Annotated in this window: 57 protein-coding genes (2 of these 57 running past the window's edge); 28 read left to right on the top strand and 29 right to left on the bottom strand. The window is 68.1% G+C overall.

The features are described from left to right. The 4 genes from ACFWP0_RS24055 to rpsT form a co-directional block, all read left to right on the top strand. On the top strand, positions 1–142 hold the end of the coding sequence (locus ACFWP0_RS24055; RefSeq protein ID WP_377846359.1) for a 3-hydroxyacyl-CoA dehydrogenase. It extends 617 nt beyond the left edge of the window; only the last 142 of its 759 coding nucleotides appear in the window; its start codon lies off the left edge, out of view; the stop codon is at positions 140–142. Between the two features lie 107 nt (positions 143–249). Continuing rightward, on the top strand, positions 250–1,809 hold the full coding sequence (gene murJ, locus ACFWP0_RS24050; RefSeq protein WP_377846357.1) for a murein biosynthesis integral membrane protein MurJ: 1,560 nt from the start codon (positions 250–252) through the stop codon (positions 1,807–1,809). Positions 1,810–2,004: 195 nt separating this feature from the next. Continuing rightward, positions 2,005–2,973, top strand: coding sequence for a FecR family protein (locus ACFWP0_RS24045; RefSeq protein ID WP_377846464.1), 969 nt, complete (start codon positions 2,005–2,007; stop codon positions 2,971–2,973). Between the two features lie 264 nt (positions 2,974–3,237). Then, entirely contained in the window at positions 3,238–3,501 is a 264-nt protein-coding gene (gene rpsT, locus ACFWP0_RS24040; protein WP_025135824.1) for a 30S ribosomal protein S20, read from the top strand. Between the two features lie 97 nt (positions 3,502–3,598). On the opposite strand, the gene ACFWP0_RS24035 is transcribed toward rpsT, so the two are convergent. After that, positions 3,599–4,513 (bottom strand): LysR family transcriptional regulator, encoded by a 915-nt coding sequence (locus tag ACFWP0_RS24035; RefSeq protein WP_377846355.1) that lies wholly within the window; start codon positions 4,511–4,513, stop codon positions 3,599–3,601. A gap of 112 nt (positions 4,514–4,625) precedes the next feature. On the opposite strand from ACFWP0_RS24035, the gene lysA reads away from it, so the two are divergent. Next, positions 4,626–5,915, top strand: a complete 1,290-nt coding sequence (lysA, locus tag ACFWP0_RS24030; RefSeq protein WP_377846462.1) for a diaminopimelate decarboxylase — start codon at positions 4,626–4,628, stop codon at positions 5,913–5,915. 42 nt (positions 5,916–5,957) lie between these two features. Here lysA and garL read toward each other — a convergent pair whose 3' ends face one another. The 7 genes from garL to ACFWP0_RS23995 form a co-directional block, all read right to left on the bottom strand. After that, complete coding sequence (gene garL, locus ACFWP0_RS24025; protein WP_377846353.1) at positions 5,958–6,725, bottom strand: 2-dehydro-3-deoxyglucarate aldolase; 768 nt, start codon at positions 6,723–6,725, stop codon at positions 5,958–5,960. Between the two features lie 58 nt (positions 6,726–6,783). Then, the gene (locus ACFWP0_RS24020; RefSeq protein ID WP_377846351.1) at positions 6,784–7,785 is read right to left on the bottom strand and encodes a Bug family tripartite tricarboxylate transporter substrate binding protein; all 1,002 of its coding nucleotides are present in this window, start codon (positions 7,783–7,785) and stop codon (positions 6,784–6,786) included. Positions 7,786–7,833: 48 nt separating this feature from the next. Continuing rightward, complete coding sequence (gene araD, locus ACFWP0_RS24015) at positions 7,834–9,579, bottom strand: L-arabinonate dehydratase (RefSeq protein ID WP_377846349.1); 1,746 nt, start codon at positions 9,577–9,579, stop codon at positions 7,834–7,836. A gap of 47 nt (positions 9,580–9,626) precedes the next feature. Next, positions 9,627–10,739 (bottom strand): Ldh family oxidoreductase, encoded by a 1,113-nt coding sequence (locus ACFWP0_RS24010; RefSeq protein ID WP_377846347.1) that lies wholly within the window; start codon positions 10,737–10,739, stop codon positions 9,627–9,629. A 49-nt stretch (positions 10,740–10,788) separates the two neighbouring features. After that, positions 10,789–11,493, bottom strand: a complete 705-nt coding sequence (locus ACFWP0_RS24005; RefSeq protein ID WP_377846460.1) for a FadR/GntR family transcriptional regulator — start codon at positions 11,491–11,493, stop codon at positions 10,789–10,791. Between the two features lie 202 nt (positions 11,494–11,695). Beyond that, positions 11,696–12,625: a dihydrodipicolinate synthase family protein gene (locus ACFWP0_RS24000; protein WP_377846345.1), complete on the bottom strand. Its 930-nt coding sequence runs from the start codon at positions 12,623–12,625 to the stop codon at positions 11,696–11,698. 91 nt (positions 12,626–12,716) lie between these two features. After that, positions 12,717–12,851 carry a hypothetical protein gene (locus ACFWP0_RS23995; protein ID WP_377846343.1) on the bottom strand — a complete coding sequence of 45 codons (135 nt, stop codon included), beginning with the start codon at positions 12,849–12,851 and terminating at the stop codon, positions 12,717–12,719. Between ACFWP0_RS23995 and ACFWP0_RS23990 the strand changes: the two genes are divergently transcribed. From ACFWP0_RS23990 to ACFWP0_RS23980, 3 genes are all read left to right on the top strand, one after another. Beyond that, on the top strand, positions 12,850–13,851 hold the full coding sequence (locus ACFWP0_RS23990) for a Bug family tripartite tricarboxylate transporter substrate binding protein (protein ID WP_377846341.1): 1,002 nt from the start codon (positions 12,850–12,852) through the stop codon (positions 13,849–13,851). The two genes, ACFWP0_RS23995 and ACFWP0_RS23990, sit on opposite strands and share 2 nt — an antisense overlap. 74 nt (positions 13,852–13,925) lie before the next feature. After that, positions 13,926–14,897, top strand: coding sequence for a Bug family tripartite tricarboxylate transporter substrate binding protein (locus ACFWP0_RS23985; protein ID WP_377846339.1), 972 nt, complete (start codon positions 13,926–13,928; stop codon positions 14,895–14,897). A gap of 95 nt (positions 14,898–14,992) precedes the next feature. After that, positions 14,993–15,949 carry a 2-hydroxyacid dehydrogenase gene (locus ACFWP0_RS23980; RefSeq protein ID WP_377846337.1) on the top strand — a complete coding sequence of 319 codons (957 nt, stop codon included), beginning with the start codon at positions 14,993–14,995 and terminating at the stop codon, positions 15,947–15,949. 151 nt (positions 15,950–16,100) lie between these two features. Here the strand turns inward: ACFWP0_RS23980 and ACFWP0_RS23975 are convergent, their stop codons facing one another. The 3 genes from ACFWP0_RS23975 to radA all read right to left on the bottom strand — a co-directional run bounded on the left by ACFWP0_RS23975 (position 16,101) and on the right by radA (position 18,884). Then, positions 16,101–16,316 carry a hypothetical protein gene (locus ACFWP0_RS23975; protein ID WP_377846335.1) on the bottom strand — a complete coding sequence of 72 codons (216 nt, stop codon included), beginning with the start codon at positions 16,314–16,316 and terminating at the stop codon, positions 16,101–16,103. 355 nt (positions 16,317–16,671) lie between these two features. After that, entirely contained in the window at positions 16,672–17,451 is a 780-nt protein-coding gene (locus tag ACFWP0_RS23970) for a sulfite exporter TauE/SafE family protein (protein ID WP_377846333.1), read from the bottom strand. Between the two features lie 71 nt (positions 17,452–17,522). After that, the gene (radA, locus tag ACFWP0_RS23965) at positions 17,523–18,884 is read right to left on the bottom strand and encodes a DNA repair protein RadA (RefSeq protein WP_377846331.1); all 1,362 of its coding nucleotides are present in this window, start codon (positions 18,882–18,884) and stop codon (positions 17,523–17,525) included. Between the two features lie 374 nt (positions 18,885–19,258). On the opposite strand from radA, the gene ACFWP0_RS23960 reads away from it, so the two are divergent. Both ACFWP0_RS23960 and hpaR read left to right on the top strand, forming a co-directional pair. Further along, positions 19,259–19,891, top strand: a complete 633-nt coding sequence (locus ACFWP0_RS23960; RefSeq protein WP_377846329.1) for a hypothetical protein — start codon at positions 19,259–19,261, stop codon at positions 19,889–19,891. A gap of 107 nt (positions 19,892–19,998) precedes the next feature. Continuing rightward, a complete protein-coding gene (gene hpaR, locus ACFWP0_RS23955; RefSeq protein WP_377846327.1) occupies positions 19,999–20,463 on the top strand; it encodes a homoprotocatechuate degradation operon regulator HpaR in 465 nt (154 codons plus the stop codon). Here hpaR and hpaD read toward each other — a convergent pair whose 3' ends face one another. Then, positions 20,464–21,315: a 3,4-dihydroxyphenylacetate 2,3-dioxygenase gene (gene hpaD / locus ACFWP0_RS23950; protein ID WP_377846325.1), complete on the bottom strand. Its 852-nt coding sequence runs from the start codon at positions 21,313–21,315 to the stop codon at positions 20,464–20,466. A 38-nt stretch (positions 21,316–21,353) separates the two neighbouring features. Beyond that, entirely contained in the window at positions 21,354–22,820 is a 1,467-nt protein-coding gene (hpaE, locus tag ACFWP0_RS23945) for a 5-carboxymethyl-2-hydroxymuconate semialdehyde dehydrogenase (RefSeq protein WP_377846323.1), read from the bottom strand. 167 nt (positions 22,821–22,987) lie between these two features. Here hpaE and ACFWP0_RS23940 point away from each other — a divergent pair, with 167 nt between their 5' ends. The 4 genes from ACFWP0_RS23940 to hpaI are packed head-to-tail and all read left to right on the top strand — an operon-like array spanning position 22,988 to position 26,433. Next, positions 22,988–24,031, top strand: a complete 1,044-nt coding sequence (locus ACFWP0_RS23940; protein WP_377846322.1) for a fumarylacetoacetate hydrolase family protein — start codon at positions 22,988–22,990, stop codon at positions 24,029–24,031. A 10-nt stretch (positions 24,032–24,041) separates the two neighbouring features. Further along, entirely contained in the window at positions 24,042–24,791 is a 750-nt protein-coding gene (locus tag ACFWP0_RS23935; RefSeq protein WP_377846320.1) for a fumarylacetoacetate hydrolase family protein, read from the top strand. 23 nt (positions 24,792–24,814) lie between these two features. Beyond that, the gene (gene hpaH, locus ACFWP0_RS23930) at positions 24,815–25,618 is read left to right on the top strand and encodes a 2-oxo-hept-4-ene-1,7-dioate hydratase (protein ID WP_377846318.1); all 804 of its coding nucleotides are present in this window, start codon (positions 24,815–24,817) and stop codon (positions 25,616–25,618) included. A gap of 14 nt (positions 25,619–25,632) precedes the next feature. After that, positions 25,633–26,433, top strand: a complete 801-nt coding sequence (gene hpaI, locus ACFWP0_RS23925; RefSeq protein ID WP_377846316.1) for a 4-hydroxy-2-oxoheptanedioate aldolase — start codon at positions 25,633–25,635, stop codon at positions 26,431–26,433. Between the two features lie 22 nt (positions 26,434–26,455). On the opposite strand, the gene ACFWP0_RS23920 is transcribed toward hpaI, so the two are convergent. Both ACFWP0_RS23920 and ACFWP0_RS23915 read right to left on the bottom strand, forming a co-directional pair. Continuing rightward, entirely contained in the window at positions 26,456–27,433 is a 978-nt protein-coding gene (locus ACFWP0_RS23920) for a Bug family tripartite tricarboxylate transporter substrate binding protein (protein WP_377846314.1), read from the bottom strand. A gap of 53 nt (positions 27,434–27,486) precedes the next feature. After that, the gene (locus tag ACFWP0_RS23915) at positions 27,487–28,380 is read right to left on the bottom strand and encodes an MBL fold metallo-hydrolase (RefSeq protein WP_377846313.1); all 894 of its coding nucleotides are present in this window, start codon (positions 28,378–28,380) and stop codon (positions 27,487–27,489) included. A 124-nt stretch (positions 28,381–28,504) separates the two neighbouring features. Here ACFWP0_RS23915 and ACFWP0_RS23910 point away from each other — a divergent pair, with 124 nt between their 5' ends. Continuing rightward, on the top strand, positions 28,505–29,476 hold the full coding sequence (locus ACFWP0_RS23910; protein ID WP_377846311.1) for a LysR substrate-binding domain-containing protein: 972 nt from the start codon (positions 28,505–28,507) through the stop codon (positions 29,474–29,476). Positions 29,477–29,563: 87 nt separating this feature from the next. Here ACFWP0_RS23910 and ACFWP0_RS23905 read toward each other — a convergent pair whose 3' ends face one another. Further along, the gene (locus tag ACFWP0_RS23905; protein ID WP_377846309.1) at positions 29,564–30,283 is read right to left on the bottom strand and encodes an SDR family oxidoreductase; all 720 of its coding nucleotides are present in this window, start codon (positions 30,281–30,283) and stop codon (positions 29,564–29,566) included. A gap of 167 nt (positions 30,284–30,450) precedes the next feature. Beyond that, complete coding sequence (alr, locus tag ACFWP0_RS23900) at positions 30,451–31,578, bottom strand: alanine racemase (protein WP_377846308.1); 1,128 nt, start codon at positions 31,576–31,578, stop codon at positions 30,451–30,453. 126 nt (positions 31,579–31,704) lie between these two features. Here alr and hpnC point away from each other — a divergent pair, with 126 nt between their 5' ends. The 3 genes from hpnC to hpnE are packed head-to-tail and all read left to right on the top strand — an operon-like array spanning position 31,705 to position 34,723. Beyond that, positions 31,705–32,535, top strand: a complete 831-nt coding sequence (hpnC, locus tag ACFWP0_RS23895; RefSeq protein WP_377846306.1) for a squalene synthase HpnC — start codon at positions 31,705–31,707, stop codon at positions 32,533–32,535. Positions 32,536–32,540: 5 nt separating this feature from the next. Further along, positions 32,541–33,404, top strand: coding sequence for a presqualene diphosphate synthase HpnD (hpnD, locus tag ACFWP0_RS23890; RefSeq protein WP_377846304.1), 864 nt, complete (start codon positions 32,541–32,543; stop codon positions 33,402–33,404). Then, entirely contained in the window at positions 33,401–34,723 is a 1,323-nt protein-coding gene (gene hpnE / locus ACFWP0_RS23885) for a hydroxysqualene dehydroxylase HpnE (protein WP_377846302.1), read from the top strand. Before hpnD ends, hpnE begins: the two co-directional genes overlap by 4 nt. A gap of 54 nt (positions 34,724–34,777) precedes the next feature. On the opposite strand, the gene ACFWP0_RS23880 is transcribed toward hpnE, so the two are convergent. From ACFWP0_RS23880 to ACFWP0_RS23860, 5 genes are all read right to left on the bottom strand, one after another. After that, complete coding sequence (locus ACFWP0_RS23880) at positions 34,778–35,236, bottom strand: carboxymuconolactone decarboxylase family protein (protein ID WP_377846300.1); 459 nt, start codon at positions 35,234–35,236, stop codon at positions 34,778–34,780. Positions 35,237–35,310: 74 nt separating this feature from the next. Beyond that, positions 35,311–36,297 (bottom strand): tripartite tricarboxylate transporter substrate binding protein, encoded by a 987-nt coding sequence (locus ACFWP0_RS23875; protein ID WP_377846298.1) that lies wholly within the window; start codon positions 36,295–36,297, stop codon positions 35,311–35,313. A 72-nt stretch (positions 36,298–36,369) separates the two neighbouring features. Next, the gene (locus ACFWP0_RS23870) at positions 36,370–37,374 is read right to left on the bottom strand and encodes a cyclase family protein (protein ID WP_377846296.1); all 1,005 of its coding nucleotides are present in this window, start codon (positions 37,372–37,374) and stop codon (positions 36,370–36,372) included. A gap of 52 nt (positions 37,375–37,426) precedes the next feature. Next, positions 37,427–38,638 carry a CaiB/BaiF CoA transferase family protein gene (locus ACFWP0_RS23865; RefSeq protein WP_377846458.1) on the bottom strand — a complete coding sequence of 404 codons (1,212 nt, stop codon included), beginning with the start codon at positions 38,636–38,638 and terminating at the stop codon, positions 37,427–37,429. A 55-nt stretch (positions 38,639–38,693) separates the two neighbouring features. Continuing rightward, positions 38,694–39,539, bottom strand: a complete 846-nt coding sequence (locus ACFWP0_RS23860) for an HpcH/HpaI aldolase/citrate lyase family protein (RefSeq protein ID WP_377846294.1) — start codon at positions 39,537–39,539, stop codon at positions 38,694–38,696. A gap of 85 nt (positions 39,540–39,624) precedes the next feature. Here ACFWP0_RS23860 and ACFWP0_RS23855 point away from each other — a divergent pair, with 85 nt between their 5' ends. The 3 genes from ACFWP0_RS23855 (at position 39,625) to ACFWP0_RS23845 (ending at position 42,370) form a co-directional block, all read left to right on the top strand. Continuing rightward, a complete protein-coding gene (locus ACFWP0_RS23855) occupies positions 39,625–40,509 on the top strand; it encodes a LysR family transcriptional regulator (protein WP_377846292.1) in 885 nt (294 codons plus the stop codon). An 85-nt stretch (positions 40,510–40,594) separates the two neighbouring features. After that, the gene (locus ACFWP0_RS23850; RefSeq protein ID WP_377846290.1) at positions 40,595–41,560 is read left to right on the top strand and encodes a tripartite tricarboxylate transporter substrate binding protein; all 966 of its coding nucleotides are present in this window, start codon (positions 40,595–40,597) and stop codon (positions 41,558–41,560) included. A gap of 24 nt (positions 41,561–41,584) precedes the next feature. Next, positions 41,585–42,370, top strand: a complete 786-nt coding sequence (locus ACFWP0_RS23845) for a GntR family transcriptional regulator (RefSeq protein WP_377846288.1) — start codon at positions 41,585–41,587, stop codon at positions 42,368–42,370. A gap of 16 nt (positions 42,371–42,386) precedes the next feature. On the opposite strand, the gene ACFWP0_RS23840 is transcribed toward ACFWP0_RS23845, so the two are convergent. Beyond that, positions 42,387–42,779, bottom strand: coding sequence for a fluoride efflux transporter CrcB (locus tag ACFWP0_RS23840; protein WP_377846286.1), 393 nt, complete (start codon positions 42,777–42,779; stop codon positions 42,387–42,389). Between the two features lie 5 nt (positions 42,780–42,784). Next, positions 42,785–43,339: an HdeD family acid-resistance protein gene (locus ACFWP0_RS23835; protein WP_377846284.1), complete on the bottom strand. Its 555-nt coding sequence runs from the start codon at positions 43,337–43,339 to the stop codon at positions 42,785–42,787. A gap of 202 nt (positions 43,340–43,541) precedes the next feature. Between ACFWP0_RS23835 and ACFWP0_RS23830 the strand changes: the two genes are divergently transcribed. Genes ACFWP0_RS23830 through ACFWP0_RS23810 form a run of 5 tightly spaced genes read left to right on the top strand, consistent with a single transcriptional unit; the run spans position 43,542 to position 47,961 of the window. Next, positions 43,542–44,168 carry a PepSY-associated TM helix domain-containing protein gene (locus ACFWP0_RS23830; protein WP_377846282.1) on the top strand — a complete coding sequence of 209 codons (627 nt, stop codon included), beginning with the start codon at positions 43,542–43,544 and terminating at the stop codon, positions 44,166–44,168. A gap of 27 nt (positions 44,169–44,195) precedes the next feature. Next, the gene (locus tag ACFWP0_RS23825; protein WP_377846280.1) at positions 44,196–44,711 is read left to right on the top strand and encodes a DUF2271 domain-containing protein; all 516 of its coding nucleotides are present in this window, start codon (positions 44,196–44,198) and stop codon (positions 44,709–44,711) included. Between the two features lie 32 nt (positions 44,712–44,743). Beyond that, positions 44,744–45,544: a DUF4198 domain-containing protein gene (locus ACFWP0_RS23820; RefSeq protein ID WP_377846278.1), complete on the top strand. Its 801-nt coding sequence runs from the start codon at positions 44,744–44,746 to the stop codon at positions 45,542–45,544. A gap of 14 nt (positions 45,545–45,558) precedes the next feature. After that, positions 45,559–46,575: an FAD:protein FMN transferase gene (locus tag ACFWP0_RS23815; RefSeq protein WP_377846276.1), complete on the top strand. Its 1,017-nt coding sequence runs from the start codon at positions 45,559–45,561 to the stop codon at positions 46,573–46,575. Between the two features lie 6 nt (positions 46,576–46,581). Then, a complete protein-coding gene (locus ACFWP0_RS23810) occupies positions 46,582–47,961 on the top strand; it encodes a sulfite reductase subunit alpha (protein WP_377846274.1) in 1,380 nt (459 codons plus the stop codon). 12 nt (positions 47,962–47,973) lie between these two features. Here ACFWP0_RS23810 and ACFWP0_RS23805 read toward each other — a convergent pair whose 3' ends face one another. Together ACFWP0_RS23805 and ACFWP0_RS23800 are read right to left on the bottom strand one after the other, a co-directional pair. Then, the gene (locus tag ACFWP0_RS23805) at positions 47,974–48,933 is read right to left on the bottom strand and encodes a tripartite tricarboxylate transporter substrate binding protein BugE (protein WP_377846272.1); all 960 of its coding nucleotides are present in this window, start codon (positions 48,931–48,933) and stop codon (positions 47,974–47,976) included. A 46-nt stretch (positions 48,934–48,979) separates the two neighbouring features. Further along, on the bottom strand, positions 48,980–50,437 hold the full coding sequence (locus tag ACFWP0_RS23800) for an amidohydrolase family protein (RefSeq protein WP_377846271.1): 1,458 nt from the start codon (positions 50,435–50,437) through the stop codon (positions 48,980–48,982). 91 nt (positions 50,438–50,528) lie between these two features. On the opposite strand from ACFWP0_RS23800, the gene ACFWP0_RS23795 reads away from it, so the two are divergent. After that, positions 50,529–51,497, top strand: a complete 969-nt coding sequence (locus tag ACFWP0_RS23795; RefSeq protein WP_377846269.1) for a LysR family transcriptional regulator — start codon at positions 50,529–50,531, stop codon at positions 51,495–51,497. A 42-nt stretch (positions 51,498–51,539) separates the two neighbouring features. Here the strand turns inward: ACFWP0_RS23795 and ACFWP0_RS23790 are convergent, their stop codons facing one another. From ACFWP0_RS23790 to ACFWP0_RS23780, 3 genes are read right to left on the bottom strand one after another with little or no spacing between them, the layout of a single operon-like run. Beyond that, positions 51,540–51,983 carry an SRPBCC family protein gene (locus ACFWP0_RS23790; RefSeq protein ID WP_377846267.1) on the bottom strand — a complete coding sequence of 148 codons (444 nt, stop codon included), beginning with the start codon at positions 51,981–51,983 and terminating at the stop codon, positions 51,540–51,542. A 51-nt stretch (positions 51,984–52,034) separates the two neighbouring features. Then, entirely contained in the window at positions 52,035–52,865 is an 831-nt protein-coding gene (locus tag ACFWP0_RS23785) for a phosphoenolpyruvate hydrolase family protein (protein WP_377846266.1), read from the bottom strand. A gap of 11 nt (positions 52,866–52,876) precedes the next feature. After that, positions 52,877–54,088 carry a Tm-1-like ATP-binding domain-containing protein gene (locus tag ACFWP0_RS23780; protein WP_377846264.1) on the bottom strand — a complete coding sequence of 404 codons (1,212 nt, stop codon included), beginning with the start codon at positions 54,086–54,088 and terminating at the stop codon, positions 52,877–52,879. 162 nt (positions 54,089–54,250) lie between these two features. On the opposite strand from ACFWP0_RS23780, the gene ACFWP0_RS23775 reads away from it, so the two are divergent. Next, positions 54,251–54,370, top strand: partial view of a TetR/AcrR family transcriptional regulator gene (locus tag ACFWP0_RS23775; protein WP_377846456.1) — the 5' portion only. The gene runs 528 nt beyond the window's last position; only the first 120 of its 648 coding nucleotides appear in the window; it begins with the start codon at positions 54,251–54,253; its stop codon lies off the right edge, out of view.

Here is a 54,370-nt window from a genome sequence, read left to right as displayed (position 1 = left end):
GCTGGCCGCCAGCATCCCCTTCCCCGCCCGCCTGGGCCGTCCGGAAGACTACGCCAAGCTGGTCCAGAGCATCATCACCAACGACATGCTCAACGGCGAGACCATCCGCCTGGACGGCGCCATCCGCATGCCCCCGAAGTGATGTAGTACAAAGGCAGGCCCACGATGTGGGCCTGCCTTTCTGGTTGACGCCAACTCGCTCCAAGCAGTCGCACCGGGCCGGCCCGCACCTTTTTCAGTAGTCCATCCATGAGCCTGTTTCGTTCGGCGGCCACGGTCAGCAGCTTTACCTTGCTGTCCCGCATTTCCGGCCTGATCCGCGACATCCTGGTGGCCCGCGCCTTTGGCGCCGGCCCCATCACCGACGCCTTCTGGGTCGCTTTCCGCATCCCCAACCTGTTGCGCCGCCTGTTCGCCGAAGGCGCTTTCGCGCAGGCGTTCGTGCCCATCCTGGGCGCGGCGCGCAACAACCGCAGCGAAGAAGAGGTCCGCACCCTGCTGGACCGCGTGGCCCTGCTGCTGACCGCGGCGCTGATGCTGATCACGCTGATCGGCATCGCCGCGGCGCCGTGGGTGGTGTCCGCCATGGCCAGCGGCCTGCGCGGCGCGGCCCGCGATACCGAATTCGGCGCCGCCGTCTGGATGACGCGGATGATGTTCCCCTACATCTTCTGCATGTCACTGATTGCCTTCGCCTCGGGCGTGCTCAATACCTGGCGCCGCTTTGCCGTGCCCGCCTTCACGCCGGTGCTGCTCAACCTCTCGATGATCGCCGCCTGCATCTGGCTTGCGCCGCGCATGGACGTGCCGGTCTATGCGCTGGCCGTCGGCGTCATGATCGGCGGGGTCGCGCAGCTGGCCGTGCAATGGACGGCCTTGGCGCGGCTGGGCCTGACTCCGCGCTTTTCCTTGCGCTTTCGCCAGGCCTGGGCCGACCCCACCGTCCAGCGCATCCTCAAGCAAATGGCGCCCGCCACGCTGGGCGTGTCCGTGGCGCAGATCTCGCTGCTGATCAACACCAACATCGCCACCTGGCTGACCCCGGGCAGCGTGACCTGGCTGTCGTTCGCCGACCGCCTGATGGAATTCCCCACGGCGCTGCTGGGCGTGGCCCTGGGCACGGTCCTGCTGCCCAGCCTGTCCGCGGCCCACGCGCGCGACGACCACGGCGGCTACAGCGCGCTGCTGGACTGGGGCCTGCGGCTGGTGCTGCTGCTGGGCCTGCCCGCCGCGGTGGGGATGGCGCTGCTGTCCGACGGCCTGGTCGCCACCCTGTTCCACTACGGCGCCTTTGCCGCCCAGGACGTGCTGCAGACCCGGCTGGCTGTTATTTCGTATTCCGCCGGCCTGATCGGCCTGCTTGCGGTGAAGATCCTTGCCCCCGGCTTCTATGCCAAGCAGGACATCCGCACGCCCGTGAAGATCGCCATCGGCGTGCTGATCCTGACGCAACTCCTCAACCTGGCGCTGGTGCCCGTGATGGCGCATGCCGGACTGGCTTTGGCCATCGGCCTGGGCGCCTGCCTGAACGCGCTGGCGCTGCTGATCGGCCTGCGCCGCAGAGGCCTCTACCAGCCCGGCGCCGGCTGGGCCGTGTTCACGCTGCGCCTGCTGCCCGCCCTGGCGGGGCTGGCGGCCCTGCTCTGGTATGCGGACGGACGAATCGACTGGCTTGCGCTGCAAGCCCACCCCGGCCAGAGGGCCGCCCTGCTGGCCGGCGTATTGGCCGCCAGCGGCGTGGTCTACTTCGGAATGTTGTTACTATTTGGATTCCGTCCGAGGGACTTCGGACGACGCCCGACGCGGTAATTTCGGCTGTTCAGACTACATTCCCGTCCAAAAGCCGGCCTTTATGCCGGCTTTTTGCACTAATTTCGTCAATAATTGACAAGCGGACCGTAATCTTTAGTAAAAAACCTTTATTATTTAAAAATTGCCATTAAACGGATCCCCGCCAGGCCACGGCTGCGGGGAGATGAAGTGAAGTACGCCCAAGGACAACCCATGGCGGACCAGGTGATCAATTGGTTGCTATTGCTGCGCTCGGGTAAAGCCACTGCGCAGGACTACAACGACTTCCTGGCGTGGCGCGCGGCTGACCCTGTCCATGAAAATGCCTGGCAGCAGCTGACGGGCTCGCTGGCGGGGTCGACGTTCGGCCGGCTCGGCGACGCCTACCCGGCGGGATATCCCGCCGGCAGCACCGCCACGCAACCCCTGATCCCGCCTCCGCCGCCGGCCATCGCGCCCCCGCGCCGCCGCTTTCTGGCAGGCTCGCTCGCGCTCGCCGGTACGGGCGCCTTTGCCGCCTACGTCGGCAACGCCTTCTACCCCCTGAACAACGTAGCCGCCGACGCCGCCACGGCAACGGGCGAGCGCCGCCGCTATGTGCTGTCCGACGGCAGCCAGCTGTTGCTGGACGCCCGCAGCCGCGTCAACCTGGACTTCACCCCGGCCTATCGCCAGGTCCGCCTGCTCGACGGCGCGGTCACGGTATCGGTCGCGCCCGACGCGCGCCGTCCATTCCTGGTCCAGACCGCCCAAGGCACGGTGCGCGCCCTGGGCACACGCTACATGGTGCGCCAGCAGGCCCAGCGCACCGTGGTGGTGGTGCACGAACACGAAGTCGAGGTCGAAACCATGGCCGGGGCCCACGGCACCATCCGCGCCGGCACCGGCGCCCGTTTCGACAATGCCCGCATGGACACCCCGCGCGCCGAGCTGATGGCCGAAGCGGCCTGGGAAGCCGGCTGGGTGGATGCCCGGGGCCGTCCGCTGGCCGAGGTGATCGCCGCGCTGCGTCCCTACCGCAGCGGCACGCTGCGCGTGTCGATGGCTGCCGGCGGCTTGCCCGTGTCGGGCCACTTCCCGCTCGACGATACCGACGCGGCGCTGGACAGCCTGCAGGACCTGATGCCCATCCACGTCCGCCGCTTCACCCCGTGGTTCGTTTCGATCAACGTCGCCACCTGACAACGCCGACGCCCGGGGCTGTGTCCCAGGGCCGCTTCCGTTGTATACTCGTTACGGTGTTTTTATCCAGTAGGCGCCGCGGGTTTTCCTCAAGGCTTTTCATGAGGACCATCCGCACGGGTTCTCCAGCCCGGGGATTCCTCCCATCAGCGCCCCCCGCCCGGTTGACGGGCGCTCCATCGGTTGAAGCGACATTAAAAGCTTGCAATCCCTTAGGGACTTGCTACAATGTTCGACTTTGCCGAATTCAACTTATATAGCAACATGGCCAATACCGCCCAAGCCCGCAAGCGCGCTCGCCAATCCGTTGAGCGCAACAAGCACAATTCCAGCCTGCGCTCGATGCTGCGCACCGCCATCAAGCGCGTTCGCCAATCCATCGCCGCTGGCGACAAGGCTGCGGCTGGCGACGTGTTCCAGAAGGCCTCCAGCGTGATCGATCGCGTGGCTGACAAGAACATCATCCACAAGAACAAGGCCGCTCGTCACAAGAGCCGCCTGGCTGCCGCCATCAAGGCGCTGGCCTAAGATTCTGCCGCCCCTGCTTTTTGGGGCGTCATGAATACGGCAAATGAAGAAGGATGCCCCCGGGCATCCTTTTTTGTTGCCTGCGCGAAACGCACGCTTATCCCTTGCGGGACGCCAGCCTGCTTTCGATGGCGCTTCCCGCCTCGCGCAGCGACACCGCGAAAGCGTCCACCAGCGGATTGCCGGGGCGATGCTCCGGAAACACCATATTGACGCGAAACGGGAACGAGCGCGTCAACGGGCGGATATGCAATCCGCGCCCGGCGAAATCCAGCGCGGTCAGCGGATTGACGATGGCCAGGCCAAGGCCCTGCCGCACGAACGTGCAGACGGACACGGCGGTCGGGGTTTCGACGATGGAGCGCCGCAGCACTCCCGCCTCGCCAAACGCCTCGTCGATCTGGATGCGGTAAGGGTCGCTAGAAGACAGGCTGACAAAAGCCTGCCCCTCGAAGTCGGACAGCGCGATGGCCCGCCGCGCCAGCAGCGGATGGCCGTCGGGCAGCACGCAGACCTCATCCACTTGCAGCAGCAGCTCGACCCGCGTGCCGGCCGGCGCCGTGTCGTGCTCGGTCAGGCCGAGGTCATAGCGCTGCGCGGTCAGCCATTCCTCCAGCAAGGGCGATTCCTGCGTTTCCACCGACAGGCTTACGCCCGGGTGCCGGCCGTGAAACCGCAGGAAGGCGTCGGGCAGGATGGAATGGGAAAACGCCGGCAAGGCGATCACCGACAACTGGCCGCCCCGGAACGCCCGCAGGCGCGCCGCGGCGGAAGCCACCCGCTCCAGGCCGGCGTAGGACTGCCGGACCTCTTCGAACAGCGCCAGCGCCGGCATGGTGGGCCGCAAGCGCCCCGCCAGCCGCTCGAACAGCGCAAAGCCTATGGACTGCTCCATGCGGGCGAGCTCCCGGCTTACCGTGGGTTGCGACGTGCTGAGCAGGTCCGCCGCCTTGGTCACGCTGCCGGCAATCATCACCGCCCGGAAAACCTCGACATGCCGATGCGTCAGCATCGCCCACCCCATATCAGAAATGAATCGACCTTTGACATCAAAGCATTTTACTGGATGACCAGAGACGGGCATCATGCCGCCTTCGCTTCATTCCCATAAGGTCCAGCACGCCATGGCATTCGATCCGCGCCAACTCACCCGACTCGCCGCCCAGCACGGCACGCCGCTATGGGTGTACGACGCCGCCGTCATCCGCGAACGCATCGCGCAACTGCGCCGCTTCGACACGGTCCGCTACGCGCAGAAAGCCTGCTCGAACCTGCACATCCTGCGCCTGATGCGCTCGGAAGGCGCGGTCGTGGACGCGGTGTCGCTGGGCGAGATCGAGCGCAGCCTGGCGGCCGGCTTCCGGCCGCAGGATGAACCCGAAGGCATCGTCTTCACCGCCGACCTGATCGACCACGCCACGCTGGCCGCCGTCCTCAAGCACCGCATCACGGTGAACGCGGGCTCGCTGGACATGCTGTCCCGCGTCGGCCAGGCCTCGCCGGGCCACCGCGTGTGGCTGCGCATCAACCCGGGCTTTGGCCACGGCCACAGCAACAAGACCAACACGGGCGGCCCGCAAAGCAAGCACGGCATCTGGATCGACGACGTGGCCGAAGCCGTGTCCATCGTGCGCCGCCATGGGCTGAAGCTCGTCGGCATCCACATACACATCGGCTCCGGCGTCGACTACGGCCACCTGTCCAGCGTGTGCGACGCCATGGTCGACGTGGTGAAGTCGCTGGATCACGATATCGAGGCCATCTCCGCGGGCGGCGGCCTGTCCATTCCCTATCGCGAAGGCGAGCCGCGCATCGACTGCGACCACTACTTCGAGCAATGGGATGCGGCGCGCAAGCGCATTGCGCAACACCTGGGGCACGACGTCCGCCTGGAGATCGAACCGGGCCGCTTCCTGGTCGCCGAGGCCGGCGTGCTGGTGTCGGAAGTGCATGCCGTCAACCGCCGCCCCGAGCGCGACTTCGCGCTGGTGGACGCGGGATTCAACGACCTGATGCGTCCGGCCATGTACGGCAGCTATCACCGCATTTCGGTGCATGCGCCGGACGGCGGACACCCGCCCAGCGCGGCCGAGACCCGCATCGCCGTGGCCGGCCCGCTGTGCGAGTCGGGCGACGTGTTCACGCAGAACGAAGGCGGCGTCATGTCCGACCAGTTGCTGCCGCAGCCGCGCATCGGCGATTTCATGGTCTTTCACAACGCGGGCGCCTACGGCTCGTCGATGTCCTCCAACTACAACAGCCGTCCGCTGGCGCCGGAAGTGCTGCTGGACCAGGGCGAAGCCCGCCTGATCCGCCGCCGCCAGACGGTCGCCGACCTGCTGGCGCTGGAGGAGCCCCACCCTCAGGTGTCAGACACCGTGCACCCTCAGGTGTCAGACACCTCGCGTGTCTGACACCTGCCGTATCCGATTGCCGGCGCCTGACACACGGAAGGGTTACGTGGGAAACGCCTCGCGCAGCGCGAAGGTCGCCTGCTTGAACACGCCCAGGTCCGTGCCCACCGCCACAAAGTGCATGCCCATGTCCAGGTAGCGCCGCGCATCGGCATGCACCGGCGCCAGGATGCCCACCGCCTTGCCCTGCGCGGACACGTGCTGGTGCAGGTGGCGGATGGCTTCCTGCACCTCGGGATGGCCAGGATTGCCGATATGGCCCAGGGCCGCGGCCAGGTCGGACGGTCCGATGAACACGCCATCCACGCCCTCTACCGACGCAATCTCGTCCACCGCCTCGATTCCCGGCCGGCTTTCGATCTGCAGCAGCACGCAGATGTTGTCGTTGATGGTCTGCAGGTAATCCGGCACCGTGCCGTAGCGGTTGCTGCGCTGCGCGCCCGCCACGCCGCGGATGCCCTGCGGCGGATAGCGCGTGGCGGCCACCGCCAGGCGCGCGTCCGCCTCGGATTCGATGAACGGAATCAGCAGGTTGTAGAAGCCGATGTCCAGCAGGCGCTTGATCTGGACCGGATCGTTCCAGGACGGCCGGCCCACGGCGGCGCTGGCGCTGCCCTGCAGGGCCTGGAGCTGTTGCAGGAACATCGGCACCTCGTTGGGCGAGTGCTCGCCGTCCAGCAGCAGCCAGTCGAAATCCGCCAGCCCGACCAGTTCGGCGGTGATGTGGCTGGACATGCACATCCAGAATCCGATGAGCCGTTCGCGGGCCAGGATGCGTTGCCGGAAACGGTTGGGTAGAGGTGAGTTCATTGCCGCCTTCAATAGTAAAAAAATAAGAGTCAGGCCGGGCCGCGGCCCGGCCCTGCGTTCAATCCAGCTTGGCGCCGGAGGCCTTGGCCGCCTTGCCCCACTTGGCGATCTCGACATCGACGAAAGCCGAGAACGACTTCGGATCATTGCCCACCACCACGAAGCCCACGCTTTCCAGCTTCTGCCGGATCTCGGGCGAGGACAGCGCCTTCACCGTTGCCTGGTTCAGGCGGTCGATCACGGCGGGCGGCGTCTTCGCGGGCGCGGACAGGCCGAACCACGACTCGGCGGAAAAGCCCGGATAGCCCGACTCCGCCACCGTGGGCGTATCGGGATAGGCCGGGTTGCGCTTCGCGCTGGCCACCGCCAGCGCGCGCACCTTGCCCGAGGCGACCTGCGGCAGCAGCGCGTCCTGGTTCAGGAACAGCACCGAGACGCGGCCTCCGATGAGGTCCGTGATGGCCGCCGCGCCGCCCTTGTAGGGCACGTGGACCAGGTCGATCTTGGCGTCCTGCTTGAGCATCTCCATGGCCAGGTGGCCGGAGGAGCCGCTGCCGGAACTGGCGTGCGTGTACTTGCCGGGATTCTCGCGCGCGAGCTTGATGAAGTCGGCGAAAGTCTTGCCGGGAAACTCGTTATTGGCGACGAGCACGTTAGGGCCGGTGGCCAGGAGCGAGATGTGGGCGAAGTCAGTGTTGCGGTACGGCATGTTCTGGTAGACCGCGTAGCTGATGGCGTTGGACCCGACGCCGGACAACAGCAGCGTGTAGCCGTCCGGCTCGGCCTTGGCCACCACGTCCGAGCCGATGTTGCCGTTGGCGCCTCCCTTGTTCTCGACCACGACGGTCTGCCCCAGCTCCTTGGACAGCTCCGCCGCCAGCAGGCGGCCCACGGAATCGGTGCTGCCGCCCGCGGGGAACGGCACGACCAGCTTCAACTGCCTGGCGGGCCACGTTCCCGCCTGCGCCATCAGGGCGCCCGGCAGCATGGCCACCGCTCCCATTGCCGCCGCGGCCAGGATGGCCAGGCGTCTGCGCGCAGGCTGCTTGTTTTGTTGCATGGGTTGTCTCCTCGTTGGTTTTTTTAAGTATTGCGCCCGGTGTCCGGGTCAGTGGATTTCAGGCTCGCCCGCGGCCTTGGCGCGCGTCTCGCTCTGCAGAAAATCAAAATCGCAGCCCGTGTCCGCCTGGCCGATATGCTTCAGGTACAGCACGCCGTAGCCGCGCTCGAAACGGGGCGGCGGCGTTTGCCAGGCGGCGCGGCGCTCGGCCAGCTCGGCGTCGGAAACCAGCAGTTCCAGCCTGCGGGCAGGCACGTCCAGCGTGATGCGGTCGCCGTCCTTGACCAGCGCCAGCGGCCCGCCCACATAGGCCTCGGGCGCCACGTGCAGCACACAGGCGCCGTAGCTGGTGCCGCTCATGCGCGCATCCGAAATCCGCACCATGTCGCGCACGCCTTCCTTGAGCAGCTTCTGCGGGATGGGCAGTTGGCCCCACTCCGGCATGCCGGGCGCGCCCTGCGGCCCGGCGTTCTGCAGGACGATGACGCTGTCGGCGTCCACGTCCAGGTCCGGATCGTCGATGCGCGCCGCCATGTCGTTGTAGTCCTTGAACACGACCGCGCGGCCCGTATGCACCTGCAGCCGCGCTTCCATCGCGGGCGGCTTGATCACGGCGCCGTCGGGCGCGAGGTTGCCGCGCAGGACAGCCAGCCCGTCGCGCTCGATCAGCGCCTGCGCGCGCGGACGGATCACGTCTTCGTTGAAGATGCGCGCGCCCGCGATGTTCTCGCCCAGCGTGCGCCCGTCCACCGTCCGCTGCGAGGTGTCGAGCAGGTCGCCCAGCTGCACCAGCATGGCGCGCAGGCCGCCCGCGTAATAGAAGTCTTCCATCAGGTACTTGCCCGCCGGGCGCAGGTTGGCCAGCACCGGCGTCGTGCGCGCCAGGTGGTCGAAGCGGTCCAGGTCCAGCCCGAAGCCGCTGCGGCGCGCCATGGCGATCAGGTGCACCACCGAGTTCGTCGATCCGGACAAGGCCAGCACCGTGCGCACGGCGTTGTCGTACGAGGCGGCGGTCAGCAGGTCGGACGGCTTCAGGTCTTCCCAGACCATTTCCACGATGCGCTTGCCCGTCAGGCTGGCCATCTGCGCATGGCGCGAGTCCGGCGCGGGAATGGACGATGCGCCCGACAGGCACAGGCCCAGCGCCTCGACCGCGCCCGTCATGGTGGACGCCGTGCCCATCGTCATGCAATGGCCCGGAGACCGCGCAATGCCGTCCTCCACGCCCTGCCAGTCTTCCTCGGTGATGTTGCCGGCGCGCAGCTCCGCCCAGTACTTCCACGTGTCGGAACCGGAGCCCAGCGTATTGCCGTTCCAGTTGCCGCGCAGCATGGGCCCGGCCGGCACGAAGATCGTCGGCAGGTCCATCGACACCGCCCCCATGATGAGCGCGGGCGTGGTCTTGTCGCAGCCGCCCATCAGCACGCAGCCGTCGGCGGGATAAGAGCGCAGCAGCTCTTCGGTCTCCATCGCAAGCAGGTTGCGGTAGAGCATGGTCGTGGGTTTCTGGAAGGGCTCGGACAGGCTCATGGCGGGCATTTCCACCGGGAAGCCTCCCGCCTGCCAGATGCCGCGCTTGACCTCTTCGACCCGCTGCTTGAAATGGCTGTGGCAGGGGTTGATGTCGCTCCAGGTATTGATGATGGCGATCACCGGCTTGCCGGCGTAGTCCGACCGGTGATAGCCCATCTGCGCCGTGCGCGAACGGTGGCCGAAGGATCGCAGGTCTTTGACGCCGTACCAGCGGTGGCTGCGCAGGTCTTCGGGCTTCTTGCGCTTGTCGGAATTGCTCATGTCTCGCTTCCTCTGCTCTTGGGCGGGGATTTATGGGAAATGTCGAATCAGGCCGGATCCAGCAGGTAGGGCGTGCCGGCGCGCTCGCAGATGCCGCGCAGGCGCTCGGCCAGCGCGGCGGGAATCGGAATGCCTACCCGCAGCCGGCGCGCGCGTTCGGCGGCTTCGGGCTCGCCCGCCACCAGCACCGGCTCGGAGGGATCAGCGGGCGGCGTGTCGTGCAGGGCGTCGATCATGTCGTCCATGTCGGACTCGAACGAGCCCGCCGCGCGGAAGGCGTCGGGGTTGAGCGCCAGGAAGAAATGCCCCACGTCGTCCGGCTCGCCCGGACGCCGGGTCGCCGCGCGCCGCACGGCAAAGGCGCTGCCGCTGAGCGTGCCGCCCAGGATCTGCGCCATCATCGCCAGGCCGTAGCCTTTGTGGCTGCTCATCGCGGACGTGCCGCCCAGCGGCGTCAGGCCGCCCTCGGGATGCTTGAAGATGAACTGCATGGCGGCATCGGCGTCCGTGACCGCCGCGCCCTTCCCGTCCACTGCCCAGCCCGGCGGCAAGGGCTTGCCCAGGAAGTCATAGACCTTGACCTTGTTGGCCGCGACGGTGGTGGTCGCCATATCCAGCACAAAAGGCTCGTTGTAGGCGGCGGGCGCGCCGAAGGCGATGGGGTTGGTGCCCAGCATGGGCATGGCGCCCCGCGTGGGCACCATGATGACGCCGTTGGCGCTGCTGGTCACCAGCCCGACCACGCCGCGCTCGACCGCGATGCGCGCATAGACGCCGGCCGCGCCGAAGTGATGCGAGTTGCAGACCGACACGGCGCCCACGCCGTGCTCCAGGGCCTTGTCCACCGCCAGATGCATGGCCTGCGCGGCGACGGGATAGCCCAGTCCGCCCATGCCGTCGATCAGCGCGCTGGCGCCGCCGTCGCGCACCACGCGGGCGCGGGCATCGAGCCGCAGGGTGCCCGCGCGCCATTTTTCCTCGTAGGCGGGCAACATGGAAATGCCGTGCGAGTCGATGCCCAGCAGATCCGTGCGCGCCATCAGGCCGGCCGTGGTGTGCGCCAGGTCCTCGTCCATGCCCCAGGCCATCAGCACCTGCAATATCTGTTCCCGGACCTGCTCCACCGGCACGTCCGTTGCGCTTGATCCATTCCCTCGCACTGTTTGTCTCCTGTTGTACTTGGCTTGTCGCGGCGGGCCTGGAACCGGGTCAATCGCGGTCGCGATCCACCAGCCGGTGCCGGGCCTGGCCCAGATGGAATTGCATGGCGACGCGGGCGCGCTCGCCGTCCTGTTCGCGGATGGCGTCCAGAATGGTGGCGTGCTCGTCGACGACGCGTTGCGCGCGCTGCCGCGAACCCGTGCGCGTCAGGTTCAAGGTTAGGCGCATGAAGCCGCTGATGGAGTCGTGGATGCTCTCCAGCACGCCCAGGTAGAAGTCGTTGCCGCTCGCTTCCGCGATGCTGGCGTGAAACGCCAGGTCAGCCTCGGCGGACACCTGTCCGCGCGCCAGGGTGTCGGCGAACGCCGCGTGCGCGTCGGCGATCTTCTTGAGCTGTTCGTCGGTGCGGCGCAGGGCCGCCAGGCGCGCGGCGTCGCCTTCCAGCGCCACGCGGACCTCTTGCGCCCGCAGATAGGCGCTGACGTTCTGCACGTCGTTGAAGGTCTTCAGGCGCGGCGCGGGCTGATGGCTGACGAAGGTGCCCAGCCCCTGGTGCGCGGTGATGAGGCCATCGGCGCGCAAGCGCAGCAGCGCTTCGCGCACGACCGGCCGCGACACGCCGAAGCGTTCGGATATTTCGTTTTCGGACGGCAGCTTGTCGCCGACGTTGAGTCCGCCGGACACGATCTGTTCGAAGATCTGTCCGTACAGCTGGTCCGCCAGCCGCACCCGGTGACCGCGCTCCAGCACCAGCGCGCCTGGAACGTCTGGCTCGGCGGGCGCTTGCGGCGCGGGTGGGGGCGATGCTTTGGGTCGGGCCACGAAACCTCCTCGTAATAGGGCCTGTCCACATACGCGGAACAGGCCCCGAGGCGCTACTCACGATGTGTGGACAGCGCTCATCGTACCGTCATTGCGCGACGAAGGGAGCGGCGTCCGGCCATGCCGCGGGCATTCACGCCGTTGCGGTTTCGCGGTCCCAGGCGGCCAGCGCGCGCGCCACGGGCGCCACGCGTTCGCGCTCGGCGCTGGAGATGCCCGTCAGGAGCGGCAGCATCGGTCCCATGTCCGCCACGCCAGACAAGGTCACCGCGTCGTGCAGCACGCGGATGGGGCTGATGCCGTCGCGGCAGTCCTCCAGGCCCAGGTAGTGTTCGCGCACGGCCTCGGCTTCGTCGTAGCGGCCGTCGCGCAGCAGATGCAGCAGCCGCATGGAGCCGCGCGGCGCCACGCAGACCGAACCCGAGGTGAAGCTCTTCAAGCCGAAGTCGCGGTAGTGGACGATGGCCGGACGCTCGCCGATGCCGCTGACGATCCAGCGCGAATCCACGGCTTGCAGCATGGCCGACAGGTAGGCGTCCTTGGCGGGGTCGTCGCGCACGACCGCGTACTTGAAGGCGGCGATGCGGCCTTCTTCGATCAGGCGCGCCGCCGTCTCCGGGGCCAGGTAGTCAGCCGACTTGATGTAGATCACCGCCGGCTTGCCCAGCGCGTCCGTGAAGCGGCGCACGCCGTCCGCCAGGCCGGCGTCGGTATAGGGGAAGGCCATGGGCAGCAGCATCGCCGTCGGGAACGGACGCGAACGCAGGATCGCGGCCTGGTCCATCATCTTTCCGTAGTCGGGGCCCACCGAAGGCAGGATCCAGGTGTCCGCGCCGGCCAGCCCGGCCAGCATGTCCACGATGCGCGCGTATTCGCTCACGCCCACGTTGTAGAAGTTGGCGTTGCCGCCGTACATCACGTTGCGCACGCCGCCCGCTTCCAGGTGGCCGAGCAGGGCCTTGTTGGCCGCTTCGTTCAAGGACAGGTCGGCGTGGCGGGCCAGGGGCGGGACGGCGATGACCGAGCGCTGCAAGTCCTGGGCGGTGACCGGGGAAGTTTTCATGGACGGGCTCCTGGCTGATCCAGTTGTCAGATAAGTAAGGTGAAAAAAGTATACTTGGTTGACAAGCATAAGCTCAATACCTATATTTGTTTTACAAGTAGATCGGCAGCACATTACGCATGGCGCCCAGGCGCCATGCGGCGTCAAAGCCCCCGGCGGCGCCGGGAGCGGAATACCCCCCAGAAACGATGCGCGGCCACGCGCACACCGAGGAGACGAATTCCATGCATGCAGCCCCTGTGCGAGGCCGGTTCATCACGGCCGCCCTGCTGACGGCCACCGCCTTTCTACTGCCGGCCGCGCCGGCGCTGGCGGACTACCCCGAACGCGACGTCAAGATCGTCGTGCCCTTCCCCGCCGGCGGCACCGCCGACATCGCCGCGCGCGTGGTGGCGGCCGAGCTGGGCAAGAGCTGGAACAAGGCCGTGGTGGTGGACAACAAGGCCGGCGCGGGCGGCAACGTCGGCACGGCGGAGGCCGCGCGCGCCACCCCCGACGGCTACACCTTGCTGATGGGCACGGTCAGCACGCACGCCATCAACCAGTCCGTCTACGCCAAGCTGCCCTACGACCCCGTCAAGGACTTCGTGCCGGTCACGCTGGTCATCCCGGTGCCCAACATCCTCGAGCTCAATCCCAAGTTCGCGGACAAGCACGGCATCCGCACGGTGGCGGACCTGATCAAGTACCTGAAGGCCAACCCCGGCAGCGTGAACATGGCCTCCACCGGCAACGGCACGTCCACGCACCTGTCGGGCGAGCTGTTCCAGAGCATGACGGGCACGCGCATGACGCACGTGCCCTACAAGGGCAGCAGCCCCGCCCTGACCGACGTGATGGCGGGGTCCGCCGACCTGATCTTCGACAACCTGCCTTCATCCATGGGCTTCATCAAAGGCGGCAAGCTGCGCCCCCTGGCCGTGACCACCGCCAGCCGCTCGCCCGCGCTGCCCGATGTCCCCACGATGGCCGAGGCCGGCGTCAAGGGCTATGAAGCGTCAAGCTGGTTCGGCCTGCTGGCCCCAGCGGGCACGCCGCCGGAAATCGTGCAGAAGATCCAGCGCGACGTGGCCGCCGCCTTGCAGCAGGAACCCGTGCGCGCCCAGCTGCAGGCCCAGGGCGCCACGCCGTCAGGCAACACCCCCACCCAATTCAAACAGTTCATGGCTCAGGAAACCGTCAAGTGGGCCGAGGTCGTAAAGCAATCCGGCGCCAAGGTCGACTGACCCGGCGTTGATCCGGGCCCGTCCGCAACGCGTGGGCGGCGGGCTCTTCATCATCACGCGAACCAGGAGACACCATGAACAAACTGATCAGCGCCGTCGTCGCGGCGGGCGCCGTTGTGCTTGGCGCGCCGGCGGCGCAGGCCGCCGGCTACCCCGAAAAACCCGTCACCATGATTGTGCCCTTCGTGCCGGGCGGCTCTTCCGACATCACCGCGCGTTCGGTCACGCCCGCGCTGTCGAAGATCCTGGGCCAGACCTTCGTGGTCGAGAACAAGCCCGGCGCCAACAGCGCCATCGGCGCGCAGGCGCTGTCCCGCTCCACGCCCGACGGCTACACAATGATGGTCGGCTCGATCGGCACCTTCGCCATCAACGAGGCGCTCTACAAGAACCTGTCCTACAACCCCAGCAAGGATTTCGCGTACCTGACGCAGGCCGTTCGCAATCCCAACGTGCTCGTCGCCGCAACCACCTTTCCCGCCAGCACCGTCGCCGAACTGGTCGAGTACGCGAAGAAGAATCCGGGCAGGGTGTCGTATGCGTCCTCAGGCACGGGCTCGTCCGACCACCTGTCGGCCGTGCTGTTTCGCCAGCGCACGCAAAGCACGGGCGTGGACGTGCCCTACAAGGGCGGCGGCGCCGCGATCGCCGACCTGATCGGCGGCCAGGTCAACGTGTCGTTCCAGAACCTGGGCGCGGTGCAGAACCACATCAAGGCGGGCAAGCTCAAGGCCTTGGCCATCACCGGCGACGCGCGCGCGACCGACCTGCCCGACGTGCCCACGCTGGCCGAAGCCGGCATCAAGGACATGGTGGTGTACTCCTGGCAGGGCTTTGCCGTGCCCAAGGGCACCCCGCAGCCCATCGTGGACCAGCTGTCCAAGGCCTTGCGGACGGCGCTGCGCGATCCGCAGACCGAGAAGACGCTGCAAGGAATGGGCTTCGAGGTCGTGGCCAACACCCCGCAGCAATTCACCGAGTTCCAGCAGGGCGAAGTCAAGCGCTGGAAGGACGTGATCCAGAAGGCAAATATCCAGTTGGAATAAGCACATGGGGATGCCCGCTTGCGGGCATCCCCGTCAGCCGGATCCAAGCTTGAATCAAGTAGCATGAAGCCTTCCCCACCCAACCGTACGACAACATGACCACCAAGCAACGCATCATCCAGGTCGGCTCGCTGGCCGGCTCCCCTTCCGCCAACAAGCGTCTCGCGGACGGCTACGACGTCGTCGAGCTGTGGAAGTACCCGGACCGCAAGGCCGCGCTGGCCGAGCACGGCAAGGGCGTCACCGCCGTCGTCACGTCCGCGAACTTCGGCGCCAACGCCGAACTCATCAACGCCCTGCCCGACCTGAAGGCCATCTGCAGCTGGGGCGTGGGCTACGAAACCATTGACGTCGAGGCCGCCCGCCAGCGCGGCGTGCTGGTCAGCAACACGCCTGACGTGCTGACGGACTGCGTCGCCGATCTTGCCTGGGGCCTGCTCATCGCCGGCGCCCGCCGCATGGGCCAGGGCGAACGCTTCGTGCGCGCCGGCCAGTGGGGCCAGGTGCATGGCAGCATCCCGCTGGGCCTGCGCGTCAGCGGCAAGAAGCTGGGCATCGTGGGCCTGGGCCGCATCGGCGAAGCCATCGCCAAGCGGGGCACGGGCTTCGACATGGACGTGCGCTATCACAACCGCAGGAAGCGCGACGACATCGCCTACGGCTACGAGGCCTCGCTCACGGATCTGGCCAAGTGGGCCGACTTCCTCATCGTGGCCACCGTCGGCGGCCCCAGCACGCGGCATCTGGTTAACCGCGAAGTGCTGGAAGCCCTGGGCCCCAAGGGCATCATCGTGAACATCGCGCGCGGCCCCGTCATCGACGAGACCGCGCTGGTCGCCGCGCTCGAAGCCGGCAAGCTGGGCTGCGCCGCGCTCGACGTGTTCGAGCACGAGCCCAAGGTGCCCGAATCCCTGATCAAGAGCGACAAGGCCGTGCTGCTGCCGCACGTCGGCAGCGCCACGGAGGAAACGCGCCTGGCCATGGAAAACATGATGCTGGAGAACCTGCAGGCGTTCTTCGAAACCGGCCGCGTGGTCACGCCGGTGGAGTAAGCCCGTTGTCAGCCGCGGCCGCCCATGCGGGCGCGGAGCAGAAATGAAAAAGCCTCTCGGCGCCCATACCGAGAGGCTTTCGACTTTCCGGCCCCCCGCGGAACCGGCAGTCTTTTACGCAAAGGAACTTGGGCGTTGCCGCCCGTCGCGATTACTTCACCGTCTTTGCGGCCCCACCCGATTTCGTCGCCCCATGCTTGGCGGACGCCTTATCGGACTTGTGATGCTTGTGCTGCGCTTGGGTCTTGCTCTCTCCTGCCTTGGTCGTGGCATCGGCGCCAGCCGCGAACGCCGAAGGCGCCGCAACAAGGCCGAGGCACAGGGCCGAGGTGGACAAGAACGCAGCAATGCGGGAGTGAGTCGTCATTTCATGAACTCCTGAATGGTGAAGGCCCATGGCCTTTTTCCGACACGGGGCGGCAACATCGCCGCTTGGCCCGTACCCCGTTGGAACCCGGTCCATCCAGAAGGTTCAGCGCCGAACCATAAATTTTCCGGCGCTAACGCTTCGTCATGACTGTCTCGGTGTCTGACACCTGCGAGACCTCGGTGTCTGACACCTGCGAGAGACCTCGGTGTCTGACACCCGCGAGAGAGGGTCTTCGACTTGTACTGGCGTCACGAGGGTGTCAGACACCTGCCGACATGCCCACCAAGGTGTCAGACACCTGTCGACATGCCGATACTTGCCACGGGTTGCCCGCCGCGAACCCGGACCACGGCTAGCCCTCGAACGCGAGCAGCGCGACGGTGGCGAACAGCATGATCGCGAAGCTTGCTCTCAGCTTTCGTTCAGGAAGCCGGTACGCGAGCCGCACGCCGATGGGCACGAACAGGAGGCTGCCGATGGCCAGCGGCGCGCCGACCATCCAGTTCGCCTGCCCTGCCCAGGTGTAGGTGATGAGCGCGATGGTGGAGCCCGGGATCACCATGCTCAGCGCCAGCGCCTGCGCGGTGGTCTGCGGCAGGCGGAAGACCGTGGTGATGATGGGCACGGCCAGCACTGCGCCGCCCACGCCGAAGAAGCCGCCCAGGGTGCCGCACAAGATGCCCAGCACGCTGGCGCGGCGCGGCGTGAAGACGGGCGCGTCGCGCTTGGGGGACTGCGCGCGCGTGGCGGCGGGGCGCGAGGCGCGCCACGTCTGCCATGCATAGAACAGCGCGATGAAGAACAGGAACACCGCGAAGCTCTGGCGCAGGACGCTGGAGTCCACGCCCAGCGCCAGCCGCGCGCCCACCCAGGTGAATGCGACCGCGCTGGCCGCGCCCGCCAGCGCCACGCGCTTGTCGATGCGCGCCTGCTGGTTGTACTTGCGCACGGCCATCATGATGGTGGGCAGGACCATGATCAGCGCCGTGCCCTGCGCCAATTGCTGCGACATCCCCAACAGCAGGACCAGCGCGGGAATGGCGATCAGCCCGCCCCCGATGCCCAGCACGCCGCCCATGAACCCGATCAGGCTGCCCGCGGCCAGGCACGCGGCGATAACAAACAGACTCACGTCTTGCTCCAGCAGGCCCGGCCTTGTCCAGGGAGGGCGATCAGAAAGTGAAAGGCTGCGGCCCCCTGGCCTCAGCGCAGCTTGTCCAGCGCGGCGTCCAGCCGGTCCACGGCCCAGATCTCCAGCCCTTCGATGGGCTGGCGCGGCGCGTTGGCCTTGGGGATCAGCGCGATCGAGAAACCGAGCTTGGCGGCTTCGCGCAGGCGCTCCTGGCCGCGCGGCGCGGGCCGGATCTCGCCGGCCAGCCCGACTTCGCCGAAGGCGATCAGGCCGCGCGGCAAAGGCTTGTCGCGCAGCGAGGACATGATGGCCAGCAGCACCGGCAAGTCCGCGGCGGGTTCCGTGATGCGCACGCCGCCCACCGCATTGACGAAGACGTCCTGGTCGAACGTGGACACGCCCGCATGACGGTGCAGCACCGCCAGCAGCATGGCCAGGCGGTTGCCTTCCAGGCCGACGGTGAGCCGGCGCGGGTTGGGCGCGTGGGAACTGTCCACCAGCGCCTGGATCTCCACCAGCAGCGGGCGCGTGCCTTCCTGCGTGGCCATCACGCAGGAACCCGCCACCTGCTGTTCATGCTGCGACAGGAACAATGCGGACGGGTTGGCCACGCCGCGCAGGCCGCGGTCCGTCATGGCGAAGACGCCCAATTCATTGACCGCGCCGAAGCGGTTCTTGAAGGCGCGCACCAGGCGGAAGGACGAATGCGTATCGCCTTCGAAGTACAGCACCGTGTCGACGATGTGCTCCAGCACGCGCGGCCCCGCCAGCGAGCCGTCCTTGGTCACGTGGCCGATCATGACAATGGCGATGCCGGTCTGCTTGGCCAGGCGCGTCAGCTGCGCCGCGCATTCGCGCACCTGCGACACCGAGCCAGGCGCCGCGCTCAATTCGCCGCTATAGAGCGTCTGGATCGAGTCGATGACCGCGACCGTGGGCTTTTGCTCCGATACCGCTGACTGGATGGCTTCCAGGCGGATCTCCGCCAGCAGGTTGACATTGCCCGTCTGCAAGCCCAGGCGGCGCGCGCGCAGCGCCACCTGTTCGGCGGATTCCTCGCCGGTCACATACAGCACGTTGCTGGTCTCGGAGAGCGAGGCCAGAGCTTGCAAGAGCAGCGTCGACTTGCCGATGCCCGGGTCGCCGCCGATCAGCACCACGGCGCCGGCCACCAGGCCGCCGCCCAGCACGCGGTCGAATTCTTCCAGGCCGGTGGGCTGGCGCGGGGTCTCGCGGGCCTCGATCTCGGACAGGCTGCGCACCGGGCTGGTGGAAGCCAGCGGCGCATAGCGGTGGGCGGCCGCGGCGGGCGTCGACGACTCCACCGTTTCTTCAAGGGTGTTCCAGGCGTTGCAATGCGGGCATTTGCCCTGCCACTTCGGGGTGGTGCCGCCGCAGTCGGCGCACACGTATACGGTTCGGGATTTGGCCATGCGCGAAAGTGTACCGGCAACGCGGGACGCATCGGCGCGCGAATCTGTCATTTCGCTTTCACAAAAAGGGACGGGCTGAAGTTACACCATGCAAACACAAGAAATTTCCTGCCGGATCTCTGCAAATCGCGCATAATCGGGAGGTGCAGCGCATTGTCGAACCGTCCGGTCCAGGACGGCATACCCCATGCCAGACGCCAGCAAGGCGCGCGGCGGCGGGAATCGCGGCGCAATCACCTGCGGCTTTCCACAAGGCCGCCTAAACCGGAACAAGACCCGAGCCACGACGAGATCGCCGGACCACCGGCGCGGCGCACGCAGAGGTCAAACGCGGATACGCCCTGCCACCTGGCGTATGCGCGAGGAGTACGCGCATGAGCATTACCTATCGCCCCCCTTTCGATGAAGACGATGAACGGGAACTGCGCGCCCTGTATCGCAAGCCCGGCCCCGGGACCAGTCCCGAACTAGACGCCGCGGTGCGACGCAGCTGGCATCCCGGCCATAGCTGGCACCCCGGATGGGGCGCCGCCGCGTGCGCCGCGATGGTCGTGGGCCTGTTTGCCTGGACCGACATGCGCGAGAGCGCCGACTTGTCCGACATCAACGCGCAACTCATCGCCCCCCAGGAATCCGATGGCAGCCCGGAACGCGCTTCCGCGCCTGAACCCGTCCTGACGGACGCCCAGCCGGCCGCGCCTGTCATGCAGCGCGTCGTCGCGCCGCAGGCGGAACCCGCCGCGAGCCAGCCCCCGGCCGCCGAGCCCGCAAGCCCGGCCGCGCCTGAAGCCGCCGCGGCAGAGACCGCGCAGGGCGAAGCCGCCCAGGTGGAAGTCGTGGCCTACACCGAACAGGAGATCGGCGCCCGCGTGGCCCAGATCCGGACCCTGATCGTGGACGACCGCGAGGAAGAAGCCGTGCAGGCGCTGCGCGAACTGCAGCAAGGCGCGCCCGACTTCGCCCTGCCGGACGACCTGCAAGAGCTGGCCCGGCAGAATCCCATCTGACCGGCCGATCCGGCCCCTTAATCGGCTCCGCGCGCCGCGCGGGGCCGATGGCTGGCGGCGCAACGAATCGGTCAAATATTCGGCGGCTTCTTGCTAACATAGCCGCCATGAGTCCGAGCTTCCACCACCGCAATCTGCCCCACCTGCTGCTCTACGCACGCGAAACCCTGATGGCGCATTTCCGTCCCGTGCTGCACGCGGCGGGCGTCACAGAGCAGCAATGGCGCGTACTGCGCACCTTGAGCGAGGTGCGTTCCATGGAACCCAACCAGATCGCGCGCAGTTGCCAGATCCTGAGCCCCAGCCTCACCCGCATGCTGGCCGGGATGGAAGAGCAGGGCCTGATCAAGCGCGTGCGTTCCAGCGCCGATCAGCGGCGCCAGGAGATTTCCCTGACGGCCAAGAGCAACAAGCTCATCGACCGCATGCGCCCTCACGTAGACGCGAAGTACCAGGAAATCGAAGAGAAGATCGGCAAGGAATTGCTGGACCGCCTGTACCGCGACGTGGACGCCATGGTCGACCTGATCAAGCGCGACGCCTCCGGAGCGGCCGACGCCGACGAAAAGTAGTCAGGCCGGCACCGGCAGGATCGCGTTGATCTGGCCCGTGCCGGAACTGGTGAAGTAATCGGTGACGATCTCCGCCGGCTTGTCGTAGCCGTCCCAGCCCAGCAGCCCCAGCAGCATGGCGGTGTCATGCATGCCGCCCTCGCCCACGCACAGCTGCGCGTATTCGGGCAGCATGGCGCAGAACGTCTTCCAGTCGCCCTGGCGCCACAAGTCCACCACCCGCAGATCCACCTGTCGGTAGAACTCGCGGCTGATGCCGTGCATCGCGGCCTCGGGGCTGCCGTTGTCATTGAAGCGGTGCGACAGCGATCCGCTGGCCAGTACCGCCACGCGGTTGCCGCTGGCCTCGATGGCCTGGCGCAGCGCGGCGCCAAAGCGGCGGCTTTCGTCCAGCGTGTGCCACGCGCACCACGCCGCCACCGACACTACCGCATAGCGGCCGTCGCCGTTCATGTAGCGCATCGGCACGAGCGTGCCGTATTCCAGTTCCAGGCTGTCGATCTCGTGCGAGCGCGTGCCCACGCCCGCGGCATTCGCGCACTCGGCAATGCGGCGTCCCAAGCCGGGGTTGCCGCGGTAGGCGTAATCCATGTCCTTGATGAAGTGCGGCAGTTCGTTGCTGGTGTAGCGGCCCTTGAAGGCGCCATTGCAGTTCACGTGGTAGCCCGCGTTGACCAGCCAGTGCACGTCCAGCACCACGATGGTGTCGACCTCCAGGTCGCGGCACCGCTGGCCGATGATGCGGTGCCCCTGGATGGCGGCCTCGCGGCAGCCCTGATGCTTGCCGGGCAGTTCCGACAGGTACATGGACGGCACATGCGTGACCTTGGCCGCCAGCGCGAGCTTACCCATGATAGTTGTCTCCTCGTTCTTATCGATTCGGCGCGGACTCAGGCGCCCCATTTCGGTATGGGGTGGTTGCCCAGCGACACGCATACGTTCTTGACCTCGGTGTAGACCTCGAAGCTGTACTCGCCGCCTTCGCGGCCCGTGCCGGATTCCTTGACGCCGCCGAACGGCTGGCGCAGGTCGCGCACGTTCTGGCTGTTGATGAACACCATGCCGGCCTCGATGCCGCGGGCCAGGCGATGCGCGCGCCCGATGTCGCTGGTCCAGATATAGGACGCGAGGCCATACTTCACATCGTTGGCCAGCGCGAGGCCCTCGGCCTCGTCCTTGAACGGCAGCAGGCAGGCCACCGGACCGAAGATCTCTTCCTGTGCGCAGCGCATGCGGTTGTGGACATCGGCCAGCACCGTGGGGCGCACGAAGCTGCCGCCCGCCAGATGCGCGGGCAGCCCGGCGGGCGGCTGCGCGCCGCCGGCCAGGATGCGCGCGCCTTCCTGCTCCGCCAGGCGGATGTAGCCCGTGACCTTTTCCCAGTGCTGGCGCGTGATCATCGCGCCCACATGGGTCTTCTCGTCCGTGGGATCGCCCACCGCCAGGCGCTGCGCGCGCTCGGCGAACCTGCGCGCGAAGTCGGCGTAGATCGTCTGCTGGACGAAGATGCGCGACCCCGCCGTGCAGCGTTCGCCATTGAGCGAGAAGATCGTGAACAGGGCCGCGTCCAGCGCGCGTTCGACGTCCGCGTCGTCAAAGATCAGCACCGGCGACTTGCCGCCCAGTTCCATCGAGTACTTCTTGATGCCGCCCCCGCTGGACAGGATCTTCCTGCCCGTCGCCGTGCCGCCCGTGAACGAAATGGCGCGCACGCCGGGATGGCGCACCAGCGCGTCGCCGGCCGTGGCCCCGTAGCCCTGCACTACGTTCAGCACGCCGGCCGGGATGCCGGCTTCCAGCGCCAGCATGCCGAGCTGGTCGGCGGTCAGCGGCGACAGTTCAGACATCTTCAGCACGGCGGTATTTCCCAGCGCCAGGCACGGCGCCGTCTTCCAGGTGGCGGTCATGAAGGGCACGTTCCACGGCGACACCAGCGCGCACACGCCGACCGGCTGATGCAGCGTGTAGTTCAGCATCTGGTCGTCCACCGGATAGGTGTGGCCATTCATGCGCGTGCACACTTCGGCGAAGAAATTGAAATTCTCGGAGGCGCGCGGGATGAGTTGCTTGCGCGTCTGCGAAATCGGCAGGCCGGTGTCCTGCGTTTCCAGTTCGGCCAGCCGCGGCACGTTCTGGTCGATCAGTTCGCCAAGCCGGCGCATCAGGCGGGCGCGCTCCTTGGCGGGCGTGCCGGCCCACTTGGGAAAGGCGTCGGCGGCGGCCGACACGGCGGCGTCGATCTCGGCCTGGCCGCCCGCGGCCACTTCGTCGATGGCGGCGCCCGTGGCGGGGTTATACGTGATGAAGCGGTCCCGGCTGTCGACCTGCCGGCCATTGATCCAGTGCTTGATGCTCACGCGCGGCTCCTTGCCTGTGCCCGCGCCCGGACAAGGGCGGACAAGATGTAATTAACACGTTAACATTATGGTGGCTGGGCGATGCTGTCAACGTCGGGAAATCCCGATCCGGACGCCCTCCGTGTCGCTATATTATTAACATGATAAATACCTAATGCGGAGGGGCCATGCCCCATATCTGGATCGAGTATTCGGGCAACCTGGAACTGGATACGCGCACGCTCATGCAGACCGTGCAAAGCGCCGCGGTCGGCGACGGCAGCCTGTTTCCGCTTGTCGGCGCGCGCACCCGCGCGCTGCGCGTGGACGATAGCCTGATCGTCGATGGCCACCCCGACAACGCCTTCGTCCACGTAGTGCTGCGCATCGGCCACGGCCGCAACGCCGAACAGAAGGCCGCCCTGGGCGAACGCGTGTTCCAGGCTCTGACCCGGGCGCTGGCCCCGCAGATGGCCGCGCGCCCCCTGGGCATCTCGATGCAGATCGAAGAGGCCGATCCGGTGCTGAACTACAAGCAGAACAACTATCGCGAACACCTGGCGGCGCGCGCCGCCGAGGCGGCGGCCAGGCTGCCCCGCACGGTGGTGGGCGTCGCGCTGAACACCCGCCAGGCGCTGGCCGCGCTCGGAAACGCGGTGGACGCGGCCCCCTACAAGGCGGCTCCCAAAGCGCCCCTGCTCTACATCAAGCCCGCCAACACCTATGCGCAGGACGGCGCCGTCATCACCCTGCCGGCCGATGTGGAGGCCGTGGAGGTCGGCGCCTGCCTGGGCGTGGTGTTCGCCCGCCGCGCCACGCGCGTGAGCGAGGCCGACGCCCTGGGCTATGTGGCGGGCTATCGCGTCGTGGCCGATTTGTCCGTGCCGCACGCCAGCTATTTCCGCCCCGCGCTCAAGCAGAAATGCCGCGACGGCTTCTGCCCCATGAGCCGCGGACTGGTCCCCGCCGCCGCCGTCGCCGATCCCGACTCGCTGGACATCGAGGTCCTCGTGGACGGCAAGGCGGCGCAGCGCGCCAGCACCGCCGACCTGATCCGTCCGGTCGCGCGGCTGATCGCCGACGTCACGGAATTCATGAGCTTCGAGGCCGGCGACATGCTGCTGGCAGGCGCCCCCCACGGCGCGCCGCAAGTGCGCGCGGGACAGCGCTACGACATCCGCATCGCTCAGGTCGGCACGCTGGGCAACCTGCTGGCCGCCGGCCACGCCTGAGGCCCAGACCATGAAACACGCACGCATTGCCCTTGACGGCGAGATCCACGCCGCCACCGATGCCGGCCAGGGCGGGGTCCGCCTGTCCGACGGCCGCATTCTTGCCGAAGACGCGGTGACGTGGCTGCCGCCCATCGAACCCCGCACGACCTTCACGCTGGCCATCAACTACGCGGACCATGCCCGCGAGCTGGCCTTCAAGGCCCCCGAAGAACCGCTGGGTTTCCTGAAGGCGGCCAACACCTTTGTCGGACACCGCGCCCAGACCCTGCGTCCCGCCGACGTGGCCTTCATGCACTATGAATGCGAGCTGGCGGTCGTGATCGGCAAGTCCGCCAGCCGGGTCCCGCGCAGCCAGGCCTACGACTACGTGGCCGGCTACACCGTGGCCAACGACTACGCGCTGCGCGACTACCTGGAGAACTGGTATCGCCCCAACCTGCGCGTGAAAAGCCGCGACACCTGCACGCCGCTGGGCCCCTGGCTGGTCGATCGCGACGACGTGCCAGACCCCATGAACCTGAACCTGCGCACCACGGTCAACGGCGTCGAAACCCAGCGCGGCAACACCCGCGACATGGTGTTCGACGTCCCCGCGCTGATCGAGTACTTCAGCAGCTTCATGACGCTGTCGCCCGGCGACCTGATCCTGACCGGCACGCCCGACGGCATCGTCAACGTCATGCCCGGCGACGAGGTCGTGACTGAAATCGAAGGCATCGGAAGACTGGTCAATACGCTGGTCCCCTTTCCCGCCTGAATCCCACCCACACAGGACACTCCATGCTGGACACCCAGACCGTACACGCCATCGCCGCGCGCCTGCATGACGCCGAGCGCGCCCGCAAGCAGATCCGCCAGATCTCGCTGGAATACCCCGACATCGGCATCGCCGACGCCTACGCCATCCAGCGCGCCTGGATGGACATCAAGCTAGGCGAGGGACGCGTGAAGCGCGGGCACAAGATCGGCCTGACCTCGCGCGCCATGCAGCAGGCGTCCCAGATCGAGGAGCCCGACTTCGGCATGCTGCTGGACGACATGTTCTTCGAGGACGGCGCCGATATTCCGGCCGGCCGCTACATCCTGCCGCGGCTGGAAGTGGAGCTTGCCTTCGTGCTGGGCAAGCGCCTGGAAGGCCCCAACGTCACCTTGTTCCAGGTATACGACGCGGTGGACTACGTGATCCCCGCGCTGGAGATCATCGACGCCCGCTCGCACGGCATCGACCCCGACACCAAGCGGCCGCGCAAGGTGTTCGACACCATCGCCGACAACGCCGCCAACGCGGGCGTGGTGATGGGCGGACGGCCGGTGAAGATCGGCGAGCTGGACCTGCGCTGGATCGGCGCGATCCTGTCGCGCAACGCCGTCATCGAGGAAACGGGCGTCGCCGCCGGCGTCTTGAATCACCCGGCCAATGGCGTAGTATGGCTGGCTAACAAACTGGCCGCCCATGATGTGGCGCTGGAAGCAGGCGAGATCATCCTGTCGGGTTCCTTCACCCGGCCGGTGGCCGCCCGCCCCGGCGACACCTTCAATGTCGACTACGGCGTGCTCGGTTCCGTCAACTGTCATTTCATCTGAGCGATCCGCAGTCCATGGATATCCTGACCAATACCTTCAAGCAAGCCTTGCGCGACGGCAAGCCCCAGATCGGCCTGTGGGCCGGCCTGGCCAGCGCCTATACCTCCGAGATCGTTGCAGGCGCCGGCTTCGACTGGCTGCTGATCGACGGCGAGCACGCGCCCAACACGCTGGACTCCACCCTGGCCCAGCTGCAATCCGTGGCGGCCTATCCGGTGGCGCCGGTGGTGCGCCCGGCCTGGAACGACCCGGTCCAGATCAAGCAGATCCTGGACACCGGCGCGCAGACGCTGCTGGTGCCCATGATCCAGTCCGCCGAAGAGGCCGCCGCCGCGGTGGCCGCCGTGCGCTATCCGCCCCAGGGCATACGCGGCGTGGGCAGCGCGCTGGCGCGTTCGTCGCGCTGGAACCGCATTCCGAACTACCTGGAGCGCGCCAACGGCGAAATGTGCGTGCTGGTGCAGATCGAAACGCCGCGGGGCGTCGAGGCGCTGGACGAGATCCTGGCCGTGGACGGCGTGGACGGCGCCTTCATCGGCCCGGCCGACCTGTCGGCCAGCATGGGCTACCTGGGGCAGCCGGAACACCCCGAGGTCGTGAAGGCGATCGACGACGCCATCACGCGCATCGTGCGTTCCGGCAAGGCCGCGGGCATCCTGCACAGCGGCGTGGCCCAGGCCAGGCATTACCTGGCGCTGGGCGCGACCTTCGTCGCGGTGGGCGTGGACGCCGTGCTGCTGGCGCGCGCCGCCGAAAGGCTGGCGGGCGAGTTCAAGGACCTGACGGCGGTGGCGGCGGGCAAGGGCCCGTACTGAGCCCCTGGCATCGCGGCGCGGCCTAGTTGCCCATGACCGCGCCGGACTCGCGCACGACCGCCTCCCATTGCCGCGCTTCGCTGCGCCACGCATCGCCAAACGCCGCCGGCGTATCCTGGCCGGGCACGAAACCGTTGGCCAGGTACGCCTGGCGGACTTCCGGCAGGCCCAGCACCTCGTGCAAGGCGTCGGCGAAGCGCGCGATGCGGTCGGAGGGCGTGCCCTTGGGCGCGGCGAATCCCCACCAGTTGCCCTGGACCGCGTCCGGCATGCCAGCCTGCGCGGCGGTGGGCACATCGGGCAGCCCGGCAAACCGTTCGGGCGCCGCCACGGCCAGGGCCCGTATCCTGCCCTGCGGCATGTAGGCGGCCCCCACGCTGTAGCCGCCGATGTACAGCTGGATCTCGTTGGCAAGCAAGGCCTGCACGCCCGGCGCCGAACCCCGGTAGGCGATGTGCATCATGTCGACGCCCATTGCCCTGGACAGCCGGTAGCCCGACAGGTGCGGCGTGGTGCCCGTGCCGGGAGACCCGTAGTTCAGCTTGCCGTCCTGCGCGCGCGCGTACTGTTCGAACTGCGCGTAGTCCGCCGCCGGCACCTGGGCGCTGACGTAGACGAAGGCCGGCACGTCCGCCAGCTTGCCCACCGGTTCCAGGTCGGCCAGCGGATCGAAGCCCAGCTTGCGGTACAGGAACTGATTGATGACGAAGTTGTTGGTGGCGCCAAGCATCAGCGTGTACCCGTCGGGCTTGGCGCGCGCCACTTCCTGCGCGCCGATGTTGCCCCCGGCACCCGTCCGGTAATCCACCACCACGGGCTGGCCCAGCCGCTTTTCCAGTAGCGGCTGGACCTGCCGCATGGCGATATCGCCCGCCGCGCCCGGCGCATACGGCAGGACCACGCGGATGGGGTGTTCGGGATACTCCGCCCGGGCAGCCAGCGGCAACGCCGCCAGGCCGAAGGCAAGCAAGACGGATACGGCACAAGATCGGTACGGCATCGTGTTCTCCCAGGCCGCCGGGCAGGATGGCCGGCCATTCATGGTCGTGAACGCTACAGGTCGATACGCATCAGGTCATGGGCCAGCCTCAGCGGACCGGAATAGTGCTTGCGGATGTCGGCCACGATTTCGTCCATCAGGTGCGGCCCCATCAGCTCCACCGGCAGGTGCTTGGCGGCGGCGCGCTTGAGCACCGGGCTGGTGGAGTCGAAGTGCCCGAAGTGCGTGGCCACCAGGCTCTTCACATTGGCCTGGCGCGCGATCTTGCCCAGGTCGGTCGGGCTGGTATGCGCATACGTGCCCACGCCGGTCTTGGCGCGGTGCGCGATGAAGGACTCGGGGAAGGTGCATTCGTGGATAAGCAGGTCGGCATCCTGGGCCAGGCGCACCATCGCCTCGCAGGGCGCGGTGTCGCCGCTGAAGGCGATGACCTTGCCCTCGGCCTCCACGCGCACGCCGAAGCATTCGCAGACATCCCGGGGAATGTGTTCCACCCAGTCCACCGAAATGCGCACCTTGTCGTCCTCGAACACGACGCCCGGACTGACCTCGCGCACTTCGGGCCGCATCGCCTCCAGGTTGCGCTGGCGCACCGGGTAGGCGGCGCGGGCCTGGAAATCGGTGTGATAGGCGCCGTTCTCGAACAGATGGTCCACGAAGTGCTTCGTGCCCTTCGGGCCCAGCACCAGCGGCGAGCCCTCCTTGTTGAGTATCCAGCTGGAAATGACGAAGTACGGGTAGTCGCAGATGTGGTCGTGGTGGAGATGGGTCAGGAAGACAAAGCCCACCTTGGCAGGATCGACGTTGGCGCGCACCATCTGCCGCGTGGCGCCTTCGCCGCAGTCAAACAGATAGTGCCTGTCATCGTCCAGCGTCAGCAGGATGGCGGACTGCGCGCGGTCGGGGTCGGGCAAGGCGGCGCCAGTACCCAGCATGGTGATCTTCATCGGCAACCCTCTCTTGGTCGGAAGCGGAAAAGCGGTTTGAGCACCAGGCCAGTATAGGAACGTAGTGCATACCGAATGATCAATTATTAGAATGCTGTGAAAACCTATTGGAATCACCGCAACCATGCCCGCCACCCCCCGCATTCCCGACCTTCGCCACATCAGCGGACGCCTGCGCCTGCGCCACCTGGACCTGCTGCAGGCGCTGCACTCGCTGGGCAGCGTGCACAAGGCGGCAGCGCGCCTGGGAATGACGCAGCCCGCGGCCAGCAAGCTGCTGCTGGAGCTGGAGGACATGTTCGGGGTGACCCTCTTTGTGCGCTCCCGCCGGGGCATCGCCCCCACGGCCTTTGGGCAGGCGCTGGCCAGCAAGACGGACGTGCTGCTGGCGGACCTGTCCGGCGCGCGCAACGAGATCGCCGCCCTGGCCGCGGGCGCCAGCGGCCGCATCCGGGTGGGCGTGCAGCCCGTGGCGCTGCCCGTGCTGGTGCCGCGCGCCATCCAGCGGATGCGCGCGGATCATCCGGGCGTCACGGTCATGCTGGAGGAAGGCGCGCACGACACGCTGCTGGCCAGCCTGGCGCGCGGCGAGCTCGATTGCGTGCTGGGCCGGCTGATGCTGGGCGCGGCGCAAGCCGTGTTCCGGACCGAAGTGCTGTATGACGAACCCATCTGCGTGGTGGCGCGCATCGGCCATCCGCTGGCGAAGTCCACGCGCATCACCGCGGCCGCGCTCGCGCGCCAGGACTGGGTCCTGCCGCCGCCCGAAGCGCCGCTGCGCCAGCGCATCGACGCCTACTTCGCGCAAGAGGGCCAGGCCCTGCCCGCGCCCGTGGCCGAATCGGTGTCGCTGCTGGCCAATGAAGTGCTCTTGCGCGGCGGCGACATGCTGGCGGCGATGCCGCGCGCCGTCGCCCAGCACTACGCCGCGCTGGGCGTGCTGGCGATCCTGAAGTTCAAGCCGGACTGGAGCCTGCCGCCCGTGGGCGTGGTGCAGCGCGCGCATGTGGAGCCAGCTCCGGCGCTGACTCGGTTCCTGGAGGCGCTGCGCACCGAGGCGCGCGCATTGCAGGACGCCGCCCCGGCCGGGCAATAGAAAACGCCCCGCGCCGCGCGCCCTTCCGGAATTTGCCCATAAAAAACGCACCCGAAGGTGCGTTCCGGATGGCGCGGATTGGCTGGCTTACGAACGGCCGCCGAGGCTCCCGCCGCCGTCCACGCCCAGCACCTGGCCGGTGATGAACCCCGCGTCGTCGGACAGCAGGAAAGCAATGGCGGCCGCCACTTCGGCCGGCGTGCCCAGGCGCTTCATGGGAACCGACGCCAGGGCGCGCTTCTCGCCTTCGCTGCCCGCGGGGCGGGTGGCGCGGAACATTTCGGTTTCGATCGGACCGGGCGCAACCGCGTTGGCGGTGACGCCGTATTCGGCAAGCTCCAGCGCCCAGGTGCGGGTGCAGCCCACCAGCGCGCTCTTGGCGGCGGAATAGGCGGTGCGGTCCAGTCCGCCGTGGATGGCGCGGCTGACGACGTTGACGATGCGGCCGGCGCGGCGCACTTTCATGGATTCGACGAAGGCCTGGGTGACCTGCACCGCCACGCGCACGTTCAGGTCGAGCACGTTATAGAGCGTTGCCAGGTCGATCTCGCCCAGCGGCTGCGGCGAGACGATGCCGACATTGTTGACCACGGCGTCGACGGGGAATTTCTCGCGGATCTCGCGCAGCACTTCCTCGGTGCGGCCGGCGTCGGCCAGGTCGCAGGCGTACAGATAGCCGGGGAAATCCACATCCGTCGTGTTCCGCGCAATGCCGACCACGTGACAGCCCATGTCGGACAGCCGCTGAGTAAGCGCCCAGCCGATGCCTTTGGTGGCGCCCGTAATGAGCACGCATTTGTCCTTCATGGATTGAAACCTCGTAGTCTGTTTTCTTGGTCAAAAACGGGCGCTTGGGCGCCCGGTTTTCCAAGTAGACACCATCCGGCGGCGCCTGTCTTGTAAATTGCGTAGCAATTCTTGCACGCTGGACGCCCCGGCTGGCCGCTGCCGGCCGGCCCTTTCAGGCGGCCGGCTCAGGTGTCGCGGGTGACCGGGACGCGGGGCGCCAAGGCGCAAAGCAGCTCGTAGCCGATGGTGCCGGCCGCCTGGGCCACTTCGTCCACGGAGGGGCCGTCTTCGCCCCAAAGCGACACGGGCGACCCGACGCCGGCGGCGGGGACGGGCCCCAGATCGACGATCAGCATGTCCATGGAGACCCGGCCCACAAGCTGGGTCCGGATGCCAGCCACCACGACCGGGGTGCCGGTCGTGGCGTGGCGGGGATAGCCGTCAGCATAGCCGCAGGCCACGATGCCGATGCGCATGGCGCGTTCGGCGCGGAAAATCGCGCCGTAGCCGACGGAATCGCCGGTCTTGAGTTCCTGCACCGCGATGATTTCCGAACTGAGCGACATGGCCGGCCTCAGGCCGAACGAGGAGGCCTCGGCGTCGGCGAACGGCGAAGCGCCGTACAGGCAGATGCCCGGCCGCACCCAGTGCGTCTGGGTTTCGGATCCGACGGCGATATCGGCGAAGCGCAGCGCGGCGGCGGAGTTGCAGACGCTGATGGCGCCCGGCAGCTTATGCGTCACCGAATTAAACACGCTCAGTTGTTCGTTCACGCCCTGGGGACCGTCGGCGCAGGCGAAATGGGTCATCTTGCCGATCGAGCCCACGGTGCCCTGCTGTTGCAGCAGCACGGCGCGCTCATGCGCGGCGGGATAGGCTGCCGGGCTGAAGCCCAGCCGGTTCATGCCGCTGTTGAGCTTGAGCATGATGTCGACGCGGCGCGAAAACCGGGCGCGGGCCAGCATGTCCAGCTGTTCCCGGTGGTGGACGGTGGTGCTGAGGTGGTAGCGGTCGATGATGTCGAGGTCGGAGGGCTCGAAAAACCCCTCCAGCATCAGGATCGGCCCGCCCCACCCTGCCTCGCGGCAGCGCACGGCTTCGTCCAGGTCCAGCATCGCCAGCCCCTGGGCCTTGGAAAACCCCGCGACCGCCTGCTCGATGCCGTGTCCGTACGCATTGGCCTTGATGACCGCCCAGATCGAGGGCGGCACGCCCGCGGCGGCGGCGGCGGTCTGGTCGAGGTGGCGGCGCACGGCGGCAAGGTTGTGCGCAAGAGCTGAGACGGAGACGGTGGCGGATATGGGGCGCGGCATGATGTGAGATCCTGTGGCGCTTAAGTCTAACTGATCCCCGCACCCGCGGCATGGCGGCATGGCATGGAAAACGACTACTCTAAAATGAAGCAATACGGCCCTTTGCGCCACATCCACCCCTAGCCTATGTCCATCGATCACTACGAGAACTTTCCCGTCGCCTCGCTGCTGCTGCCGCGCAGGCTGCGCGGCGCCGTGACCGATATCTACCGGTTCGCCCGCGCCGCGGACGATATCGCCGATGAAGGCAGCGCGACCGACGCCGAACGCCTCAGCCAGCTGTCCGCGTTCCGCGCCGAGCTGCATCGCATCGGCGCCGAACCGGGCACGCCGCCCGCGCCCGGCCTGCCCCCGCTGGCCGACATTTTCACGCCGCTGGCCCAGACCATCGCCCGGCACCAGCTTCCCATCACGCCCTTCTACGACCTGCTGTCCGCCTTCGAGCAGGACATCAGCGTCAAGCGCTACGAAGACTATTCCGCCCTTGTCGACTACTGCGCCCGCTCGGCCAACCCGGTCGGGCGGCTGATGCTGCACCTGTTCGACGCCAGCAATCCGCAGAACATGGCCGAGTCCGACGCCATCTGCACCGGCCTGCAGCAGGTGAACTTCTGGCAGGATGTGCGGGTGGACTGGCACAAGCAGCGCGTCTACCTGCCGCAGGAAGACCTGCGCCGCCACGGCGTCTCCGACGACGACCTGGCCGCCTGCCGCCTGACGCCCGCCTGGCGCGAACTGATGGCGTTCGAGGTCGAACGCACGCGGGCGCTGCTACACTTCGGCGCTCCGCTGGCGCGCCGCCTGCCGGGCCGCATCGGCCTGGAACTGCGCCTGGTGGTGCAAGGCGGGCTGCGCGTGCTGGAGCGTATCGAGGCGAGCGGCTACGATGTATTCATGAATCGCCCCGAATTGGGCGCCAAAGACTGGGCCATCATGCTGTGGCGCTCCATTAAGTAACAGATATGACGCCTGACGAGTATTGCCAGGAGAAAGCCGCCAAAAGCGGTTCCAGCTTCTACTATTCCTTCCTGTTCCTGCCGCCCGAACGCCGGCGCGCCATCACGGCCCTGTACGCCTACTGCCGCGAAGTGGACGACGTGGTCGACGAATGCACCGACCCGTCGCTCGCCCGCATCAAGCTGGCCTGGTGGCGCACGCAAGTCGACCAGATGTTCGACGGCAAGCCCGAACACCCCGTGACGCGGGCGCTGCAGCCGCACCTGCAAAGCTGTTCGATTACCCGCGAACGCCTGCTGGCCGTGGTCGACGGCATGGAAATGGACCTGGACCAGACCCGCTACCTGGACTGGCCCGGCCTGCGCAAGTATTGCTGGCACGCGGCCGGCGTGGTGGGCGAGCTGTCCGCCGGCGTGTTCGGCTACTCCGACCCCAAGACCCTGGTCTACGCGGAAAAGCTGGGCCTGGCGTTCCAGATGACGAACATCATCCGCGATGTGGGCGACGACGCCCGCCGCGGCCGCATCTACATCCCGGTCAACGACATGCAGCAGTTCGAGGTCAAGGCCTCGGACATCCTGAACGGCGAATACTCCGAACGCTTCAGCGCGCTGATGAAGTTCCAGGCCGACCGCGCCCGCGAGCTGTACCGCGAGGCGATGAGCAACCTGCCCGAGGCCGACCGCCGGTCGCAGCGCCCGGGCCTGATGATGGCCGCCATCTATCACGCCCTGCTCGACGAGATCGAGCGCGACAACTGGCAGGTGCTGCACCAGCGCATTTCGCTCACGCCCCTGCGCAAGCTCTGGCTCGCCTGGAAGACCTGGGTGGGCGGCGGACGCGGACTGGTCCGCCGGTTGGCGCGGTGAAGGCCGCGGTCATCGGCGCGGGCTGGGCCGGGCTGGCCGCCAGCGTCGCCCTGCGCGAAGCCGGCGCCAAGGTCACGGTGTTCGAGGCCGGCCATACTCCTGGCGGACGCGCCCGGCGCGTCTTTCACGGCGACTTCGACGCACCGCTGGACAACGGTCAGCACCTGCTGTCGGGCGCCTACAAGCACACCCTGGCCCTGATGCGCCGGGTGGGCCGCAACCCCGATGCCTTGCTGATGCGCCGGCCCTTGCGGCTGGCCAGCCTGGACGGCCGCTTCCGGCTGTCCGCGCCGCGCCTGCCCGCCCCCTTGCACATGGCGGCGGCCATCCTGCGCGCCCGCGGCCTGTCATGGGCAGACCGCTTGGCGACCCTGCGCCTGATGCGCGGGCTGAAGGCCATGTCCTGGACGCCGCCGCGCGACTGGACCGTGCTGCACCTGCTGCATTACCACCAGCAGTCCGACGTACTGATCCGCCAGATCTGGGACCCGCTCTGCCTGGCGGCCCTGAACACCCCGATCGCCACGGCCAGCGCCGCGCTGTTTGCCCGCGTGCTGCGCGACAGCCTGGCCGGCGCGCGCGAAGACAGCGACCTGCTGCTGCCCTGCACGGACCTGTCCGCGCTGTGGCCGGACGCCGCGGCGCGCCAGGTCACCATGCGCTACGGCAGCACGGTGCGCCAGCTGCTCCCGTCCGCCGACGGCATCGACATCAATCAGGAACGCTTTGACGCCGCCGTGCTGGCCGTGCCGCCCACCTTCGCGGCGCGCCTGCTGGACGCCCCATTGCGCGAAGCCGGCGCCACCGGCCTGCTCGATGCGCTCAAGGCCTTCGACTACCTGCCCATCGCGACGCTGAATCTGCGCCTGGCGGACCCATGGCGCCTGCCCGAGCCCATGATGATGCTGCGCGAGGATGCGTCCCGGGGCCATATCGGCCAATGGCTGTTCGACCGCGCCCAGCTGGCCGGCGACGTCAAGGCGGGAGAACTGGCCGTGGTGGCCAGCGCCGCCACCGGCATCGGCGACCGCAACCGCCGCCAGGTCATCGAGGCAATGATCGACCAGGTGGCCGAACAGGCGGCCAGCCATCCCTCTCGGCTGCCTCCCCTGCCGGAGATATCGGCTGCGGAGCTGTTCATCGAGAAGCGCGCCACCTTCGCCGCGGTTCCGGGCCTGACCCGGCCGCTGAACTCCACGCCCTGGCCGACGCTGGCGCTGGCCGGCGACTGGACCGACACCGGCTATCCCGGCGTGCTGGAAGGCGCGGTGCGCAGCGGCCTGCAGGCCGCCCGCGTGCTCAATCCCCGCGCAGGCTGAAACGGCGGAGCGCGCGGCGGCGCCCGTCGTCCCGCCCACGTGCGCGAGGGCGGCTCAGGCAGGCGCGCCGCCGAACAGGTCCGCCTGGCGCGGGTCCGCCGTGGCCAGGTCATAGCCGATCTGGGCGGCCACCTCGCGCAGGATGTTCTGGGCCAGGTTGAAGGCCGTGTTGGCCGCCGGCACGCCCGCGTAGATCGCGTTCTGCAGCAGCACTTCCTTGAGTTCGTCGGGCGTCAGGCGCGACGCGTCCTGCGCCGTCAGCGCGGCGCGCACATGCAACTCGAATTCTTCCCAGCGGCCCAGCGACAGGGTCACCGCCAGCACCATCATGCGCCGGGCCTTGTGCGGCAGGCCCGGGCGGCTCCAGATATCGTGCCAGGCGTAGCGCGTGATCAGGTTCTGGTAGTCGGCGGTGAACGTGGTGGCGCGGTCCAGCGAACGCTGCACCCATTCATCGCCCAGCACGGCGCGGCGGTTGGCCAGGCCGCGCTCGAAATCGTCTTCCCGGCTCATCTGGTGAATCTCCTTTCGACATGAGGGAAACGGCGGAAGGGGCGACGATACGCCCGTTCCGCCGCCCTGCGGGATCAGTTCACCGTGATGCTATTGGTTTTCACGACATCGGCCCAGCGGATCTGTTCGGCATCGACGAACCGGGCGAAATCCGCCGCGCTGCTGCCCACCGGCGTCAGCCCCAGCTTGGCGAGCTTGTCGCGGGTCTCGGGGCGGGCCAGCGCCTTTTGCACCAGTTCCTGCAGCCTGGCCACCACTTCCGGACTGGCGCCTGCCGGCAGGAAGAATCCGTTCCATTCGACCACGTCGAAATCCTTGATGCCGCCTTCGCCCACCGTGGCCACGTCGGGCAGTTCCGGCATGCGCTTGGCCGACGATACCGCCAGCGCCTTCAGCTTGCCGCCGCTGACGTAGTTCAGGCTGGACGCGGCGTTGGCGAAATAGACGTCGACCTGTCCGCCCATGACGTCCACGATGGCCGGCGCGCCGCCCTTGTAGGGGACATGCACCACATCCACGCCAGCGTCCTTCTTCAGCAGTTCGGCGGCCATCTGCGCCAGGCTGCCCGGCCCGTATGACGCAAAGGTGTACTTGCCCGGATGGGCGCGCGCCGCCTTGATGAAGTCGGGCAGGTTGTTGAAAGCCGAGCCGGGCGCGGCCACCAGGATGTTGGGCACGCTGACAGCCTGCGAGACCGGAATGAAGTCCTTCTTCGCGTCGTAGGGCAGCTTGCGCAGCACCGGATTGATGGAGAAGGCCGAGGCGTCATACAGCACCGTGTAGCCGTCGGGCTTCGCGCGCGCCACAAAGGCCGCGCCGATGGAGCCGCTGGCGCCGCCCTTGTTCTCGATCACCACGCTCTGGCCGGCGACTTCGCCCATGCCTTGGGCGATGATGCGCGCGGCGTTGTCAGCCCCGCCGCCGGCGGAGTACGGCACCACCACGGTGATGGGCTGGTCGGGATAGCCGGCGGCGTGCGCCGTGCCCAACGCGCTGGCCAGGCCGATGGCGGCGGCCAGCGGACGCAGTGCGGCCAAGGCCGCGTGACGGGTCTTCTTCATGTGTGCTCCTCATGTCTCCCCTGCGGGGATGTTCAATCAATCATGCATCGTGGCGCGATCCGTCCGACGAAGTCAGACAGTCGCGATGGGGTTGACCGGCGCGCCCACCAGGCCGGGCACGTACATGGGCGCCGCGGTCAGGAAAAAGGCGTGCCTGCCGTGCTGGCGCAACCATTGCGCCAGCGGGGTCAGGTGCCAGAGCTCGCCCAAAGGCAGGCCCAGCTTGAAGAGGCATTGCTCATGCAGCGGCAGCAGCGGCCCCTGGGCCGCGTCCAGGTGGTGGTTGCGCAGTTCCACCGCGTGGTTGTCGGCGGCGATGGCCGCGATCCGGCTGTCCTTGATCCACGCCAGCAGTTCCGCATCGGCGCCATCCAGCACGCAGCAGCTCGTCCTGAGCCGCTCCTGCTCGTCGTCGCCCAGCGTCAGCGCCAGGTCGGCCAGTCCGGTATGCAGGCACAGCACGTCCCCCGGGCGCACCTGGACGCCGTCGGCGCGCATCACATCCATCAGGTCGCGATGGGAAACCTTGCGCTGCGCATCGCCAAAGCGGGCGCGCAGGTCCACCATGACGCCGCGCCCCTGGATGCCGTGGCGCGCCATCGGCGCGATGGACAGGTCGCGTGTGCCGGCGAAGTTCTCGGCCGCCGGCTCGCTGACGGCAAAGCCGTTGTAGCCGGTGGGCTGCGCCTGGCCCGTGCCATGCGCGTCGTACATCGAGCCCACGTGGCCCAGCGCATCCCACTGCGTGGAGTACTGCGGAGACAGCGTGACGCGGTCGTCGCTGATGACATCCGTGGCGCCGGGCACGTCGCGTCCGAGCGGATAGCGGTATACCGGCACCCCGTTCTTCTCGGCGGGCTGGATCACCGGCCCCTTGCGGCGCGGATTGAGCACGGGCGCGCGCGGCACCGTCAGCGGCAGGCTCAGGGAAAACGAAAGCCCGGTGCGGATTTCGGCGATGGCGGCCAGGCGCGCCTGGCTGTCCAGGTGGTTGAGCGTTCCGAGCTGGTCATCGTGCCCGAAATCGCCCCAGTTCGATCCTTCCGGACGGCGGAGGTACCGTTGTGGTTGATTCATGGTCCCTGTCTCCTCGCCCTTTTCCGGACGATTCTTGTCATCGTTGTCGGGCTTATTGCACCACGGAGGAATGCAGCAAATGGTCCACTTCGTCCGCGGTGTATCCCAGCGTGGACAGTATCTTGCGGCTGTGTTCGCCCAGGCCCGGCGCGGCGCGGCCGGCGGCGGCGCCGGCGGGCGCCGGATTCTTCGCGGCCTCGCCAAACTGCGCCCATTGCGCCAGGCCCAGATAGTCGCCGGTCTGCTCGCTGCGATACGGGCGCATGAATCCCATGGCCTGCACCTGCGGGTGGTCGAACATGTCCTCGACCTGCCTGACTTCCGCGCAAGGCACGCTCTGGCCAAAGCGCTCGGCCCACTCGCGCGCCGAGGCGCGCGCCAGGGCCCGGCGCACCAGCGGCACCAGCGCCGACGCCTGGGCCGCGCGCTTCTTGACCGTGTCGTAGTCGGGATGGTCCGCCAGGTCCGGCAGATCCAGGTGGCCGCACAGGGCGCGCCAGAAATGCGGCGTGTTGGCCGACAGATAAAGATGGCCCTCGCGGGTGGGGTGGATGCCGGTGATGCCGCCCGAGCGCATGTCGCGCTCGATTCGGCGCGGCTCGCCCTCGGCCCAGACCAGACGGGCCGATTGCATGGCCAGCGCGCTGCCCAGCAGCGAGACCTCGATGGCCTGTCCCTGCCCCGTCTTCTCGCGGCGGTAAAGCGCGGCCGACACGCTGTTGGAGATCAGCGCGGCGCCGTAATAGTCCACCACCGACCCGTACAGCACCTCCGGCGGGCCGTCAGCCTTGGCTTGCGCCGCGCACATGCCGGTCATGGACTGCAGCACCTGGTCGTAGCCCGCGTGGCGGGCCATCGGACCGGCCGCGCCGTAGCCGGTCATCGCGCAATAGATAAGGCGCGGGTTGACGGCAGCCAGCGTGGCGAAGTCGATCCGCAGCCGTTCCGGGACGCCCGGCCTGAAATTGTGGACCAGCACGTCGGCCTCGCGCACCAGCCTGACCAGGACCTCGTAGCCCTCCGCTTCCTTCAGGTTCAGGCACAGGCCGCGCTTGTTGCGGTTGACGCCCAGGAAGGCGCGGCTCTCGGCCGCCAGCGTCGACGGGTACTTGCGCAGATTGTCGCCTTCGGGCGGCTCGACCTTGATCACGTCCGCGCCCATGTCGCCCAGCAGCGCGCAGCCGTAGGGGCCCGCGATATAGGCGCTCAGGTCCAGGACCTTGATGCCTGCCAGCGGCAGTTGAACGGGGGTTTCATGTTCCATCATGCAATTCACTCGATAAATGCGCGGGCTCTGCCGCGGACAGCGCCAACCCGGTTCAGGCCGCCCGACCGGCCGCCAGCAGGACGTCGCGGGCGCGGCGCACAAAGGGCGCGTCGATCATCTTCCCGTCCAGCACAAAGGCGCCCACCCCGTCCTGCTCGCGGCTGGCCGCCACGATCCGCTCGGCCGCTTCGACCTCTTCGGCGCTGAAACCGAACACCTCGTTGGCGATGGCGACCTGGCTGGGATGCACGCAGGATTTGCCCAGGAAACCCAAGGAACGCGCCAGCTGCGCTTCGGCGCGAAAGCCCTCGGCATCGCGCACCCGGGCATAGGCGGCATCCATGGCGTACTTGCCCGCGCAACCGGCGCCCAGCCGCAAGGCCAGCATCACCGCGCGCAGCGTCTCGGGCTGGTAACGGTCGATGCCCAGCGGCTCGAAGAGGTCGGCCAGCCCCAGCTGCAGCCCCGCGACGCGCGGGTGCGCCGCCGCCAGTTCGGCCGCGCGGGCCAGCGCCTGCGGCGTTTCAACCGTCACCAGGAACTCGCCCCGGAATCCGGCCGCGATGGCCTCGCCGGCGGCGGCGCGCAGCGCATCCGGGCCTTCGACCTTGGGCAGGTTCAGCACATCGATGGGCGACCGCGCCAGCGCGTCCAGGTCGCCCGCAAAGTAGGGAGTATCGGACGCGTTCACGCGAACGATAATTTTCTTGGGATGTTGCGCGTGCGCTGCGCCAAACGCCGGCGACGCCAGCCAGTTGGCCAGGCCTTCCCGCGCGGCCTGCTTGCGCGCCGGCGCGACCGCGTCCTCCAGATCGAAAGACAGCGCATCCGCCTGGCTGGCCATGGCTTTGTCGAACAGTTCCGGGCGCGATGCCGGAACAAAAAGCTTGCTTCTCATTGATGTCTCCTGGCCGCATTGTGACCGCGCCGAATCGCGTCAGGGGAAAGCCGGGATACGATAAGAAGATAGAATATCTATCATCATGAACACCGACTTCCTGCACACGCTGGCCGCCGTGGCCCAGCACGGCTCCATGGCCGAGGCCGCCCGCCGGCTCGGACTCACACACGGCGCCGTGGCGCAGCAGGTGCGCAAGCTGGAACAGGACCTGGGAGTGCCGCTGGTGGCGCGCGCCGGGCGCACGGTGCACCTGACGGCCAAGGCGATCGAACTGATCGGACCGATGCGCGAGGTCCTGGAACGGATCGAGAAGATCCGCTATCTGGCCCGGTCCGACGAGATGATGGGCGAGCTCAGGCTGGGCGCCGGCAATACGGCGCTGAACTCCATGGTGCCCGCCATCCTGGAACATCTGGTCGGGCGGCATCCGCTGGTCAGCGTGGAAATCCAACCGGGACACTCGGCGCGCTTCTATCCCGCCATTGAAAGCGGCGAGCTGGACGCGGCGATCGCGCTGGAGGCGCCCTATCCCTTGTCCAAGAGCCTGGGCTGGCAGTTGCTGCGCGAAGAACCCTATGTGCTGGCGGCGGCCCCGCGCCACGCGGGCCGGCATCCGCACAGCCTGCTGACCGGCGAGCCCTTCATCCGCTACCAGCGCAACGACTGGAGCGGGCGCCACGTCGAAGACTATCTGCGCCGCGTCGGCATCACGCCGCGCGACCGCTTCGAGCTGAACGCGATCGAATCGATAGCAGTGATGGTGAGCCGGGACCTGGGCGTGGCGATCCTGCCCAGATCGACCAACGGCGCGATCGAACGCCTGGGCCTGCTGGCCCTGCCGCTGCCCGCGCACTGCGAACCGCGCCGCTTCGGCCTGATCTGGTCGCGCGTGTCGCCGCGGCTGGCGCTGATTCAGGCGTTTCGCGACATTGCCATCGTGGAGTACGCCAAGGCGCAAGACGCCTAGGGCCCGTTCACAGGCGATCTGGCGTCCGCCGGGCGGTCTCAATATACTTGTATTGTCCTCAATACAACATATCAGGAGACAAATCATGCAGGGACTGCATCGCATCGGCGCGGCCTGCGCGCTGTTGGGCGCGCTGGCATTGCCGCTGGCCCCCGCCCTTGCCCAGGGCAACGCCATCAAGCTGGTCGTGGGCGCCCCGCCGGGCGGCACCACGGATACCGTGGCGCGCAGCATCGCGCAGCACATGTCGCAGGATCTCGCGCGCCCCGTGCTGGTCGAGAACAAGCCGGGCGCGGGCGGCAATATCGCCGCCGACTATGTCGCCAAGAGCCCCCCTGACGGCAACACCTTGCTGGTCACGTTCACCAGCTTTTCCATCAACGCCTCCCTGTACCGGAACCTGCCGTTCGACCCGATAGGCGATTTCACGCCTGTCAGCATGCTGGCCAACGTGCCCAGCGTGCTGGTCGCGCGCAAGGACTTCCCGGCCCGCTCCATGCCGGAATTCGTGTCGCTGGTGAAGGCCAGCCCCGGCAAGTACACCATGGCGCTGGGCGCCATCGGTTCGTCGCTGCACATGGCCGGCGAGCGCATGAAGATGATGGCCGGACTGAACATCCTGAATGTGCCGTACAAGGGCACGGCGCCCGCCATCACCGACCTGCTGGGCGGCCAGGTGGACATGATGTTCGCCAGTTCGCTCAATGCCCTGCCGCACATCAAGAGCGGCGCGCTCAAGGCGCTGGGCGTCACCAGCCCGAAGGCGCTGCCCCAGTTTCCCGGCGTGCCGCCCATAGGCGATACCATCCAGGGTTTCGAATCGAATGCGTGGTTTGCCCTGTTCGGCCCCGCCAGGCTGCCGCCCGAGACGCTCGCGATGCTCAATGCCGCGGCGCGCAAGGCGGTCGATACGCCTGAATTCCGCCACCTGCTCGAGCGCGAGGCCGCCAGCGCGGTCAGCAGCAGCCCGGCGGAACTTGGCGCCTTCGTGCGCAAGGATATCGAGCGCTACGCCGAGATCGTCAAGTTCACCGGCGCGACGGTCGATTGATTTTTCCCTGACTGGAGTTCCGCCGTGTCCGAAAGCCCGCTGCCTCTTTATCACAAGGTATATCTGCTGCTAAAGCAACGACTGCAGGCGGGCGGATTTGCCGCGGACACGGCCATGCCGGGCGAAAACGCGCTGGCGGCCGAATACGGCGTATCGCGCCTGACCATGCGGCGTTCGCTCGACATGCTGGAATCCGACGGCCTGATCAAGCGCCGCCAAGGACGCGGCACGTTCGCCGTCGGCCACGCGCAGTTGTCGGCCCCGCAGGGAGCTTCCGACATCGATGCCCTGATGGCGCACCTGGCCCGCATGGGCATGCACACCCAGGTGCGCCTGCTGGAACTCGATACCGCGCCGGCGACGCCCCTGGTGGCGGCGCGTCTTGAGCTGGCTGCCGGCGTCCTGGTGCAGCGCGCGGTGCGGGTGCGCAGCCACCAGGGCCAGCCATTCTCCTATCTGACCACTTTCGTGCCCAACGACATCGGCCAGCGCATACGCCGCAAAGACCTGGGGTCCAAGCCGCTGCTGGCCATTTTTCGGGACCTGGGCGTGCGGGTGGCGCGCGCCGAGCAATCGATTTCGGCGGTGCTGGCCGAGCCCGGCGTGGCCGAGCTGCTCGATGTGCCGGTGGGCTCGGCCCTGCTCAGCCTGCATCGCGTGGTGCGCGACGACTCGGGCCGTCCGGTCGAATGGCTGCATGCCCAGTACCGGCCCGACCGCTATGAATACCGCATGAACATGCAAGCCCACGACATGCCCGGCCAGCCCACCTGGCTGCCCGCCGCCATTCCGGCGCGGGCAAGCGCTTGAAACAGCCTTTTGACTTCTAGCGCAGCAGGCTGGCCGTGGCGATGCCGGCCATCGTCAGCGCAAGCGATCCGGCCAGGCTGAACCCTGCATACCCCAGTGCGCTGGCGTAGGCGCCCCGCTCCAGCATGCCCACCGTTTCCGCCGAGAAGGTTGAAAACGTGGTCAGGCCGCCCATGAAACCGGTAATGGCCCCCAGCCGCACCCAGGCCGGCCATTCCGGATGGCCGGCCACCAGCGCCAGCACCAGGCCCACGAGGTAGCCGCCGGCCAGGTTCACCGCGAAGGTGCCCCAGGGCCAGGACTCGACGTTCAGCCAAAGGCTGACCAGCCAGCGGGCCCAGGCGCCCAGGACGGCGCCCAGGCCCACGGCCAGGAAATTCAGGGGGACCAGCGTTTGATAGGCGGACATGAACGTCAGGAAGCGGCGTGCTGCTTGAGGCGGAAGGAAAAGACCAGTAGCAGTATGCCGAAAAACACGGCGTAGATGCCGATCACCCACACCAGCGCCAGCGCGCCCGCGCCCGGCTGCATGATCAGCATGCCGCCAAACAGGATGGACACCAGGCCGGAAAGGCCCAGCAGCCATTCGTTGCGGATGGCCTTGCGAAAACGGATTGCGGCGATGACCTGGAACACGCCCGCCACCAGCGCCCAGATCGCGATGATGTAGAGCAGGATCAACGCGGTCAGCCCGGGCCAGACGAAGGTGACGATGCCCGCGGCAACTCCCAGCAGGCCCACGATGACGAGCGCCCACAGCGGCTTGCCGTGGTCCCGGATGCGCAGCCCGGCGATCAGCGCCAGCACGCCGTCCACCAGCGCGAAGGCTCCCCACACCATCACCAGCGCCGACAAGGTGATGGCCGGCATGAACATCGCCATGAAACCGAACAGGATGGCGACAACGCCGCGCAGCGCCACCCATCCCCAATGACGGCCAATGTGATCCACGACTTGCTGTTCAAGCATGACTGACCTCCGGTGTTTGCAGCGGGTGGCCTATCTTAGCCCCGCAAGCCGGCACGCGCCACGCCGCGGGCCGCGCCGCGCCTGGCGCGGCAGCGGCGCCTGCCCCGAAATCGATTGAAATTTCCTTGCGCGCGCAGGGCCCGCTTCTATAAGAGTAATTCTCATTAAATGTTAGAATCCGCCGCTTCCCGCCCAATATCCCATGGACAGTCAACCCACCCCTCGCCGTCGCGCCTACTGGCTCAAGACACTGCATCAGTGGCACTGGATCAGCTCCGCGCTCTGCCTGCTGGGAATGCTGTTATTCGCGGTGACGGGACTGACCCTGAACAACGCCTCGCACATCGAATCCAAGGCGGTGGTGATCAGCCGCGAAGCCCGCTTGCCTGACACCGTCCTGAAGCAATTGTCCGCCGCGCCCGCGCACAAGAAGGCGCCCCTGCCCGCCCCCGTCGCCCGATGGCTGGACGACGCGCTGGATGCGTCCACCGCCGGCAGGCCCGCCGAGTGGTCGGCCGACGAGATCTACCTGTCCTTGCCGCGCGCCGGCGGCGACGCCTGGCTGTCCATTGACCTGGCGAGCGGCGACGTGGAATACGAACGCACCGACCGCGGCTGGATCTCGTACCTGAACGATTTGCACAAGGGCCGCAACACCGGCCTCGCCTGGAGCTGGTTCCTGGACATCTTCGCCGTCGCCTGTCTGGTCTTTTCGCTGACCGGCCTCGTGCTGCTCAAGATGCACGCCGGCAACCGCAGTGCGACCTGGCCCATGGTGGGGCTGGGCCTCGTCATTCCGGTGGTGCTGGCCCTGCTCTTCATTCATTGATTCCATCGATCCGCCCTGGAGATTTCCATGCGCAAGCTGCTGTTGCCGGCCCTGTTGGCCGGCCTGATCGCCCGAACGGCCCACGCGGCCGACATCGGCCTGTCCATCGAGGTGCCGCGCCTGGATGTGGCCGAGTACCACCGTCCCTACGTGGCGATCTGGATCGAGAACCCGGACCAGAGCGTCGCCACCGACCTGGCGGTCTGGTATGACGTGGCCAAGAAGAACAACGAAGGCGCCGAGTGGCTCAAGGACATGCGCCAATGGTGGCGGCGCAGCGGCCGCAACCAGCAGTTCCCGGTGGACGGCGTCAGCGGCGCGACCAAGCCCGTGGGCAAGCATGCCCTGAGCTTTGACGCGTCCAGCAAGCCCCTGTCCCAGCTCAAGCCCGGCCAGTACGCCGTGGTGGTGGAAGCGGCGCGCGAAGTCGGCGGCCGCGAGCTGTTGCGCATCCCCTTCCAGTGGCCGCCCCAAAAGGCCGAGCAGCTCACGGCGCGCGGCGAACACGAACTGGGCGCCATCGCGCTCGACCTCAAACCCTGATTCCCCTCTACACGCCTTTTAGGAGCGCAACGATGAAATCCGCCGCCAAACTGGCCGCCGCCCTGGCGCTGTGCCTGCCCTTTGCCGCGCACGCGCATGACGTCTGGATCGTGCCGTCCTCGACGGTGCTGTCGGGCACCGACAGCTGGATCACCGTCGACGCCGCCGTCGGCAACGACAAGTTCTATTTCAACCACGCGCCGCTGCGCCTGGACGGCCTGGCCGTGATCGCGCCGGACGGCAGCGCCGCCGAAGCCGAGAACCTCAACCGCGGCAAGCTGCGCAGCACCTTCGACCTGCAGCTCAAGCAGAGCGGCACGTACCGCGTGGCCGTCGTCAACGACGGCGTGTTCGCGCGCTGGAAGGAAGACGGCAAGAACAAGCGCTACTTCGGCAAGCCGGAAGGCCTGGCGCAGGCCGTGCCCGCCAAGGCGGACGAGCTGGAAGTCTCGCAAAGCCTGGGCCGCGTCGAGACCTTCGTGACCGCGGGCAAGCCCACGGCCGTCAAGCCGGTGGGCCGCGGCCTGGAACTGGCGCCCGTCACGCACCCGAACGACCTGTTCACCGACGAGTCCGCCACCTTCCAGATGCTGCTGGACGGCAAGCCCGCCGCCGAACTGGAAGTGAACGTCGTGCCCGGCGGCAGCCGCTATCGCGACAAGGTCGGCGAGATCAAGCTGAAGACGGACAAGGACGGCAAGTTCTCGGTCAAATGGCCGCAGCCCGGCCTGTACTGGATCGAAGCCGGCATGGAAGACGCCAAGGTCAGCGTGCCGCAAGCCAAGAAGCGCCGCCTGTCGTACGCGGGCACCGTTGAAGTGCTGCAGCCCTGAGCACAAAGCCGCGCATGACGAACACCCCTTCCTACGCCCAGCGCGGCGCGGCGGCTCCGGCCGTCCGCGTCGCCTATGGCGCCATGCCGGCGCGGCCGGCGGCGCTGGCCGGCGCCACCATGGGCACCACGTGGTCCGCGCGCATGGCCTTGCCGGCCGGATGCGCCGAGACCTCGGCCCGGCAGGCGATCCAGGCCGCGCTGGACGAGGTGGTGGCCCAGATGAGCACCTGGGAAGCAGATTCGGACATCACGCGCTACAACGAGGCGGGCCCCGGCTGGCGGGCGCTGCCGGCCGCGTTCTTCCATGTGCTGCGCCATGCGCTGATGCTGGCCGAGGACTGCGGCGGCGCCTACGACCCCACGGTGGGGCCGCTGGTGAACGCCTGGGGTTTTGGCCCGCATCAACGCGCCTTCGAACCGCCCTCGCCCGCCGCCGTCGAGGCCGCGCGCCTGCGCTGCGGCTGGCGGCGCGTGCGGCTGGACGAAGACAGCCAGGCCGCGCACCAGCAAGGCGGCACTTATCTGGACCTGTCGTCCATCGCCAAGGGTTACGGCGTGGACCGCGCCGCCATGGCGCTGGATGCCCTGGGCATCACGCAGTACCTGGTGGAAGTGGGCGGCGAATTGCGCGCGCGCGGCAAGCGTCCGGACGGACAGCCCTGGCGCGTGGCCATCGAAGTCCCCGACGCCAGCGACGACCACGCAATGGCGCTGCCATTGAATGAATGCAGCATCGCCACGTCCGGCGACTACCGCCGCCATGCCGGCGACGGCGAGGCGCGCTACGCCCACACGATCGACCCGCGCACCGGACACCCCGTGCGCAACCACGTGGCCTCGGTCACGGTGCTGCACGCGGGCTGCATGCAGGCCGACGCCCTGGCCACCGCCCTTACAGTGCTGGGCGAAGCCGACGGCCTGGCCTATGCCCGCCGCCATGATCTGGCGGCGCTCTTCATCCTGCGCGAGCGCGACGCCTTCCGCGTCGTCGCCACGCCGGCGTTCCAGGCCCTGGCCTATTCCCGCTGAAAGCCCATGACCCCTACCCGGCTGATCGCGGCGGCGTGCGTGGTGTTGGCTTGGCTGCTGCTATGCCTGTGGGCCTGGCGCCGCGCCCGGCGGCACGAGGCGCGGGAGGCGCTGGCCCTGCAGGCCCTGAACGCGCCCGCCCCTGAAGACACGCTCCTGGTCGCCTACGCCTCTCAGACGGGCTATGCCGAATCCCTGGCCGCTCAGACCGCGGAATCCTTGCGCGCCGGCGGCCTGACTGTGCGCGTGGCCGCGCTGGGCCAACTGGACGCGACGCGCCTGGCCGCCTACCGCCGCATGCTGTTCGTGGTCAGCACCTATGGCGAAGGCGACCCGCCCGATGCGGCGGCGGCCTTTGCCGGGCAGATGCAGCAATCCCCGGGCGGCGCGCCGGCGCTGGCCGGCGCCCACTATGCGGTGCTGGCGCTGGGCGACAGCGAGTACACCCGATTCTGCGGCTTCGGCCATCGGCTGAACGACTGGCTGCACGCGCAAGGCGCAACGCCGCTGTTCGATCTGGTGGAAGTCGACAACGATGACGCGGCCGCCTTGCGCCACTGGCAACACCACCTGGGCCTGCTGGCGGGCCGCAGCGACCTGCCCGACTGGGAAGCGCCCGTCTACGATTCCTGGCGCCTCGCCGCCCGCGTGCAGCTCAATCCGCACAGCCAGGGCGGCCCTTGCTACCTGCTGACGCTGACGCCGCCCGCCGAAGGCGCCCGCCCCTGGCAGGCCGGCGACATCGCCGAGATCGGCCCGCGCCAGACGCGCGGCGGCGCGTTGCAGCCCCACCGCGAATACTCCATCGCCTCGCTGCCCGAAGACGGCGCGATCCAGCTGCTGGTGCGCCAGATGCGCGGCGCGGACGGTGGCCTTGGGCTGGGCAGCGGCTGGCTCACCCATGTTGCCCAGACCGGCGACGAGATCGACCTGCGCGTGCGCGCCAATCGCAATTTCCATGCGCCGCCGGACGACCGACCCATGATCCTGGTCGGCAACGGCACGGGCCTGGCGGGCCTGCGCGGCCTGGTCAAGGCGCGCCGCGCCGCCGGCCACCGGCGCAACTGGCTGGTCTTCGGCGAGCGCAACGCCGCGCACGATTGGTTCTGCCGGGAAGAGATCGCGGCGTGGAAGGATGACGGCACGCTGGAACGCGTGGATGCCGTCTTCTCGCGCGACCAGCCCGGGCGCCGCTATGTGCAGCACCTCCTGCGCGAACAGGCCGATGCCGTGCGCGCCTGGGCGGATGCAGGCGCCGCCATCTATGTGTGCGGCAGCCTGCAAGGCATGGCGGGCGGCGTGGACGCCGCCCTGCAGGACATCCTGGGCGACGAGCGCCTGCAGGCCATGCAGCACGCCGGCCGCTACCGGCGCGACGTGTACTGACCGCGCGGGGCCTTACTGCAGCTTGATCTGCGCGCGGTCGATCACGGTCTTCCAGCGGTCGCGCTCGGTGCGGATCTGCTCGCCGAATTCGGCCGGCGTGTTGCCCAAGGGGAACGCCCCCGTCTCCTCCATCTTGGCCGCCGTCGCCGGATCGCGCACCGCGCGGGCGAAGGCGTCCGCCAGCTTGTCGCGCACATCGGCCGGCATGCCCGCCGGCCCCACCACGCCGTACCAGGCGGTCACGTCGTAGTCCTTGTAGCCCTGTTCGGCGAACGTGGGCACGTCGGGCAGGCGCGGATTGCGCGCCGTGCCGGTGATGGCCAGCGCATGCAGGTGGTTGCTCTTCAGGTAGGGCAGCGACGACGGGAAGTTGTCGAAGATCACCGGCACCACGCCCCCCACCGTGTCGGTCAGCGCGGGCGCCGAGCCGCGGTACGAAATGCTGTTCATCTTGCCGCCGATGATCTGCAGGAACCAGATCATGCCCAGATCGTTCACGCCGCCCGCGCCGGCGTTGGCGTAGCCGTCCTTGTTGGGATTGGCGCGCACGTGCGCCACGAAGTCGGCCAGCGTCTTGGCCGGGAACTTCGGGTTCACGCTGAGGATGTTGGGGCTGGTGACCAGGTTGCTGATCGGCGTGAAGTCCTTGACGGGGTCATAGGCCAGCTTGGGAAACAGGTGCGGCGCCGTGCCATGCGTGCTGACAGTAGCCAGTCCCACGGTGTAGCCGTCCGGCTTGGCGCGCGCGGTGGCCGCCATGCCTATCGTGCCGGACGCGCCGGTGCGGTTTTCCACCACGATCTGCTGGCCCAGGATCTCGCCCGCCTTGGCCGCGGCCACCCGGCCGACGATATCGGTGGGACCGCCCGCCGGGAACGGCACGATCAGGGTAATGGGATGGTCGGGAAAAGCGGCATGGGCCGCGGGCAGCACGGCAGCCAGCGCCAGGGCGGCACAAGTCTTGCGCATCATGATGGGTTGTCTCCTGTAGACGGGATTGCTGTTGTTATCGAAGCGGTCAGGCCGCGTCCTGCGCGAACGGGGCGCGGCGAAGAATCTTGCCGGGGCGCGGCATGCCGGCGACGGCGGGAAAGACCTGGCCGCCATTGACCAGCACATGCTCCACGCCGGCGGAAGCCAGCGTGGGCGCTTCCCACGTGGCGCGGTCCTCGACCGTGTCGGCGTCGAACACCACGATGTCCGCCCATGCGCCAACGCTGATCTGGCCGCGTCCGGCCAGGCCGAAGACGCGGGCGGGCAAGGCGGTCATCTTGGCGACGGCGGCTTCGAGCGTCACCAGTTCGGCCTCGCGCACATAGCGGCCCAGCACCCGCGTGAAGCTGCCCCACAGGCGGGGATGCGGATGCGCGTCGTTCGGCAGCCCGTCGGAGCCGACCATGCAGCAGTCATGCTGGAAGATGCGGCGCACCTCGGCCTCGTCCATCGCAAAGTAGATGGCGCCCGCCGGGCACAGGCGCTCGGCCGCGGTGGTCTTGTCGCAGCCCCAGCGCGCGGCGATATCGCTCAGGTATTCGCCGCTGCATTCCGGATGCGGGGTCGACCAGGTGATGCGGATATCGGCGATGGTCTCGGCGCGCTCCGGGATCAGGATGGTGGAGCTGCCCGGATAGGGATAGATGTCCAGCGCCACGTCCACGCCCTCGGCGCGCGCGCGGTCTATGTTGGCCAGCGTGAAGCGGCTCTTGCCCCAGTTGCGGGGCATCATGCACTTGTGGTGCGACAGCACGGTGGCGCAGCCGGTATTGCGGCCGATGGCCAGCACCTCGTCCACGGCGGCCTCCACCTCGTCGCCCTCATTGCGGATATGGCTGGTGTGCATCGCGCCGCGGGCCGCGGCCACGCGCGCCAGGCCTTCCAGCTCGGCTTGCTGCGCGACGCCGCCCGGCTGGTACGCGAGGCCCGTGCTGAAGCCCACGGCGCCCGCCGCCAGCGCATCGGCCAGCATGCGCTGCATCAGGTCCTGCTCGTCGGCCGTGGGCTGCGCCTGCGGGTCGCGCATGGCGGCCAGGCGCAGGTTGGCGTGGCCCACCAGGGCCGCGACGTTGATCACGGGCTGGCGCAAGCGCAGCTCGTCGAAGTAGTCGCTCATGCTGGCGAACAGCGGGGTCTCGCCCAGCAGGGCCAGCGCCGCGGCGGTATTGCCCGCCAGCGGCGCGGGCGCGCCGCTCACGCCGCAGTTGCCCACCACGACCGAGGTGATGCCCTGGCTGGTCTTCCATGCCAGGTCCGGCTTTTCCACGAACATCAGGTCGTCATGGCCGTGCACGTCGATGAAGCCGGGCGCCACGATCTTGCCGCCGGCATCCACGCGCCGCGCGGCCGCCACCGCCGACAGGTCGCCGATGGCGGCGATGCGCTCGCCCGCCACGCCCACGTCGGCGCGCCGCCGGGGGCCGCCCAGCCCGTCGATGAGCCAGCCGCCTTCGATGATCAGATCCAGAGATTCCTGCCGCATGCGATTGCCCTGCCTTGATGAAGGCCCTAGTATCGTCGGCGCGATCAATCTGGAAAAATTGTTTTTATTGATCCATCAATCTGGTTTTGAAATGAATCGCCTGCCCAAGCATGTCACCCTGAAGCACCTGACCGCCTTTGTGGCGGTGGCTCAGGAATCCAGCTTCACGCACGCGGCCAAGCGCCTGTTCCAGACGCAATCGTCCGTGACCAGCCTGGTGCGCCAGCTGGAGGACGCGCTGGGCACGCAGCTCTTCGCCCGCACCAGCCGGCGCGTGCTGCTGACCGCCGCGGGCGAGGAATTCCTGCCGCGCGTGATGCGGCTGCTGGCCGATTTCGACGGCGTGATCGAGGACGTGGTGCGCTTTGGCGCGCTGGAGCGCGGACGCGTCGGCGTGGCGGCGGCGCCATCGGCGATCACCCAGATCATCGCCCCCGCCGCCGCCGCGTTCGCGGCGCAGTACCCGGCCGTGCGCCTGTATCTCAGCGACGACAACTCCGGCCGCATCCAGCGCAAGGTCGCCACGCGCGAGGTGGATTTCGGACTGACGAGCCGCTGGGCCGATGCGCCGGGCCTGCAGTTCGACGCCTTGCTGGAAGACCGCTTCGGCGTGCTGTACCGCGAGGACGATGCCAGCCTGCGCCCCGCCGGCGACGGCGCGATGCGCTGGTCGGACCTGGCCGACCGCAAGCTGGTGGGAGTGGTGGACGAGACGGGCATCATGGCGCTGCTGCGCGCCCGCGCCGACCTGCCGATAGAGGCCGCCGCGCCGTTCTACGAAGCGTCCAGCACTACCTCCCAGGCGGCGCTGGTCAAGGCCGGGGTGGGCGTGGCGCTGCTGCCGGCATTGGCCGCGCAGCGCGTGCTGGAGCCCGGACTGGCCTTCGCGCTGCTGGCCCGGCCCACCGTCGTGCGGACGGTCTGCATCATCCGCCACAAGGAATACCCCTTGAGCCCGGCCGCGCTGGCCCTGATCCGCGGCATTCACGATTACCTGCGCACCGCGCCGCTGCCGGCCGGCTGCAAGCGCATCCCGGCAGGCGGACCGCGCAAGCGCTAGCAGCGAAAGGGCAAGGCGTCGGACACCGGAAGCATCGACGCCTCAGCCGGCGCGCAGCTTTTCATCCAGCGCGGCCAGCCCGGCCGCGAAAACGCCCTGGCCGACCGCCGCGGCCACGTCGCCCAGGACGGCGCCCTCGACCCTGAAATCCGCCCACCATTGCACGAGCGTTTCGCCGCCTTCGGTAATGGGATGCAGCGACACCCCCGCGACGTAGTCGCGCATGGGCAGGTCGGTCTCGATGATGGAGTAGCGCAGCGACGCGCCCGGATCATCCAGCATCAGCAATTGCTCGCGCACAAAGCCCGAAGGCTTGAGCGTCAAGTGCCGCACGGAGCCCACCGCGTCGTGGCGGCCGCCCTCTTCCAGCCGGCTTTGGGCGATGCCAGGGTGCCAGCCGGCCAGGCCGTTGAAATCGCGGAACAGCGGCCAGACCTTGTCCAGCGGCGCGTGGATGATGGCACTGATGTGTACGGTGTGCGGCATGCGGGCTCCGGGGCGGGTGGGAACTGCGGATTGAAACTGCGGAATGCAAACTCAGAACGTCAGATTCTTGAACTCGCGCGTCGCGGCCGTCAGCGCCTGCTCGGTAGGCAGGCGTTCCATCGAGCTGGCGCCGTAGAAGCCATGGCAATGCTTGCAGGCGCGCAGCACATGGGCGGCGTCCTCGGGCATGGCGATGGGGCCGCCATGGCACAGCACGATGATGTCCGGGCGCACCGCCAGCGCCGCCGCGGCGATGCGGTCGATGGCGGCCACGCAATCGTCCAGCGTCTGCGCGGTCTCGGCGCCGATGGAGCCGCCGGTCGTAAGGCCCATGTGCGCCACGATGATGTCCGCGCCAGCGCGCGCCATGGCCACGGCGTCGTCCTCGTTAAAGACGTAGGGCGTCGTCAGCATGCCCTTCTTGTGCGCCAGGCGGATCATGTCGACTTCCAGCGCATAGCCCATGCCGGTCTCTTCCAGGTTGGCACGGAAGTTGCCGTCGATCAGGCCCACGGTGGGGAAGTTCTGCACGCCCGCGAAACCCTGGCGCTTCAGGTCGTCCAGGAACACGTCGAAGTCGCAGAACGGATCGGTGCCGTTCACGCCCGCCAGCACCGGGGTTTTCTTCACCACGGGCAAGACTTCGCGGCCCATGTCCACGACGATCTCGTTGGCGTTGCCGTAGGCCAGCAGGCCGGCCAGCGACCCCCGGCCCGCCATGCGGTAGCGGCCCGAGTTATAGATCACGATCAGGTCGATGCCGCCCGCTTCCTCGCACTTGGCCGACAGCCCCGTGCCCGCGCCGCCGCCGACAATCGGCGTGCGCGCGCGCACCATGGCGCGAAACTTGTCCAGCAGCTCGTTACGGTCAAAACGCGGCATGACGGCTTTCCTCAATGTGTGGCGATTTCAAGATAGTGTTCGACCGCCGCCTGCGCGAACAGCGGATCGTTGATGTGGCAAGGCACGCGCACCAGCCGGCGGTCCGCCGTCTGCACCAGACTGGCTTCCAGCGCGGCGAAGAGGGCAGCGTCGGCTTCGGGGTCCCAGAATGCCTGTCCCGGCGCGTCCAGCGCCGACACGCCGCCCTCGGGAATCAGGAAGCGCACCGGGCCATTGCAGCGGTTGAGCCGGTCGGCGATCCATTCGCCCTGCCGGGTGTTTTCCTCGGCGGTCGTGCGCATCAGGGTCACCTGGGGATTGTGCGGATAGAACTTGCGGCCCCGGTAGCGTTCGGGGACGGTGTCCATGCCGCCGAAATTGACCATGTCCAGCGCGCCGCAGGAACCGACGTAAGGCGCGCGGGTGCGGGCGACGGCGCCGAAACGGTCCTCGGTGCAGGGCAGCACGCCGCCAAAGAGAAAATCGCAGACCTCGGTGGTGGTCAGGTCCAGCACGCCGGCCAGCAGATGGCTGTCCAGCAGCTTTTCCATGGACTGCCCGCCCGTGCCCGTGGCATGGAACACCAGGCAGTCGTAGCGCGGCTCCAGCAGCGGCGTGACCTGCTGCACGCAGGCCGTGGTGACGCCGAACATGGTGATGCCCACGGCGGGCCGGCTGTCGTCGCCGGCCACGCTGGCCGCCTGGCGGAACGCGCCGCCGATGGCGCCGGCCGCATTGGCCAGCACCCGGCGCGAAATGCGGTTCAGGCCCGCCACGTCCGTCACGGAATACATCATGGCGATGTCCGACGGGCCCACATAGGGCGCGACGTTGCCGGAGGCCATGGTGGACACCATCACCTTGGGCGTGCCGATCGGCAGCGCGCGCATGGCCGGCGTGATCAGAGCGGTGCCGCCCGAGCCGCCCAGGCCCAGCAAGGCGCCGATCCCGGCATTGCCCGCGGCATAGCGCTCAAAGGCCAGCGCCATGGCGGCAATGGCGGTGCCGCGGTCGCCGGTGAAGACGGCCCCGGCCCCTTCGGGATGGCTCTTGGCCACCTCTTGCGCCTGCACCATGGCCGCGCTGGCGGCGCCCGAGGTGGAGACGTCCACCGACACCACGTCCAGCCCGTCGCGCTTGAGCAGGTCCACCACGTATTCGGCCTCGTGGCCCTTCGTGTCGTAGGTCGCGGCGACATAGACCCGCTGCTTCGTATGCGTCATGACTCCTCCGTGGGCGGCTACACTCCGTGCGCGCCTCGATATGTGAGGCCAAAAGGCCTGTAGAATCTAGAAATGAGACGAAAGAATCATACTGAGACACCAGTCTCACGTCAAACCGAATCCCCCGCCAAAACGGCCCCTGCGGCAGCGGCCGGCGCCCGGCTGATCGCGCCCGCCAGCCGGCAGGCCGCGGCCAGCGGCGAGCCCCCGCACGGTCCGCGCGCGCGCACCCGCAAGATCCTGCTGGACGCGGCGCACCAGCTCATGGCGCAGGGCCTCACG

Source organism: Achromobacter sp. NPDC058515, assembly GCF_042721735.1.
Taxonomy (GTDB): Bacteria; Pseudomonadota; Gammaproteobacteria; order Burkholderiales; family Burkholderiaceae_B; genus Achromobacter.
Note: the sequence above shows the minus strand (reverse complement) of the source record. Positions and strands in the feature narration are given on the sequence as shown.

Bases quoted from the DNA above. Each gene is read 5' to 3' on its own strand.
- murJ (WP_377846357.1), top strand. From the start codon at position 250: ATGAGCCTGTTTCGTTCGGCGGCCACGGTCAGCAGCTTTACCTTGCTG.
- ACFWP0_RS24045 (WP_377846464.1), top strand. From the start codon at position 2,005: ATGGCGGACCAGGTGATCAATTGGTTGCTATTGCTGCGCTCGGGTAAA.
- rpsT (WP_025135824.1), top strand. From the start codon at position 3,238: ATGGCCAATACCGCCCAAGCCCGCAAGCGCGCTCGCCAATCCGTTGAG.
- ACFWP0_RS24035 (WP_377846355.1), bottom strand. From the start codon at position 4,513: ATGCTGACGCATCGGCATGTCGAGGTTTTCCGGGCGGTGATGATTGCC.
- lysA (WP_377846462.1), top strand. From the start codon at position 4,626: ATGGCATTCGATCCGCGCCAACTCACCCGACTCGCCGCCCAGCACGGC.
- garL (WP_377846353.1), bottom strand. From the start codon at position 6,725: ATGAACTCACCTCTACCCAACCGTTTCCGGCAACGCATCCTGGCCCGC.
- ACFWP0_RS24020 (WP_377846351.1), bottom strand. From the start codon at position 7,785: ATGCAACAAAACAAGCAGCCTGCGCGCAGACGCCTGGCCATCCTGGCC.
- araD (WP_377846349.1), bottom strand. From the start codon at position 9,579: ATGAGCAATTCCGACAAGCGCAAGAAGCCCGAAGACCTGCGCAGCCAC.
- ACFWP0_RS24000 (WP_377846345.1), bottom strand. From the start codon at position 12,625: ATGAAAACTTCCCCGGTCACCGCCCAGGACTTGCAGCGCTCGGTCATC.
- ACFWP0_RS23990 (WP_377846341.1), top strand. From the start codon at position 12,850: ATGCATGCAGCCCCTGTGCGAGGCCGGTTCATCACGGCCGCCCTGCTG.
- ACFWP0_RS23995 (WP_377846343.1), bottom strand. From the start codon at position 12,851: ATGGAATTCGTCTCCTCGGTGTGCGCGTGGCCGCGCATCGTTTCTGGG.
- ACFWP0_RS23985 (WP_377846339.1), top strand. From the start codon at position 13,926: ATGAACAAACTGATCAGCGCCGTCGTCGCGGCGGGCGCCGTTGTGCTT.
- ACFWP0_RS23980 (WP_377846337.1), top strand. From the start codon at position 14,993: ATGACCACCAAGCAACGCATCATCCAGGTCGGCTCGCTGGCCGGCTCC.
- ACFWP0_RS23975 (WP_377846335.1), bottom strand. From the start codon at position 16,316: ATGACGACTCACTCCCGCATTGCTGCGTTCTTGTCCACCTCGGCCCTG.
- radA (WP_377846331.1), bottom strand. From the start codon at position 18,884: ATGGCCAAATCCCGAACCGTATACGTGTGCGCCGACTGCGGCGGCACC.
- ACFWP0_RS23960 (WP_377846329.1), top strand. From the start codon at position 19,259: ATGAGCATTACCTATCGCCCCCCTTTCGATGAAGACGATGAACGGGAA.
- hpaR (WP_377846327.1), top strand. From the start codon at position 19,999: ATGAGTCCGAGCTTCCACCACCGCAATCTGCCCCACCTGCTGCTCTAC.
- hpaD (WP_377846325.1), bottom strand. From the start codon at position 21,315: ATGGGTAAGCTCGCGCTGGCGGCCAAGGTCACGCATGTGCCGTCCATG.
- ACFWP0_RS23940 (WP_377846322.1), top strand. From the start codon at position 22,988: ATGCCCCATATCTGGATCGAGTATTCGGGCAACCTGGAACTGGATACG.
- ACFWP0_RS23935 (WP_377846320.1), top strand. From the start codon at position 24,042: ATGAAACACGCACGCATTGCCCTTGACGGCGAGATCCACGCCGCCACC.
- hpaH (WP_377846318.1), top strand. From the start codon at position 24,815: ATGCTGGACACCCAGACCGTACACGCCATCGCCGCGCGCCTGCATGAC.
- hpaI (WP_377846316.1), top strand. From the start codon at position 25,633: ATGGATATCCTGACCAATACCTTCAAGCAAGCCTTGCGCGACGGCAAG.
- ACFWP0_RS23920 (WP_377846314.1), bottom strand. From the start codon at position 27,433: ATGCCGTACCGATCTTGTGCCGTATCCGTCTTGCTTGCCTTCGGCCTG.
- ACFWP0_RS23915 (WP_377846313.1), bottom strand. From the start codon at position 28,380: ATGAAGATCACCATGCTGGGTACTGGCGCCGCCTTGCCCGACCCCGAC.
- ACFWP0_RS23910 (WP_377846311.1), top strand. From the start codon at position 28,505: ATGCCCGCCACCCCCCGCATTCCCGACCTTCGCCACATCAGCGGACGC.
- ACFWP0_RS23905 (WP_377846309.1), bottom strand. From the start codon at position 30,283: ATGAAGGACAAATGCGTGCTCATTACGGGCGCCACCAAAGGCATCGGC.
- alr (WP_377846308.1), bottom strand. From the start codon at position 31,578: ATGCCGCGCCCCATATCCGCCACCGTCTCCGTCTCAGCTCTTGCGCAC.
- hpnC (WP_377846306.1), top strand. From the start codon at position 31,705: ATGTCCATCGATCACTACGAGAACTTTCCCGTCGCCTCGCTGCTGCTG.
- hpnD (WP_377846304.1), top strand. From the start codon at position 32,541: ATGACGCCTGACGAGTATTGCCAGGAGAAAGCCGCCAAAAGCGGTTCC.
- ACFWP0_RS23880 (WP_377846300.1), bottom strand. From the start codon at position 35,236: ATGAGCCGGGAAGACGATTTCGAGCGCGGCCTGGCCAACCGCCGCGCC.
- ACFWP0_RS23875 (WP_377846298.1), bottom strand. From the start codon at position 36,297: ATGAAGAAGACCCGTCACGCGGCCTTGGCCGCACTGCGTCCGCTGGCC.
- ACFWP0_RS23870 (WP_377846296.1), bottom strand. From the start codon at position 37,374: ATGAATCAACCACAACGGTACCTCCGCCGTCCGGAAGGATCGAACTGG.
- ACFWP0_RS23865 (WP_377846458.1), bottom strand. From the start codon at position 38,638: ATGGAACATGAAACCCCCGTTCAACTGCCGCTGGCAGGCATCAAGGTC.
- ACFWP0_RS23860 (WP_377846294.1), bottom strand. From the start codon at position 39,539: ATGAGAAGCAAGCTTTTTGTTCCGGCATCGCGCCCGGAACTGTTCGAC.
- ACFWP0_RS23855 (WP_377846292.1), top strand. From the start codon at position 39,625: ATGAACACCGACTTCCTGCACACGCTGGCCGCCGTGGCCCAGCACGGC.
- ACFWP0_RS23850 (WP_377846290.1), top strand. From the start codon at position 40,595: ATGCAGGGACTGCATCGCATCGGCGCGGCCTGCGCGCTGTTGGGCGCG.
- ACFWP0_RS23840 (WP_377846286.1), bottom strand. From the start codon at position 42,779: ATGTCCGCCTATCAAACGCTGGTCCCCCTGAATTTCCTGGCCGTGGGC.
- ACFWP0_RS23835 (WP_377846284.1), bottom strand. From the start codon at position 43,339: ATGCTTGAACAGCAAGTCGTGGATCACATTGGCCGTCATTGGGGATGG.
- ACFWP0_RS23830 (WP_377846282.1), top strand. From the start codon at position 43,542: ATGGACAGTCAACCCACCCCTCGCCGTCGCGCCTACTGGCTCAAGACA.
- ACFWP0_RS23825 (WP_377846280.1), top strand. From the start codon at position 44,196: ATGCGCAAGCTGCTGTTGCCGGCCCTGTTGGCCGGCCTGATCGCCCGA.
- ACFWP0_RS23820 (WP_377846278.1), top strand. From the start codon at position 44,744: ATGAAATCCGCCGCCAAACTGGCCGCCGCCCTGGCGCTGTGCCTGCCC.
- ACFWP0_RS23815 (WP_377846276.1), top strand. From the start codon at position 45,559: ATGACGAACACCCCTTCCTACGCCCAGCGCGGCGCGGCGGCTCCGGCC.
- ACFWP0_RS23810 (WP_377846274.1), top strand. From the start codon at position 46,582: ATGACCCCTACCCGGCTGATCGCGGCGGCGTGCGTGGTGTTGGCTTGG.
- ACFWP0_RS23805 (WP_377846272.1), bottom strand. From the start codon at position 48,933: ATGATGCGCAAGACTTGTGCCGCCCTGGCGCTGGCTGCCGTGCTGCCC.
- ACFWP0_RS23800 (WP_377846271.1), bottom strand. From the start codon at position 50,437: ATGCGGCAGGAATCTCTGGATCTGATCATCGAAGGCGGCTGGCTCATC.
- ACFWP0_RS23795 (WP_377846269.1), top strand. From the start codon at position 50,529: ATGAATCGCCTGCCCAAGCATGTCACCCTGAAGCACCTGACCGCCTTT.
- ACFWP0_RS23790 (WP_377846267.1), bottom strand. From the start codon at position 51,983: ATGCCGCACACCGTACACATCAGTGCCATCATCCACGCGCCGCTGGAC.
- ACFWP0_RS23785 (WP_377846266.1), bottom strand. From the start codon at position 52,865: ATGCCGCGTTTTGACCGTAACGAGCTGCTGGACAAGTTTCGCGCCATG.
- ACFWP0_RS23780 (WP_377846264.1), bottom strand. From the start codon at position 54,088: ATGACGCATACGAAGCAGCGGGTCTATGTCGCCGCGACCTACGACACG.